Source organism: Anaeromassilibacillus sp. SJQ-5, from assembly GCF_054108045.1.
In genome coordinates this window covers 2,649,682-2,707,352 of the sequence record NZ_JBPJWQ010000001.1, presented here as the reverse complement: position 1 = coordinate 2,707,352, position 57,671 = coordinate 2,649,682, and the positions used below count along the sequence as shown (strand labels likewise).

Here is a 57,671-nt window from a genome sequence, read left to right as displayed (position 1 = left end):
GGCTGGAGCTGGAGTTCATGGCGCTGACGGGCAAAACGGTCAATCCGCAGGCGACTCTCTCTCTCGGGGAGGCCTACCGCACCTCGGTCACCCTTCCCCGCCTATGGAAGGATTTGCGGCAGGGAGATCGGTTTGCCGTGGATGAGAAGGGCAACGAGCTGGTTCCCCGACAGGAGGAGCTTTTCGAGCGCCAGACGGTTGTTCTGTCCCTCGTCGGAGGCGGACAGCCGGTGAAGCTGGAGGCGGGCCGGTACACGCTGACCCTGACGATGACGGCCAAATCCATCGAGCTGTACGGTGCGCGCCTGGTGCCCGCCGTCGGCCGCAGCTATGCCGCCTATACCGAGGAGCAGGCCGATAAGCCGGCGGGGGAGACGGTTCCCATCTATCTGGAAGCGGAGCTGCCGTCCCGCAAGTCCTCCGCGGGCCTTACGGCCACCTTCGACAACAGCTCCCCCGATATCAGCCCCAGCGCCGCCGATCGCACGCTGCTCGGCTTGATTTCAGCCGGTTCACGGGAGGGCCAGTGGCTGGAATGGGAATTCGAGGCCGCACAGCCGGGCTTTTATAAGCTGACCATCGGCTACCGGCAGAACAGCATGCGGGGGCTCGGGGTGCGCCGCGGCGTCACCCTAGACGGCAAACCCCTGTTCGACGAGCTGGACGAACTGGTTTTTCCTTATACCGAGTCGTTCGCCGCCCTGACGCCGGGTGGGGAGTCGCCTTACCAGATTTATCTGGACAAGGGAAAGCACACCCTGCGCCTGACGGCGACGCGTGGGCAGCTGGTGGAACCGCTGGCGGCGCTGGATCAGGCGATCGATCGCATGAACAAGGCCTACCGCGATATTCTGGTCATCACCGGGACGACCCCCGATCCCTATCGCGACTACTATCTGGAAAAGGAAATCCCCACCCTGCTGGACGATCTCGCCTGGTGCCGGGATACCTTGCGCGCCGGCGCGCGCTGCATCGAAGCCTTGACGGGAGGCCGGAGAGGAAGCGAGACGAGCCCCATCGACGAAGCGGTCCGCACCCTCGACGGCCTGCTGGAAAAGCCCTATCTCATTGCCCAGAGGCTGAGCCTGTACAAAGCGCAAATTGATGCGGTGGCCAACCAGAGCGCCTATCTGAGCAGCCAGCCTCTGGAGCTGGATACGCTGGAGCTGCTGCCTGTGGAGGAGGCGTCCCACCGCCGGACACACAGCCTCCTCGAGCGGATAGGGTATCGCGCCGCGGTGTTCTTCCAGTCCTTCCTCAAGGACTACAGCTCGTCCACCGCTGTGCAGGCATCCGGCCCCCCGCTGAAGGTGTGGATCAGCGTTTCGGAGCTGCTGACCACCGGGTCGGCCGCCGGGCGGGAGCAGATGCAGGTGCTGCAGCGGCTGTGCGCCGAGGAGTTTCCTTATCCGGTGGAGCTGGCTCTGGTGAATACGAACGATGTCATCACCCAGGCCATCGTGTCGGGGAAGGGGCCCGACGTCGCCCTGTTCGTACCCGAGCAGACGGTGATCAATCTGGCCGTTCGCGGCGCGCTGGCCGATTTTCAGACGATGGACGGCATCGAAACGGTAAAGGAGCGCTTTCATCCTTCCGCCTTGGTGGCGGCGGGCTGGAACGGCGGGCTGTACGCTCTGCCGGAAACGCAGACGTGGTTCATGCTCTTCTGCCGGACGGATATTCTAAACGAGCTGGGCCTCGATATTCCGGACACCTGGGACGAACTGTATCACGTCCTCCAGGTGCTGCGCCAACGGAACATGCTCGTGGGCGTGCCCGAGGACCAGCGGGTGTACGAAATGCTGCTGCTGCAGCGCGGCGGCCGGGTGTTCAATACGGATTTGACGGCCACCGACATGGAGAGCGACGTGTCTGTCGGGGCGTTTGCCGCTTGGACCGATTTCTTTGTCAAGCATTCCACGCCGGTCGCCTACGACTTTTACAACCGGTTCCGTACCGGCGAAATGCCCATCGGCATCGTCAACTATACCCTGTATAACCAGCTGCAGGTGGCCGCTCCCGAAATCCGCGGCTTGTGGGAAATGGCGCCGGTGCCCGGCGTCGAGGTGAACGGGGAGTTAAACCGTGCCCAATCCTGCGTGGTCAACGGCTGCGTCGTGGTGCAGAGCAGCGCCCTGCGCGACAAGGCGTTCGCCTTTGCGGACTGGTGGACGAGTGACGAAACGCAGGGGCGTTTCGGGCTGGACAGCGAAATTCTTCTGGGGGCCTCGGCCCGGTACAACACGGCCAATGTGGCGGCCGCCGCCGAGCTGGGCTGGACCGATCGCGAGCAGGCGACCCTTTCCGCCGCGAGGCAGGCACTGTGGGATATCGAGCAGACGCCCGCGTCCTATTATTACAATCGCAACATTCTAAACGCGTTCCGCCGGGTGGTCTACAATTACGAAACGCCGCGGGACGTGATTGGGCGGTATGCGCGGGAAATCGATCGGGAGCTTGTGCGCAAGCGCAAGCAGCTGGGCTAAGACGAGGGAGGGGAAGAAATGACCGGGCTGAAACGGTTTTTCAAGAAATACGGAGCCAGCTATTTTCTCCTGTCCTTCTGGCTCGTTCTTTTCCTCTTTTTTACCGTGATTCCTATCGTCGCCTCGGTACTGCTCAGCTTTACCGACTTCGATATGGTCAACGCTTTGAAGCCGGTGGGCGTCGACAACTACATCCGCCTGCTGCTCGACGACGATATTTTTATCAAGGCGCTGGGCAACACGCTGTTTTACGCCCTCCTGACCGGCCCGGCCGGGTACCTTCTGAGCTTCATCGTGGCGTGGCTTATCAATGAGACGGGCCGCAACATGCGCGCGGCGCTCACCCTCATATTTTACGCGCCCGCCCTCGCCGGCAACGTCTTTATGGCGTGGCAGTATATTTTCAGCGGCGACGCTTACGGCATTCTCAACAGTCTTCTCATGCGCTTCGGCTTCATTGCCGAGGCCATCCAGTGGCAGAACGATCCGCAGTACAATTCCATCGTGGTGATTACGGTCATCCTGTGGATGAGCATGGGGGCCGGCTTCCTCTCGTTTGTGGCGGGCTTCAAGCAGCTTAATACCAGTCTCTATGAGGCGGCGGCGATGGACGGCCTGCACAACCGGTGGCAGGAGCTGTGGTACATCACGCTGCCGCAGATGGTGCCCCAGCTACTCATCGGCGCGGTGCTGACCATTTCCACCTCGTTTGCCGTGGGCTATCAGAACTCCGTGCTGACCGGCAATCCCTCCACCGACTATTCCACCCATACCGTCGTGCTGCACATGTCGGATTATGGCTATACACGCCTGGAAATGGGTTACGCCTGCACGGTGGCGGTGGTGCTTTTCGTCATCATGATCGCCACTTGGACCCTGATAAACCGGGGACTGCGCAGCCTGTCCAACGATTGACGGCATCCCCAGAGAGGAGTTGATAACCGTGAGAACACTGCTGCGGCACCGACGGCGCATTTCCCGCTCGGCGGGAGGCAATTTTCTGGTGGCTCTTTTCCTGTTGCTGCTGGGCGCGTTCATGCTGCTGCCCATCTACTATACGGTGGTCAATTCCCTCAAGCCCATTCACGAGCTGTTTCTGTTTCCGCCCCGGCTGTATGTGACAAGCCCCACCCTGGATAATTTCCGCGGTCTTATCCGCATCCAGGGGCAGGCGCCGGTTCCCTTTGAACGCTACGCATTCAACAGCCTGTTCGTGACCGTGGCGGCCACCGGCGGCTTCATGCTGGCCGCCTCCATGGCGGCCTATCCGCTGGCGAAGCATAGGTTTCCGGGGAAAAAGGTGATTTTGCAGCTGGTGGTGTTCGCCATCCTGTTTCGCACCGAGGTCACGGCGGTGCCGCAGTATATCCTTATGGTGAAAACCCGCCTCATCGATACCTACGCCGCCCTGATTCTCCCCGCGTTGGCGACCTCCTTCGGGGTGTTCCTCATGACGCAGTTCGCCGAGGGCATTCCGGAGGAAATCCTCGAATCGGCCCGCATCGACGGAGCCAAGGAAATCCCGCTGTTTTTCCGCATGGTGCTGCCCATGGTGCGGCCGGCCTGGCTGACCCTCGGGATATTCACCTTCACCAGCGTATGGAGTACGACCGGCACGCAGTTCATTTACAGCGAGGAGCTCAAGATGCTGCCCGCCATGCTCGCCCAAATCGGGGGCGCGGGATTGTCGCGCGCAGGCGTTTCGGCAGCGGTCAGCGTGCTGCTCATGGTGCCGCCGGTGGTGATGTTCCTCTTTTGTCAGCGTTCCGTTATCGAAACCATGGCCCATTCGGGCCTTAAATCCTAGGTAAGCGATGAACCAATCACGCCTGACGGCTCAGCGGCGACTTGGCGGAGAAATCCCCTGCACCAATCCAACCGCTGGATTTCATCATCGCTTACCTAGGGCTACTCGCCGGAGAAGGGGGAAAGACGGTGTATAAGCGTATCGTTTGCCTGCTGGCGGCCGCCGTGTTTTTCATGACCGGCCTCAAGGCGTCGGCGGGATATTATTACGACAGGCGGGGCCGCTCGGTCGCCGCGCCCGACACCTATGTGGCCGGCGGCCTTCTCGACGGGAACGCGCTGGGGATCGGCTCGTTCGATGCGATCGGGGATCTGTATGTCGACGGCGAGGAGGCCCTGTACATCGCGGACACGGGCAACGATCGGGTGGTCGTTCTGTCTGCGGACGACACCGTGCGGCGGGTGGTGGAAACGGTGGAAACCGATGAAGGCCCGGTGCCGCTGAACGCGCCCGAGGGCGTGTTTTATCACAACGGCCTGCTGTATATCTGCAACACGGGCGGCGGCGAGGTGCTGGCCGTGGACGCGGACAACCGCGTGGTGCGCCGTCTGGGGAAGCCGGAATCCGCCAGCCTGTCGGAGGAGGCGGTTTTCAAGCCCTCCAAGGTGGCTGTTAACGCGTCAGGGGCGGTGTTCGTCGCCGCCTCCGGTATCTATTTGGGTCTGCTGCAATACGGGACCGACGATGTATTCGCCAACTTTTTCGGCGCCGCCAAGGTGGAGGTGACGCCCGACGTGGTGCTGGCCGCCATGTGGAAAAGCCTGTTCACCGACGCCCAGCGGGAATCCCTCAAGCGGGAAATCTCCACGGAATACGCCAACCTGTTTATCGACAGCGAGGATTTTGTGTTTACGGTGACGTCCACGGTCAACGAAAAACAGGTCAGCCGCCTTAATGCGGCGGGAGAGAACATCCTCAAATATCCCGGCTACGACGACGCCTCTCTTTTTACCTCCGGATACAACCGCAACAACTTCGGAGATCAGGAGTTCGACTACTCCAAGGGCTATAAAATTGTCAGCCAGCTGACCGACCTGCATGTCGACGCGGAGGGGATCCTGACCGTGCTCGACAGCCGTCGGGGCAAAGTGCTGCAGTTCGACAGCGAGCTGAATCCCATCGGGGTATTCGGCGGCACCGGCGACCAGCGCGGCTTTTTCCGCGGCGCGGCGGCCCTTGAGAAGCAGGGGGAGGCCTATCTTATTGCCGATGGGGATAAAAACACCATTACCCGCATGGTGCCCACCGGATATATCCGCACGGTGCGGGAGGCGCTGGCCGGCTACCGGCAAGGAGAATATGCCCGCTCGGAGGAGCTGTGGAACGAGGTGCTTGCCTCCAACCCGCACTTTACCGTCGCCTATCGCAGCATCGGCCGCGCCCTGCTGGCCGATGGCGACTGCCGGGCGGCGATGGAATACCTGCGGGAGGGCGACGACCGGTATTATTATTCGCTCGCCCTGCAGGAATACCGCCGGGATTTCATCCGGAACAACCTACTCTGGCTGCTGCCCGCCATGCTCGCCGTCCTGGCGGGGCTGGTTGTGGGCTGGCGCCGCTTGAAACGATGGCTGCAATCCTGATGTCGCATGAAAGGAGGGGATCCCATGTCCAACCTGCGCAAATTCCTGCAGCTGAGCTATAACCGCGTCCGGTATCGGGAGCTGGTCGAACCCCACGGCAGAGCCTTTGATAAATCTCGCTTTCTCGTGCCGTTCCGTCAGTTTTTGCATCCCCTCCAGACCTATGGCGCTATGAAATTCGAGGGGCGGGGCTCTCTGCCGCTGGCCAATTGTCTGGCCCTTTTGTATCTGGCGTGCCAGGTGGCGCGCTACTTTGGAACCGGCTATCTGTTCAACGGCAACGAGCCGGAGAATTTCAACCTGCTGACAACGCTCGCGTCCACCGTCGGCCTGCTCGTCCTATGGACGGTGTGCAACTGGACGACCAGTGCCCTGCTGGAGGGGGAGGGGTCCATCCGGGAACTGTGGATAGCCTCCTGCTACGCTACCCTTCCCTATCTGGTCATCGTCCTGCCGCTGACCGGGCTGTCGGGCGTGTTCACGCTGTCGGAGGCGGTATTCCTGAACACCGGTCTGGCCATCGCCCAGGGGTGGATGCTGGTGCTGCTGTTCTGCGGCACCATGATTACACAACAATTCACGGTGTCCCGCACCATCGTCTGTGTGCTGCTGACCATCCTCCTGATGCTGGGAGTGGTGTTTCTGCTGCTGCTTTTCTTCACCATTTTTCAGCAGATGGCCGGCTTTGTGTCCACCGTGTTCGCGGAACTAACCCGTCGGGGATAACCGGCGCGGGGGTAAAGAAAGGAGTGTCGGCCATGAAATGGCGCGCGTGTACAGCGGTCGTTGTCCTGCTTTTTGCCACCGCCCTGCATATCGCGGCGGGTCCCGCCCAGCCCGATTCTGACGGGCAGACGGCCACCCGGGCGTTCGAGCCGGACGAAAACATGGTGCAGGCCGAAACCGGTGCGGGCCGGTACTCCCTGTGGATGAACGCCCTGAACGCGGCGGTCTGCCTTGCGGATGAAAAAACAGGAAACACTTGGTGGACCAATCCGATCGCCCCCAAGCTGGACGTGTTTACCACCGACGCCGCCATCGAGGAAATGCGGGCGCAATTGGTGGTGCGGTATTACGACGAGGACAAGGTGGTGAAAACCGTCAACACCGTCCAGTGCCTGGAGAACGACACGGTGCAGATCAGCCATATTCCCGACGGGTTCCAGGTGGTTTACGATTTTACCGGGCCCGAGGAGAATTTTTCCCTCACCCTGCAATACACGCTGACCGGCGATCGCCTGCAGGTCGCGCTGCCCGCAGGGGGGATCGAGGAGCGGGGGAGCGCGCGCATCAGCGAGGTGGACGTGCTGCCGCACTTCCTGTCCGGCAATCGGGACGAGGAAGGCTATCTTTTTCTGCCGGACGGGGCAGGGGCCCTGATGACCTTCGCCGACTATAAGCCGGACGCTGCCCCCTACCGGCAGACGGTTTACGGCCGGGATACCGCCGTCTCCCTGCAATATGAGGAGGGAAAGCCTTTAACCGCCTCTCTCCCGGTGCTGGGGATGGTGAAAGAGGGCGCGGGGCTGCTGGCGGTGATCGAGGGCAACGCGGCGGCCGCCGTCCTGAGCGCGGTGCCCACGGGCGTTTACGCCGACTGCGCCAACGCGGGCGTTACCTTTGTCCTGCGTCAGATGGATCGGGCGGTCATCGCCAACAAGGACTGGACCTACAACGAATACCCCGTGGTGAATCCGAATCGCAGCGCCAACGACTGTGTACTCGCGTTTTATCCGGTGCCCGAAAACGCCGATTACAGCGCTTTGGCCGGCCGCTACCGGGACTTGCTCGATGAAACGGCGCACCGCGCACCCGCTTCCTCTTTTCTGCACGGGACGCTGGAATTCTATGGTCACGGCTGGAAGAAAGCCACATTTTTGGGATTTCCCGTCAAGAAAAATGTGACGGCCACCACCTTTGCGCAGGTGCGCGCTTCGGTTGATCGGTTTGCGGAACGGGGCCTGACCCAGCTGGGTGTTCAGCTGATCGGCTTCGGCGACGAGGGATACGAGCGGTCCTCCTCCGACAAAATGAAACCGGCCGGCTCCCTGGGCGGTCGCAAGGGCCTGGAGGTTCTGATCGGCAGTTTGCCAGACGGCGGCCAGGTCTTTTGGAGCCAGGATTTGGTGCGGCTGTTCGGCAGCAGCCGGAACGCGATACAAAGCCTCAGCCATGTGACGGTCAAGGGCGGGCGCTATCTGCTTTCCACCGGCGCGATGGAGGAGAACGGCAGGCGGTGGCAGTACAGCCGCGCGGACACCGTCCTTCGCCGGGCCGGGACGCTGGAAAACAGCTTGAGCGACGGCCTCGGGGTCGATTTGGGGCTGGCCGGGGCAGAGCTGTACAGCGATTACAGTGACGCGCGGCCGATGGAACGGGAGCAGGCCTCCGCCGATATGGCGGCCGCGCTGGACGCCTTTGGCAAGCGGCCCGTGGCGGTGGCGGGAGGCAATCTGTACGCCGCGCTGCGCGCCGATCTGATAACGGATTTGCCTGCGGGGGCCTCCGGATTCGACTGTATGTCCGCGTCTGTGCCCTTTTACGGCATGGTGTTTTACGGATACGCCAGCCTGTGCGGCACACCGCTCAACACGGTGGACGACTGGGACGAGGCGCTGCTCGACTGCCTGGAGTACGGCGTAGCGCCGGCGTGGCAATTGACCGGCTGTTCCAACCGTGCCCTGCGGGAGACCTCGCTGTCCTTTCTGTATAATACCGCCGCCGACGAGGTGGCGGAGCGGGCCATATTCCTGCTTGAACGGTACGAGGAAACGGCGGCGCGCCTGGACGGCCGGCGGATGCTTAGCCATCGTCGGGAAAACGGCGTCGTCCAGGCGGCGTACAGCGGGAACGTGCGGCTGGTTATCAACCGCAGCGGACAGCCCACTGTGTTCGAGGGGGTCTCTTTGCCGCCCGGTGAGTGGCGGATATTGGAATAAAAGAGGTGGGAAGAGATGAGGAAGGACACCGTCAATATGGCGATCACCGGACTGGGGGTCCGGGGCATGATGCTGCTGGAGGAGCTGCTGACCATACCGGCCGTGCGGATAGCGGCTGTCTGCGATATCTATGAGGATCGGATGCGGGCGGGAGCCGATCGGGCAGCGGCCGCCGGGCAGGCCCGCCCGGCCGTCTATACCGATTACCGGGAAATGCTGGCGGCGGGCGGCCTGGACGGCGTAGTGGTCGCCTGCGACTGGACCGCCCATATGCCGGTGACGCGGGCCGCTCTGAAGGCGGGGGTTCCCGTCGGCCTGGAGGTGGGCGGCGCCACCAGCCTGTTTGAATGTTTCGAGCTGGTTCGCCTGTCGGAGGAAACCGGCGTTCCCTGCATGCTGTTAGAAAACTGCTGTTACGGGCGGGAGGAAATGGCGGTTCTCCATATGATTAAGCTGGGGGTTCTCGGGGAGATTATCCACTGCGCCTGCGGCTATCTGCATGACCTGCGGGAGGAGATCTGCCTCGGGCGGGAAAACCGGCATTATCGCCTCGACAACTACCTGCATCGCAACGGAGACAACTATCCCACGCACGGCATCGGCCCTATTGCCCAGTACCTGGGGATCAACCGCGGGAACCGGTTTTTGTCTCTTTCCTCGGTGGCGAGCAAATCTCGGGGGCTGCGCAACTGGGCGGCCGCCCATCTGCCTGCCGATCACCCCCTGCAGGAGCGAACGTTCAACCAGGCCGATGTGGTAACCACCATGATACAGTGCGCCAACGGCGAGACGGTGCTTTGCACGCTGAACACCTGCCTGCCCCGTCCGTATTCCCGCGGGGGACTGGTGCAGGGCACCAAGGGGATCTGGATGGAGGAGGGGCGCCGCCTGCATCTGGACGGTCGGGGCGAGGCCGACGAGTGGATACCCGCCGATCAGTATCTGGCCGAGTTCGATCATCCCTTATGGGTGGAATACCAGCGGCAGGGGGTGCACGAGGCGGGACACGACGGCATGGATTATCTGTGCATGTGCGCGCTGGTGGAGAGCATTCAAGAGGGGATTGCCCCGCCCATCGACGTATACGATGCCGCCACCTGGATGGCGATTACCGTTCTGTCCGAGCAATCGGTCGCCCTGGGCGGCGCGCCGGTCGCCTTCCCCGATTTTACCGGCGGGGAATGGATCCATCGCCGGCCGGGGCCGGTCAGCAAATACGCGCTCGATCGCATATGCGGCGAGCTGTTCTGAATGTACCCCATTGGGAAAGGAAGCTTGTAGATGAAACGATGGCTTTCCGTAAGTCTGGCAGTCTGGTTGATCCTGAGCATCTTCTGCGGCCCTCTGGCCATTTCCGCAGACACGGAGGATTCCGGCGGCTTCACGGCGCGGCGGATGCCGCTTCCCCTGAACAACGACAAAGCGGCGGCGGGAACGGTGATTCTGTCAAACAGCGCCGGGGTGGAGCAGGGCAATCTCACCTATCACGACGGACGCAGCTCCCAGACGGCGGGCGACGGCAGCGGCTGGCAGCTGGTTACGTATAACCGCGCCCTGCACACCGCGAATTCGCCGGTGCGCATGCTGGTGACGTCCAACCCGACGGGGCTGACGAGCAACCTGTATGCGCTGGACGCCACGACGGAGCAGACGGCGGAGAACGCCAACCGCGCCACCTCCTTCAGCTATTATTTCAACCACACGCAGAACGCCGTGCCGCTCGCGGGCGGAGAAGGGATCATGTTTTATGTCGATATGCCCGCCGACGCCGCCGGCAAGACGGTGCATAACCAGCTGTCTCTCTGGTTTGTCGTGCAGAGAGGATCCAGCGCGTCCTGGTACGGTCTGGGAGACAGCCGCCGCCGCTCCTACGCGCTGGACGCCGCGGGGAATCTGTACGATCTGGCCCCCGACGGCAACCGCTGCTTGACCATGCCGTCCAACCGTTTCCGGGGCTATGTGTACATTCCCTTTGCCAGCCTGACGAACGCCGGCGGCGCGCTCTACACGCCAGAGGCGGGAGACAAGCTGTACCAAATCCAAATGCAGGTGAGGGATTTCGGCGGCGCTTCCGGCCCTCTGCGGCAGGGCTCTTGTATGATTACGACCGGCAGCCCGCTGTACGCGCCTCGCCCGACCCTTGTCCTCTTTGAGGGGGAGAGTGCGCGGGAACTATTCACCGGCCAGCCGCCGGCGCCGCCCGATGCCGTCCAGGGCTTCACGGCCCGCTCGATGCCGGTGCCGCTGCACAACGATAAAGCGGCCGCAGGCGCCGTTATCCTTTCGAAAAACACAGGTGTGGAGACGGCGGGAATCACCTATCACGACGGCCGCAGCTCTCAGACGGCGGGCGACGGCAGCGGCTGGCAGCTGGTCACCTACAACGGCCTGCTGCGAACCGACCAATCGCCGGTGCATATAAAAGCGGCGGTCAATCCGACCGGGCTGATTTCCGCCAAGGCGTACGCCCTGGGTGCGGACACCGTGCAGACCGCGCCCGCGGCCAACAACAACAAATCCTTCAACTACTATTTCAATCATACGGCCAATCCGGTGCCGCTTGCGGGCGGCGAGGGCTTCCTGTTCTATGTGCGAATGCCGGACGACGCGCCGGATACCTCGTCGCATAATCAGATCGTGCCCTGGTTTATCATCCAGAAGGCCTCCGGGTACACCTGGTATCATGTGAAAAACGCGGACAGGCGTGTATACGCCCTTTCAGAGCGGGGAGACCCGACGCCGCAGGCGCTGGCGGTCAGCACGAGCGGCTGTATCACGCTGCCCGAAAACGGGTTCCAGGGCTATGTGTACATCCCCTTTTCCAGTTTGTCGGACAGCACATCCGCCCCCTATACACCGGGAGCAGCCGACAAGCTGTATCAGATCCAAATGCAGGTGCGGGATTTCGGCGGGGCACTGGGAGCCTTCCTGAACGCCTCGTACATGGTGACCACCAGCAGCCCATTGACCGCTGACGTCCCTTACGCCGTGCGGCTGGACGGCGCGCCGGCCGTCGACATATTCAACGGGGCCGCTCCCGGTATCCGGGGCGTATCCACCGCGTTGCAGCTCCCCTTCCTGAGCGGCTACAAGCTGGGCGGACAGCTGGCGGCGGATCGCGCTTTCGATATGCAGACGGGAAGCGGTACGAGTCGCGGCGATTTGTCTATCCGGCCGGTGGACGCTCTCAACGACCTGTCCGATTTCCCCATGCTGGAAATCGGCACGGTATCCGCCGCCCAGCCGGTGCTGGACAACACCGCCGCGTCCAGCAAGCTGGCCGTCACCTACCGCGCCTACTGGCAGGTGGATTTGAGCGGCGCGGACGCGCTGATGCTGTATTTGAAAATGCCCGCGGCGCCCGCCGGGACTTCCTCGTTTATCTTCAGCCTTCCCATCACGCGCGGCGGGGCGACCGTCACCTCCAGCCTCTCAGCTGGCAAGCCATTTTACACACTGGCCAAGGGGACGGAAAGCTGGCAGCAGCAGACCGGCGCATATCAGACTGTCACCCTGCCCGGCGGGTTTGAGGGGTGGGTGCGTATTCCGCTCTCCTCCTTCAATCAGCCGATGGCCGACGCGGTGCTCACGGGAATCACGTTCCGCTTTCGGGATTTCGGCGGGGGCCTGGGTGCGGGAACAGTGGGCTCGTTTCTGCTGGCGACTAACACCCTGATGACGGGCGATCGCCTGGTGGCTGATAACCGGAATACCGCTGCTCCACTGTTCCGCGATACCCGGATCATACCGGCCGCCGTCCAGAAGACGCTGCCGTCCCTTCCGGCGGAAAACGACAAGGTTCTGGAGCTTAATCCGGACAGGGGGTTTCGCTCGGAGGTAATGCAGGACGTCAAGGTGCTGGCGGCAAACGGCAGCTACGACCGGATGAAAGCGGCCGCGGGCCAGGCCATAGAAAACCAACTGGCGGGGCAGGGGCCCACCACGGTGATGCAGGTCTATCTGTATCTGAGCGGATACAACAGCGGGGATATTCCGCAGGCGGGCCTGGACGCCGTCGAAGCCTTTTTGGACGCGTTAAAGAGCAGAAATAAAAAAGCCCTGCTGCGGTTTGCCTACGCGAAGGACATCGGTGACGCGGCCACCGACGCGCCCCAGGCCATCATGCTGCGCCATATGGATCAGCTGGCCCCGGTGGTCAGCCGGTGGAAGGACACCATCCATGCTCTGCAGGCGGGAATCGTGGGGGCCTGGGGCGAATGGCACGGCGAATCCTACGCCATCGACAAGACCGCCGTGCTAAACAAGATCGTGGGCACCCTGCTGCCGCCGGGCACCTACCTGCAAATGCGCCTGCCGGATTATAAGAATCTCCTGCCTTCCTCCCACCCCGCCTATTCCCGCATCGGCATTCACAACGACGCGGTTTTTGGGAAAATCCCCAACAGGGGCTACGGCACCGGCGGTCTGGACGCCGGCAGCGCCCAGTGGAACCAGCTGGTCACCCAGGCCCCGTACGCGCCGCAGGACGGGGAGCTCTATTACAGCACGTGGAACCAGACCAACAACGTCTACTGCGACGGCTACGAGGCGATCCGGCAGTTTTCTGAGCATCGCTTCACCACCTTCAGCCACTACCATGGTTATTGGGACGCGGGAGGGACGGCCCAGACGGCGATGGGACGGTGGAAAAATCTCGCGGTAACCCCCGCCTGGCTGGCTTCGAACGGGATCGTGGGATCCCCGGCATGGTTTACCGATCGCAACCGGCAGCCGATCGCCCGCAATGCGTTTGCATTCGTCGAGGCGCACCTCGGCTATCGCCTGGAGGCGCAGGACGTGACGATTCATAGCAGCGGTGCGCCGGGAAGCACCGCCCATGTCTCGCTGTCGCTGAAAAATTATGGCTTTTCGGCGGCCTTCAACCTCCAGAGCGGGTTCGCCATTCTGGACGAAGACAACCGGGTGGTGTCCCAGATAGACGCGGGAACGCCTGCCGCGTGGCACAGCCGTTCTCCCGGGCAGTACAGCGACGCGACCATCCTGCGGCATCGGGTGGGGGCCACCATGACCCTGCCGGCCACCCCCGGACGGTATAAGCTGACGTTCTATCTCAAAAACGGACAGGGGAGTGCGGCCCGTTTGGCCAACGGTGTCCGGGTGATCGACGGCTATCACACGCTGCATACCTTCGATGTACAATGAAAAGCTAAAAAAATTAAGCAAGGCCGCCAAACAGTCATAGGACTCGTTTGGCGGCCTTGTTTTACATAGTCATGGCTAAGTTCCGCTCCCTGACTGAAAACAATTATTTCAGAAAGTCTTAGAAGTTTTGACTTGCGGAAGCCCATCGCTATCTTACATATATAGCATCGATTGACAAGGACGAACACGCCTGCCGTCGGCCAAAAAGGTGGCCTGCGGCGTTCAGTGGTCTTTGCTGGCCGCCTTTTTGCTCCGACGGTAGGTCCTTCGGAGTTTTTCGGCAGTGAAAAAGAGAAGATGGCAAGGCGGACGAGGCCGCCGGGCTGGCGCCCGGCAACGAGGACAACGCCGCCAGCACCCCTTTTCACGCCGAAAAACCGCGTTTTCCCTTGTCAATCGATGCTACCTTTAGCAGTTTTACGGTCGGCTCATAGTCCTCCGTGTAAGGGGATAAGCGCCCCCTGTTTTCCTCACGTGTCAAATCCATTCCTTTAGGTCAATGGTCCGCTTTTCTATACGCGACCTTTCCGCCGCGATACAGAGAATATGGCTTTGGATAGACTTTTCTATCGATGTCGCGGGCGGCTTGTCTCCCAGCGCGCTGGCAATAAAATCCTCCACCAATACGGTATCCGCGCCCCCATGAAGCGCATCCGGATGGCCGACGTGATAGATCTCCCGATCGCCGCTGCGGAAATTATAGACCTCCACCAGGTCATCCTTCATATAGGCGCGGATCTCTCCCATGGTCCCCATGATATGCGTTTCCCGCTCAAAATTGGAAAACGCACACATCGTCAGAGTGGCGGTGATCCCGTCTTCAAACAGCAGGTTGACCGTTTGATGATCCACGACATCGTTGTCACATTGAAAGACGCACCGGCCGTACCGGCCCTTTTTCAGCGCTTCTACCGTATCGGTATAGCCCTCTTTTTCCACGGCGTATTCCCGAAACAGGTGATCCTTGTATTTCCCGAGGTACTTTGTCGCGCTGTAAGGACAGCTGCCGCTATATTTGCAGCCGTCAATGCACCTGTCCGCACAGCCCTCCGGCGCGTTTTCACGCTTGAAAAACTCCAGCGAGCCGTAGGAGGACAGGCTCAGGCAATCTCGTCCTGTCAGCCAGAGAAGCAAATCGGTATCGTGGCAGCATTTTGCCAGAATCATCGGGCTGCCCGCCGTCTTGTTCCAGTCCCCGCGGACAAAACTGTGCGCATAATGGAAGGTCCCAACCGGTTCCATATGGTTGATACTGGCTATCTGGCCGATCTTTCCGCTGTCGAGGATTTCTTTCACCTTCCGGTAAAAGTTGTTATACCGCAGGCTGTGGCACACCTGGACCACCGCGCCGTATTCCCGCGCCGCCGAGGCAAGCTGCCGGCACTTCTCGATATCCTTATCAATCGGCTTTTCCACCATGATCTGCCGGTATCCCGCTTGTATCGCGGCGATCGCCGGCTCCACATGTTCATTGTCCTGGGTGCAGATGAAAAGCAAATCGCCCTGTACACCGTCGTCGAGCATTTCCCGCCACCCGGGATAGAGCCGCTCCCGGCTGCAATGGTATTTTTCTTCCGCGAGCCGGCGCAGATGCTCCTTGGGCTCCGCTACGGCTGCCACCTCGAAATTGTTTTCGTTTAAAAACAGGTAATTGGCGTAGCATTGGGAGCGTGCGCCGAAGCCGAAAAAGACGGCTTTTATTTTCATGTCCGTGTTCCTCCCGTGCGGTCTCAGTCTTTCAGGCCCGAGCTGGCCATGGTCTCGATGATATTGCTCTGCGTAAAGATAAACACGACAATCGGCACGATCATCATCACAACGATCACCGCGGAGCCCACGCCCGCGCGCGCAATCCCTCCGGCGACAATTTGATTGATTGCATATGACAGGGTTTTCAGCTGCTCGCTGTAGATAAAGACACTCGATCCCATATTCCATAGCTGCTGCACGGAAAACACCATTAGGGTCAGCCAGGCCGGCTTGATGTTTGGCATGACGATTGTCCAGAAAATCCGCATTTCTCCGGCGCCGTCGATTTTGGCCGCTTCCAGCAGCTCGTCCGGCAGCTGTTCCATAAACTGTTTGATCAAAAACAAGCCGAGCGTGCTGCCCATGGCCGGGACGATGATGGCCTTATAGGTGTCCACCCATCCCAGGCCGCTCATGATCAGAAAGTTGGGAATCGCCGTTACCGTCGCATTGAACATCAGGGACAAAATTATCAGCTGGAAAATCCATTTGGCACCGGGAAACGGATGCTTTGCCAGGGGATAGGCGCACATGGACGCCAATACCAGCTGGCCAAACGTGCCGACGGCCGTAATAAACAAGGTGTTGAAAAAGTAACGGGACAGCGGCACCCAGGAATTCTGCAAAAGGACAAACAGATCGATAAAGTTCTTAAAGGTCGGATTGCGCGGGAATAGGGGAGGGGGGAAAATCCACAGCTCATCCAATGGCTTGAACGCGTTTCCGATGGCATAGACAAGGGGCAGCGCAATGAATATGCCCAACAGCGTTATCGTGGTAAAAACCGCGATATCGCCCGCCAAAGAGCGATTAACGCGTTTGTGACGCTTCGCTCGGAGTTTTTTCGGTCTGATTTCAGCCGCTTCCAAGTCTATTCACCTACCTTTGCGATCAATTTTTGGACAAGCAGGTTGACGCCGACCATCATCACAAACAAGACCGTGGCAATGGCGCAGGCGTAGCCCATTTGAAACCGGATTGTCCCGTAATCCTCCAAATGATGCATGATCGTATGCGCCGCATAGTCCGTGCTCGGAAAGCCGCACAGCGCCGTGATGACGCCGCCGATACCAAAGGAGTTGGTGATGCTCATGACAGCGCCGAATAACAGCTGCGGCCGCATGACCGGCAGCGTGACGTACCACAGCTCCTGCCAGCGGTTGCGGATCCCGTCCACGGCGGCCGCCTCATACAACGAGACGTTAACCGTCTGAAAACCGGCGATGAACGTCAGGAAGGTTGTCCCCAAGCTGCCCCACAAGATGATGAACATCAGGATCGGCACCATATACTGCTTGTTCGTCAGCCAGCCGATCGGTTCCACCAAGGCGCCGATTTTAATCAGCCAGGCGTTCAGAAAGCCGTTGGCGTCGCCGCTGAAAATCAATTGCCAGACCATATAGACGTTGGCAAGCGTCGGCGCATAAAACAGCAGCGTCAACACGGCTCTGGCCCGGGGCCGCAGGTCGTTGATGAACCAGGCCAGCCATAAACACAGCAGATAACTCAGCGGCCCTGTAATCGCCGCAAACAAAATGGTGTTTTTCAGTGCAATCAAAAACAGCGGATCTTTTATAAACAGATTTTTGTAATTTTCCAGTCCGACAAATCTTGCGGGCTGCAGCACATTAAAATTCGTCAGGCTGAAAAACATGGCGATGATAACGGGAGCAACCGTAAAAAGAACAAAAATGATCATAAACGGCGCAATAAAGCCATAGGAGACCTTATATTTTTTCATTTGTCTCCATGTGTATTGTCCCCGCTCTTTCAAGCCGATTGGATGTTTCATAGAAAAGATCATTCCTCCCTGCAGCCTAGCGCGGTTACTTCTCCAAGCCGAACTCCTCGCGCTTCATGGAAATCTCATTGTTGATATTGCGGGCCGCTTCCGTGAGCATCTTGGCCGGGTCCTCTCCTGCATTCACGACATCTTTAAACGCAAAGTCCATATATCGCTGCGTATAATAGCCCCCCGGAACCTCGGGAACGCCCTTCAGCCATTCCATCTGCGCCTTGATTTTTTCAAAATCCGCTTTTGACCAGGGAATGGAATACAAAGCCTCCAGATTGGCCGTCGGATAACGGGCCGCCGTTCCCATCGTGCTTTCCAATTCCTTGCCGAATTTCGCCTGCGTTTCGGCGCTCGTCCACCACTTGACAAATTCCCAAGCTTTTTCCGGCTGCTTGGATTTGGACAGAATCATACAGGCGTTGACCTCGCCCGGGACCGTCCGATCGATTGTACCATCCTCTCGAACAGTTCCGGGAACGGATGTGAAATCCCAGATCCCTTCCAGCTCGGGAGCAAAAACCGACAGTTGATTGTACAAGCTGTAATCGCTGATGCCGATGGGAACCGAACCCGCGCGGAATTGGTTTAGGAAGTTGTACTCTTTGTATAAACCGTAGTCGGTATACAGGCTGGTCATAAAAGAAAACGCATCCACCGCCGTCGGGCTGTCGAGCAGCGTAGCCTTGGCGTCCTTGGTGTACAGCTCGCCGCCGTTCTGGAATAGGAGCAGCAGCAGATTTTTATAGTTCATGCCGCCCGTCGGCGTGGCTATCGCCGAGGGGAGGCCGAAACTCATTTTGCTTTTCTGCAGCATTGGCAGCATCACGATAACATCGTCCCACGTCCGCGGAATCGCGAGACGAAGAGCGGATAGAATATCTTTCCGGTAGAACAGCACCGGGAAGGTCTGCGTTTCCGGCAGGCCGTAAACGCCTTGCTCAAAGGAGAGCGGTTCTACCGCGCTTTTATGGAAACGATCCGCAACCGATTGGTAATCGGGGAAGGACGCCAAATCCAATACGGCTCCCCGGAAAGCATAATTGCAGACATCGCTGGCGGACAGGGTCAAGGCAATATCCGGCCCTTTGCCGGCCAGGGTGGCCGGCAGCAGCGCCCCCATGGATATCAGCTGGATATTCGCGTTGATATGGGAGGTGCTTGAAAAATCGTTATCCGCCATGTTTTTAAGGATCTGCGCCTGATCGCGCCCGCCCGTCATCCCATTTCCGACCCAGACGGATACCGCGTCCTTCTCGTCGCCATAGGACAAATTGTTGTAATCGTTAAAGAAAGAGGCGACAAAGCTGTTCACCTGATAGCCGCACTCCGAAAGAAATCCTGCGCCGGCTTTCGGAAGTGGCTGCCCGGCGGGGCTTAGCAGCAAGTAATCGATGGCCAGCGGCTGCATGCTTTCGGAGGATACCCAGGTGCCGAGAGAGCTGATATTCTGCTGAAAGGCATTAAAACGTTTGGCAATATCCTCCGGTTTTTCGATCATTTCCTTCGTCTGCATCAGCATGCGCTTGAAGATCTGGACGCTTTCTCCCTGCATGCCGGATTGTTGCACAATCTGATCGGCCGCTTTCTGCAAGCGCTCGTTTTGCACGCGCAGCTGGTTCAGCATGTCCGGCATGGTTTCCTTAAACTGATAGTCCCGGTACGGATCCGGCGTGGGGCCGGTCACCACCAAAATCTCGCGGTATATTTTGTTCAGCTCATTGACGATGTCGTTGACTTCCCGGATGATGTCCGCCAGTTTCCCCAAAGTGACTTCAAAGGTCAGGCTGTATTCCTTGTCCTTTTCAAAATAAAACGCATAATCCTCGCCGCCCTGTCCGAGCGTATACATGTTCCACTGCGTGCTGTAGGCGACGGCGTAATCGTTCAGCTCCTGATAAGGCACTTCTCCGTTTATGTAGATTTTTCTGGAGGAAACCGAGCCGTTTTTGATGTTCTGGATGCCGCGGAAGCTGATTTGATATAACCCATCGGCCGGGACTTTGAAATTCCAGGTGATCGATTGCCCGTTTATCTGCCATTGTGTGGAGCCGATGCAGTTCAGTTTTAAATGAACCGGATCGCTGGGCTCCATGCCGGCGTTCGAGCGATCGTAGATAGGCACAAGCATCGGGTCCGATTTGGTATCCGCCCGCTCGCCCTGCAGCTTCACCGGTTCGGCCTGGGCTGGTTTAAGCTGTCGTTGGTCAAAATCCTGCTTGGCCTGCTGATAAGCCGGCGGCTGTTTCATCTGACATAGTACGATGCTCCCGATTTCCATCGGTTCCCGGACCGCTTCAAAGCGAAGGGTATGCTTTCCCTGTGTAAAATAAAATTGGAACGGTTCCGGGTAATAGCCGATCGAATCTTTCAGATAGGTCGTTTGCCACCGCGCGGCCTCTATTTGCTCCGGACGGATTTCATTGCCGTTGGGGGCGACGCGGATCGTGTTGCCGTCGGCGTCCTTTTTGTCTACCCAAACGCGGTCAAACACCACGGAGCGCATTTGTTCAAAGGGCAGCTCGCCATCTATATAAACGGTGCGGATAATGGAAGAGGATTTTCCGCTGGTTGGGAAATAGTCCACCTGTATGGTATACAGGCCGTCCTGGGGAACATCGAATTCCCATTCGACATACCCCTCCTCTTTGGTGAGAAGCGCCTGCTTCCCGGCCGTTTCTCCCACCATGGGCGTATAGTCGGACTGCGTATAATTCTGTACCGGAATCGATATGGGCTGCTCCGGCCGCGCCGCCGACGAATATTTTTGAATGTAATCGGCATACGACTCTTTCAGCTCCATTTCGACCGGCGGCAGCGATACATAACTGGAGTACGCCTGTTCGGCGGCCCGGCCATTGCCAGCCAATGCATTTCCCAGAAGCAGCGTGCACAAACAAGCGGCCAATATTCTGTTCGGGAATTTTCGTCTCATCCGCATAGACATGATAATGACTCATTCCTTTCCGTCAGCCGACACCCATTTACCACAAGGCATGTGGTTGGGCAGGAAACAAATCGGGTGGAAATGACCGGGGTGATTTCTTTCGGATGCGTGACCTCGAGAGTGAACGCGTCATCCTCGATGCGCCAAGCGGCGGTAATCTTTCCATAAGGCGTCGGGATGATCCCTTCCGCCCGCGTCAGCGTACAGGCGTGCGGCTCCACCTTGAACTGGCCGAATCCCGGGGTAAGCGGTTCGACGCCAAGCAGGAAGCCGGTTAACAGATGCGCGACCGCCGTGTCCGGATGAGAGCGATCCCCCCAGCCCTTTCCGTCCGTGAGCGGACTGGGCGGATACAGCATACATTCGGTCGTGGTGGCCGGGCCGTTTTCGTCCGCGATGCTGTCCAGCCAGTTCACATGAACCGGCTCACCGCCGGCGTAGGACAGGCCGGTTTTTCCGGTCAGGGCCTGATAGGCCTCTTGATCGAAACCATAGCGAAAACAGCCGCGGATAAACAGCGACACGATTTTTCCCATCACCAGATGGGAAGCAAACCATTTCCGCAGACTCTTCACTGCCGATGCCGCCTGTTCCTGGGTCAGGATCCCGACAGCCAAAGCCAGGCAGTTGGCCATATGGCAGTATTCCTCCGACGCGTACCCCTTCATGAAGCATCCGGCATCCTCGCGCCAAAGGGCCCGCATAATGCCCTCTTTCATGGTTTCCGCCCGCTTTTTGAACTGGCGGAACCGCTCAAAGTCATTCAGCGCTTCGGCGAGCAGGGCGCCTTTGTAAAACGCATCGTACATCATGATGTTGTTATACGAAAATTTTCCCACGTCATTCAGTTCGTGATCCCACAGGCCCTTCGAGGTGGCATACCGCTGAAAAAACAAGCCGTCTCCCTCTACGAACGACCATAGATAATCCAGATCGCGCACGGCCGTCAAATACAGGCCGGATACCTGTTCGGTATCGCCGGTGAATAATAGATAGTCCCAAAGAGTCGGCACAAACCAGGCGGAAAAAATATCCGATTCGTAATAGCCGTATTCACCGCTTTTGACAGGCTCCGTGTTTTCCGGATAGCATACGCCCCAAATATACCCCTCCGGCGTTTGATGCCGGGCGAACATCCGCAGGCTTTCCAGCATATATCGCGTATCGCTGAAGGCGTAATACACATTGCGTCCGGCCCAATCGAGGTCGCCGCTCCACGGCAGGCGATCCCGTTTAGCCCCGTCGGCAAGAAATGGCCGGGAATAGGTATACTGATAACGAGCGCTGGGGTCGGCGGAAAAATCCTCGCGCAGCAGGAGCCGCTCGCCGCTTGTCACTTCCAACCGGCTGACCATCGCCCACTTTTCGGTGGTTTGATAAAAGCCGATGGTTCCGCGCCGATAGGTGTCGTCCTGCCATTGCAGGATACTCTCTCCGTCTATGAAAACCTCCATACAGGCGCCCTGCAGCACCGTGCAAAATGCATACGTATAGTTGTCGTACAGCGGCTTTTCGAGCTTCTTTTCTCCGGCCGGATAATTGACGCCGTTTTTGCGATAATACCACCGCAGCCAGCCGTCCAGACCCGCCTGAAACACATAGCCATTGTCCGGATCGGCGGCACGGACCATCCAGCCGATGCCCGAATGGCAGTCCGGATTGACGGAAATCTGGCCCTCAAAGGTGAACCGGTAGTTTTCCCAATCACCGCCCTTCCGATAGATTCCCGCCGGGTTGCCTTTCGTCAGCGCGCGCACCAGCAGGGTGTTTTCCAGCACATCCCACGACTGCGCGCTTTCTATGGAGGAAATCTGCACCGTGTATGTACTGGAATACCAAAGCTGATTCAAGTCGGCCCGCGAGCAGAGAAAATGACCGTCATGATCGCTCATATCGGCAGTGTAATAGATATAAAAATCGTCGATTTCCACGTCGCCCGGGGTATCGAGTGTGAAAAGCACAAAGCGCTGCTGGCCCTGGATCAGCGGGAACCGGTATTTTCCCGTGCGGTGGAGGGTATACAGCTCGTACCGGTTGGGGTTGGCGGGCAGAACCGGCAGCTCTACCCCCAGATACTTGCAGCAGCCCCGCAGGAAATCGCCGGTTTCACGATGATCCCTATCCAGCAGATAGGGATACCAATCCGAATAGGCAAGTCTCAATACCGGTTCGCCCTTCTGCGCTTTTACGGATATGACCGGGTATCCGCCGGGGCTGGAGCGTCCGAGATCCAGGATGAGGTACGGTTTGTCTCCGCCTTCTTTATATTGCAGCGTATAGGCTCTCTCCGGCTCGATCCGGACGGTGCCTTCCGTATACTTCACGCTCTGCGCTCTGCACACCCTATCCTTCGGCGTTAACAGATAAGGGGCCGCCTGTTCCATAGTCATTATCATTACCTCGCAAAAATCTATCGGATTTTAACATCAGCCCACAATACCGCTTCGGGCAATACTTTGGACAAAGAATTTTTGGGTGATCAAATACAGGATCACAACCGGGGTGATTAACAGGAAAAATTTTGGGCTCTCCAGTATGGCGGAGGCCAGGGTAGCCCCGGAGCCCATGGAGGTAAACACCATGCCGTAAAGCTGATTGGCCAGGGTGGGTATCTGCGGGTAAAAGATGCTGGAATAGGTCGTATCGTTCCATTGCCACACGAAGGAAAACAGGAAAACCGTGACAAGCATGGGGATGGAACTCGGAAGCATGATTCGGACGAACGTTTTAAACGGTCCGCAGCCGTCTATATACGCCGCTTCCTCCAGAACCAGGGGCATGTTTTTGAAATGCTGGCGAAGCAGGTAGATATATAAGCCGTTTTTAAAGCCCAGGGCCGTTGTGGACAGCAGCAGGAACGGCCAATATGTGTTTATCAGGTCGATCCCGGAAAAAACGCCCGAAAACTGAAAAATATTCAGTATGCCGAAAAAGTGAAACCGTATGTACAAAGGCAGCAAAATGAGCTGCGGCGGTATCACCAGGGTCAACACAGCCATCCCGAACAGCAGCTTGTGACCCCTGAATTTGAACCGAGCAATGCCATAAGCGACCAGGGCACAGGAAGCCAGCTGCAGCAGGCTCTGTACCGTGCAGAACGCTATGGTGCGCAGCAGAGTGATCGGATACTTTACGGAATCCAGCACCAGCCGGTAATTCCGCAGCGTCGGATGCTTGGGAACAAACACCACCGTTGCGTCCACGACGTCCTGTGCGCTTTTGATCGACGTGGAAAACTTAACAATCAGCGGATAAAGAATCATAAAGGATAAGCCGATAATCAGTACGGCCCGCAGGACGGACCAGCAGAACGACAGGGCTTTCTGGCGGACCGCTCTGCGGCTCCAGCGCTTTTTTTGGAACACCGAGCCGGCTTTCCTTTTCAGGCTATTCGTCATGTTGCTTCTCCTCTCAGCGGTCCTCATAGTAGACAAATTTGGACAGGACAAAGATGACCAGTCCGACGACTGCGAAAATCAAGGAGAAATAAATCAACCCTTTCGCCGAGCTATAGCCGAATTGATTTTGGCTCAAAGCGGTTTGATACATATCCATAATCACGGTGTTGGTCGAGCCGCCCAGCTGATCCACCACGGTGTATACGCTGTTGACCAGCACGACTGGACTGATCATCGGCAAAGTGATTTTCCAAAAGTTTTCCCAGCCCGTCGCGCCTTCGATGGAGGAGGCTTCATACAAGGAGGGCGAGATGCCCTGCAGGCCGGCCAAGAATATGAGGATTTGGACGCCCGACGACATGGTGATCGTATAGATTTTCCCCACCAGCTCCGATACGAACGAGAACAGCTGCGGCGAAAACGTCGTGCCCAGCAGCTCCATCAGGCCCTTAACCATGCTGGTTTTGTCCTCATTACCGCTCAGGGAAACCTCGCCAGACACCGCATGGATGGCGTATTTCATCAGCGAGTCGTTGTTGGACACGGCGGCAATCCCGGAGGCCATGATGACCGGCAGGAAGAAAATCGCCCGGGCCAGTCCGCGGCCCCTGAATTTCTGGTTCAGCAGCGTGGCTACGAAAAAGCTGTATAGGACAATCGCCGGAGAGGTCAGCAAAAGCTCGCCCAGGCTTTTCAGAACGCTGTCGAAGTAACCGACCTGTACAAATAAAACCTGGCGGAAATTATCGAGCCCCACGGGGAGCAGCTGCATCCCCTCGCCGGTCAGCGACAGCTTGCTGAAGCCCAGAATGAAGTATAAAATCAGCGGGGAAAGGAAAAAAAGGACAAAGCCGATCGCAAAGGGGAGCGCAAAGGCGTAGCCCCACCGGGTGCGTTTTTTCTCCAGAGAAATGGATTTTCGTTTTCTCGATTTGGCCGCTTCACTCACCGGTTTTTCCCTCCTCCACACGCGTAAAGCCCTTCGCCTCTATGCGGATATCCCCGACAGAGACGGGCGCCTCGTTATAATTGACGTACAGCACGACACCGTTATCAAAAGCCGTGCGGTTGACGCCCTTCGCCACCTGTTCGTGGCCGACAATCTTTGCCGCCTGGCAGTCTTTCAGGGCCGTGTTCATTTCCTGGTACAGCGCCGCGGCCTGTTGCAGCCACAGCTTATAATTCACGCCGTACATATTGTACCGGGTGTCCTTCAGCTCGTAGTTGTCCCGATAGATGAATTCGAAGCTGGGGATAGAGCCGGATTCGATCAGGGCCAGCCTGTCGGAAGCGAAATCGCCGGTATAGTTCATGGGCTCCGCCGCCATGGGGACAACCCCATGCAGAACCATCTGATAAAAGGGGATCGAGCGGTCGCACATGTAATGCTGCTCCGAGGTCAAGGGGAGATCCGTAATCATGCTCACACCCGCCAGCGCGTACGCATTGGGCGCCTGCACCGAGACCTTGCACTCTTTGCCCAGCTTCTCGATCTGTTCCTGAACCAGCCGCAGGCTCCGCTGCCTGTCGATAATCTCCCTATCGTTGTAATCACTCGTCAGCCGGGCTCCCAGCGTCCCAACGCTTAACCCGTTCACGCCGCGGGCTCTCAAATCGGACGCCACGCCGGCTATCATGGACGCATATTCACGAGGAGACACCACGACAGCGGAAGACCCTTTGATCCGCTCAAAGGTAGTCAGCTTGTATTCGTAGAGGTAGGCGATCCGCTTGTTCAGCATGCGGGCGCCCATCTGCTTTGGCTGGAAGCCGTCCAGCCAGGAGTCGTCCTTAACCACCTGGAATTCAGCGGCCGGATAGAAATTTATTTGATTTTTCTGCACATAGTCCAGCAGCGCGCTGAAGCCTTTCTGTCCGCCCAGCGCCTTCATGAGATCGATTTTATTAAAGAACGCGTTCTCCCGCCCGCCGTTGGCCCAATCGCTGAGTTCCAGAATGGGGGAGGCGACCCCCGCCTGCTTCAGTTCCGATAAAATAGAGACGGTTTCCTGATAGGTTGTCAGCGCTTTCGGGCGATCCACCGGTATGCCCAGAATGGATTGCTTATCCGTCACCGCGCCGATCACCCGCAGATGGAACGGCAGTTCCGGACCAAATTCCGCTTGCTTGATTTTGTTCTGTTTCAGCAGATAGCTGCGGTAAGCGGACGCCATGCCGCTGTAATTCGCATTGGCATCCTCCAGGGCGACGTACCGGACCTGCATGTCGCCGGAGAGAGGCTCCTTGGGAAAAATATCAATATCGGCCACATTGATAACAGAGGTGGTCTGGTGATAGGGCCGGTATACCCGGAAGCGCGGCCCTACGTGATTGTAGGAATGGATTCTTCCGCTGACATCCGCGTCGATAAACATGGAGCCGTCGCCATCCTCCACAATCCCCAGGAAGGCCGTGTCGCCCCTCTTCAACCCGAAAACCGGCAGCATGGCGCGGACATCCGTTTTCTGCTCCTTGGGCGCTTCCTCGAACAGCAGATCCTCTCCATACAGCAGTTCAGTCTCGTAGGGCTCCAGGTTCGTTTTGCCGTTATTCAGCTCGATCAGCGCGCCAGAACCGCCGGGAACCAGCATGTATCCCTGTTCGCCGGCGCCGGCGGCGCCGAAGTAGGGCAGCAGCCAGAAGTCCGTCACCTGCATGACCTCTGTATCGTACTGGACGCTTCCCTCTGGGATTTTCACCACCAGGTCGTTGCCGTCCAGGCGGTATTCCAGCCGCAGCGACACCGAATAATCCGCTTTTTTTGCGATATTCACCTGATTGTCCTGTTCATCCCGGTGCATATCCTCCAGGGTATAGCCGATATCCGTGAACACCTTCTGAACGATTTCCATCATGAAATCCGACGCAACCTGTTCTCCTGGAGAATCAAATTGCAGCGTTCCCGGCGTCACAAAATAGTAAATCGGGCGTTCCTTCAAGACCGGAAAGATTTCTAAAAACAGCGCTTTGTCCGCATCGGTGGGCAGGTCGTTGAGCGCCACTCTTTTGTAATACGAGTGGAAGGTAGCCAGGGCGTCCTCGTCGGTAATTTTGCCTTCAAGCTCTTGATAACGGCTCTCGGACAAGGCTTTGGGGACAATGAAGGTTTTGGGCTTCTCCCCGAGCAGATAATTGACGCCGACGCCATTTTCCAGCGGATAGAAGCTATACTGCTGCAAAGAAACGCTTTGCGCGAAGGAGTTGACCTCCGTGGCCTTGCCGGAGACCTCATATGTCATCAGGATCTGTGAGCTCAGCTGTTCCAGGTTCACCCCCTGCGCCAGGGCGTCGTCGAACCGGCCGGCGGGGTTCGATGTCCAAACAGCGCCTGTCCGCTTGTTTTTCAGCAGAATCTCCGCCGTATCCCCTTGGATATACAATTCCATATCCCCGGAGCCGGCCACGAGGAAGGCGTCCTGCGCGGCTTTTATTCTGGAATCATAGGCTTCATCCACGATTTGAGAAGAGACAGGGTCTTTCCGGGAGGCCGCGCTTTCCTCCGATTCCGTGCCGCAGCCCACGCTTCCCAGCAGGAGCGCCGCGCATAGTCCTGCCAGCGCCCCTCTGCGCAGATGACCCAACAGCTTGTTCATGGTAATCCACATTCCTTTCCGGATACGGTCTACGGCTACATCCTCATGGATAGTTCCGTCCACAGCAGATCGATGAAGCTTTTGAGCTGCTGGACGATCGAAACGAACAATAAAAATAGAAACAGCATAATGACCATGCCGACGATCGCGATCAGAACGGTGAAAATGGTTTTCGACATGGAAAACTGATGAACCGTCATAATACCGATTAGCAGCAGCAAGGCCGTCCATAGGATGGACAGCACATCCAGCGCCACATAAAACGAAACTTCCTCTTCAATAATGATGTTGCTGAGCAGCAGCATCGGGATATTGAGCAGTATCAGCGGCACGAGCGCATAGGCGGTCGTAACAAAAATATCCCGAAAGCTGCCCTCGCCGTCTACCAGGGTGGTGATACACCAGTTCGACAGGCACCACAAGCCGAGAGGAACCAAAACCGAAAGAATCTCGACGAAGATGTTCATCTCGTTGAGGATATTGAAATTCAAAATAAAACCGGTCATCTGCCGGCGCAGAATATAAAGCAGTATCAGAGAAGCGACCAGAACCCAGGCGGAAAAGACGTTCCCCTTCTTTTCGTGCTTCAGGTCCCAAAAGCCTTTAAAGGGATGAAAAACGACATATAGAGAATACCGCAATCCATGCAGCATTCGGCTCATGATTTCTCCCATCCTTCATCCCTCTTTCCGCGCACTGCGGCGTTTTTTTCGATAGATGTGAACCCCGACCAGCAGGGCCAGTATGACGGCGGCGCCGCCGATAAGAAGCATAAAGTAGCGATCCATAAACCAGATGCGATACTGCTCAAAGGCCGCCGAGTAGTATTTCCGGCTGTTTCCCAGCCTATAGTACCGCATCGCCTGCGCATAATCGCCCTTGTTGAACATGGCGTCTCCGACGCCGCAATACGACAGCTCGGATTTTGAGGTGTACTTTAAGGTTTGCAGCCAATCCTCACAGGCGGCGTCGTACTCCCTGGCGTAGGCGGATTTGACCGCGCTTGTGATAAGTCGGCCGTACTCTGTCGGCTGGAAAACAACGATTTGGGCAAGCTCACTGTCCAGAACGGCAAAGCTGTCGTCGAAGGAATCGATGGCTGTTGGCAGCTTGAACTGCCCGAGGCTGTGTCCCAGCGCGCCGAAAACATACAGCAGCTGTCCGTTGAAGTCGTAAGTAAACACGCGGCCGAGACGGCGATCCAGAACCGTATAGATTCCGGAATCCTGCACACATATGTCCATCAGCATGGATGGCAAAAACAGATTGGTTTCTTTATCAATCGTGTATTCTGCGTCCCCCATCGGGGCCACGGAGCCGTAACGGCGCAGGATATCGTCACCAATAGGGTTCAGCCGATGGATAAACATCGTATCGCTGAAATCCTTCGGATCGATAATGCCGACCGTGCCGTAAACAAAGCCTTTATCGTCAATGTCGTTGCTGGAATATTCGGTCGGGATAACCAAGGGCGTCCGTTTTTTCTGCTCTTCGGTCGCGAAAAAGCGCCATAGTATCTTCCACAGATCCGGCTGCGTTTTGACCGCGCCGAAAAAGCCGACGAAATTCCCTTCATGATCCAGCTCGATCATGCCGCTGCTCATGTTTTCCGACACAACGAACATCCGGCCCGCGTTATCCACCGACACGCGCCGCGGGCGGTAGGTGGCGCTGTCTGTCAGCAAGGGCGTTTGCGGCCTGCCTATCACCCTTACAAAACGCAGTTGCTCGTCAAATTCGACCAGACGTGCGTTTTCGGTATCCGCCACGTACAGCCGGTTGCCCGGCGTGACGAACACGCCGGCGGGCTTTTTAAACGTATCGGTTTTTCCCTCGTGCTGAAAGCTCTCGAGGATTTCCGTTTTCTGAAATGCCAAATCCGTGATGAGGATCCGATTGTGTCCGGTATCGGCTATATACAGGCGGTCGCCTTTTATAAACAAATCCTGCGGCTCATTCAGAGAGGTCCCCAGCTCCTTTGGGCCGATGGTCCGGACGGGAATATACGCCTGCGGCTCGATGCTGGATTTCTCGTTATAGTCGTATGTATAATTCTGATACGGCGTATAGGCCATCGCCGGCGTTGTGAACAGCAGCAGGAGCACTGTAAGCCATGCCGTCCCTCTAAAGTGTTTCAAATTGTAACGCCCTCCCGCCTGGTGTTATTGACAGAGCGCCCGACCGATAATCGACGGGCGCTCTGTCTGTACTGGATGCCTATCGGCTGTTACCGCTTTTTGTAAACGTCCTTCAGGAGATTGTTGTAAGAGCCGACCACCGATTTCAGAACGGCGTCCTGAGATTCCTGGCCGTTCGCAATTTTCTGCATATGCATCATCCAGCCGTTCGGCCCTTCGTAAACCTTCGGTCCAATCGCCAGATAATCGTAGGACAGCACCGGTTCGCCCAGCTTATAAATCGCCTTGAGCGTATCCAAAGAGCCTTGATCGTTGACCAGCGGCGTCATGTTCGTCGTGAGCATCCTCAGGTTTTCGCTTTCCTTGAACAGCGGCTCGTTCAAGGCGTTGATAACCAGCGCCACCTCAGCCGGATTCTTCACGCCGTACGGGATGCCCCAGAACGCATAGTCGGCCGAGGCCCTGGTGTAATACGGAGATGCCTCGTCCTTTTTGGGAATCATCAGAATGCCGGTGTTTTCCTTGGTGGTCTTATCCCATCCGGTCGTAATCCATTTCAGCAGCCAGGGGCCGTTGATGGCGGCAAAGGCGCTTTTCCCCTTGATGTAATAGTCCTTGAATCCGAAGGAATCATTGGCCCACGGCCCCTCTGGCTTAAGCTGCGGAACTTCGATCAGCTTATTGCTTGTCAGCCGGGTGTAATCCGTCATCACCTGCTTCGCCGCGGCGGAGTCGCCGTTGAACTTGGCCGAGTTGCCCTGGTTGAGTATCCAGTCGGTGTTGTGGGCGTAGAGCATGGTTTTATAGAAATGGCCGTCCGCGTCCACCAGCGGGGTCATGCCCGCGTTTTTGAGCTTTTTCGCGTATTCCTCGAATTTAGCCAAGGTCCATTTTCCGCTCTTTTGCACCTCGTACAAATCCTCGGTGATTCCCGCTTTTTTCAGCATATCCTTGTTGTAAAGCATCAGATAGGAGAACCAAATGCGCATTTCCCCATAGCAGTAATACATGGGGGACACGCCATAATGCTTTCCGTCAATTTCGCAGATATCCGTGATTTCAGCGAAACGGGTCCGGTCCTTGAAATCGATATTTCCGAGCGGCTCGAGCGGCTGTATGAATCCGGCCACATAGCCGTTCAGAAACTGCTCATACCCGTTGAACCAACGAATATCCACCGCCGGCTTCCCGGAGGCGATAGAGGCGTTGATCGCGTCAAAATCGTAGGAAACATAATACTGGATATCGCAGTGGTACCGCTTGTTGATCTCTTTTACCTTCTGGGCAAACTTTACGCCGACCTCCGAGGTGCTGGACGCTTCCACCTGACCGATATGCAGACGGATGACGCGCCCTTTCATATCAATTTTCCCGTTGCCCGTACCGCCCGGCAGGGTGGGATTGGCCGACGAGGCTTTTGAGGCTGTCGCGCTGCCTTTGGAAACGGTGCTCGAGCCGGATGTCTCGGACGCGTCCGCTTGGGGATCCGACGCCGCGCTGGAACTGTCAGATTGGGCAGAATCCGCGGATTCCGTGGAGCCCGACACCGTCGAGGAATTGGCCGCATCCCCGGAGGAGGCCGGCGTTCCGCCGCAGCCGCTCATCTGCACGCATAAGAAACAAGCAAGAAAGAATGCGATGGCCCTTTTGCCTTTCTGAAACATAGAAATAGCCTTCCTTTCATCACATGGAGCTATAACCTGGATGGTTGCTTTTATTATATCTTTCGTTGGCTAACAAGTCCATAATATCTCTTGCTAATAATATAGGATTGTTGCTTTAGAATAAATTCCGCGCAGAAAAAGGGCCCGGCTCCTCGAAGGAAACCGGGCCTTTTCACCAGGGGCAAACGGATAAAATCGACTTACTTTTGTGTGCGCTTGCGCAGCCGCAGCATGACGGCGAGGCTGACCGGCACCGCTAACAGGACAGCCGTGCTGACCGCCGTCACCCCCGTGTTGACCGAGCCGCCGTCACCGGCGTCGATAACCACTGTTTCGGCAATGTAGTCGTCTTCTCGGATCGGATTTATCTCATAGGTATAATCCAGTTCCTCTTCATCGGCCATCCGCATGGAAGCCAGCAGGATATCGATGGATTTGACATAGAACCCGACATCGGCCGGATCCGCCGTTTCCTGCGCCACCAGAACATTGGCGTACTCGACGAGCTGCATCAGCGCATTCCAGTCGTCCGGGTGGTAGTCGGCCTCGTTCATCTGCAGCACCTGCTTCAAGCGCTCCCGCAGGGCGGTATAGGTGCTCAGGGGAATCAAGGCCTTTTCCGCGTTTTCCAGCTCGGCTATGAGCTCCAGCACCAGCGTGTTGTTCCCAAGCGTGCCGCTCTCGTAAGGCTTCGCCTTTTCGATCGCTTGCCGCAGCGTCTCATACGAAGCGCCGGTATAGGAGGCCTCATCCAGGGCTTCCACCCGTTTCAAAACGTCTTTCAGCTTTGCCAGCGTCTCCGCGGTCGGCAGCTCCGTTTCCACATCCACGACCGTTTCGCTGCTTTCCCAGTCCTCGGAATGGTATACCTCCACCTCATAAATCGGGATGGTGAACAGCTGCTTATTCGGCTCGTCATATACCCCGTCGATGATGGTGAGGCGCACAAAGCGCGCTTGGACAGTCGGGAAAGCAATGGAAAGCTCCGTTGCCTTCCCCAGTTCCGCCGCGTCGGTCACCCGGCCGTAAAATGCGGTCGACCAGTTTTGGCCGTCATCCGAAACATGGATTTTGAAGAACTTGATCCGGTTGCTCCATTGGCTGACCCAAAGCCCGTTGACGTCCGTCTTGCTTCCCAAATCGACCTGAAGCCACGCGGGGAAGCTGTTCCCGGAGTTTTGCCAGTTTGTGCCCGGATTGCCGTCGAACGCGTTCTGCGGCGTCTGTCCATCCATGTTGGACGAAGACGTATAGGCGGACTCCCCCTTGTTTAAGGCCAGGTTCTTGGGCTTTGTCGTGGGATCCACCGGATCCTTATCCGGCCCGATCAGGCCCTCCTCGACGGCCGGGGAGGTGGCGGCGCCGTCCGTCCCGTTGTAAATTTTCATATCAAAAATTGCCGGCATGCTCTGTATGTCTTCGGCGCCCGTTTTTCCCGCCGTTTCGATAAATACCGTGCGGAAATAGCGACCGGAGGCCTCCGGGAACACGACCGTGTACGAGATTGTCCCTCCGTTGTCGACCGCACTGGGGATGCTGCCAAAGTACACGCTGGTCCATGCTTTGCCGTCATGGGAGACTTGGAATTTGAATTGACGGATGCGGTTGCAATACTGGGAAAAATCGACGCGCGCCACCGTTTCCGTTTGGCCGAAGTCTACCATCAGCCATTGGGGAGAGATGTTCTGCGCCTGACTTCCTGCCTGCCATACGCTGTCGGCGTCGGCGTCGAACGCGTTTGCCGCGCCCTGGCTCGCCTCGTTCGCCGATGAGGCGGTATAGGAGTCCGCCGGCTTGCCGTGGGCCAGTTCCTTGATGGACGAGCTGTTCGCATCCGTGATCGCCGGCGAGGTTTCCGCGTCTCCGGGCTTGTTATAGACCTTCATGTCGAAGATAGCGGGCTGAACCTGCTGGCCTGTAGAGTCGGCGGCCGTTTCTTCAAACCACAGCCGGAAATAGCGGCCGGAGGCCTCCGGAAAGACCACGGTGTACGAGACCACGCCGCCGCTGTCCGCTGCGCTCTCCACGCTTCCATAGAAAGCGTCCGACCAGGTCTGCGCATCAGCGGATACCTGAAATTTGAACAATTTCGCGCGGTTATTATATTGGGTAAAATCGACGCGCGCCACCGTCTCGGTTTTGCCGAAGTCCACCATCAGCCATTGCGGCTCCGTCGTCTGCAGGCCGCCTTGGGCCTGCCACACGCTGTCGGCACTGGCGTCAAACGCATTAGGGGCTTCCTGGCCGGCCTGTCCCGACGAGGCGGTGTAGGAGTCCGCCGGTTTGCCATGGGCCAACTCTTTGATAGCGGCCGTTATATCCGTGATCGCTGGCGAGGTTTCCGCATCCCCGGGCTTGTCATAGACCTTCATGTCGAAGATAGCGGGCTGAACCTGCTGGCCTGTAGAGTCGGCGGCCGTTTCTTCAAACCACAGCCGGAAATAGCGGCCGGAGGCCTCCGGAAAGGCCACGGTGTACGAGACCACGCCGCCGCTGTCCGCCGCGCTCTCCACGCTTCCATAGAAAGCGTCCGACCAGGTCTGCGCATCAGCGGATACCTGAAATTTGAACAATTTCGCGCGGTTATTATATTGGGTAAAATCGACGCGCGCCACCGTCTCGGTTTTGCCGAAGTCCACCATCAGCCATTGCGGCTCCGTCGTCTGCAGGCCGCCTTGGGCCTGCCACACGCTGTCGGCACTGGCGTCAAACGCATTGGGCGCCTCCTGCCCGGCCTGCCCCGACGAGGCGGTGTAGGAGTCCGCCGGTCTGCCATGGGCCAGCTCTTTGATAGCGGCCGTTATATCCGTGATCGCGGATGAGGTTTCCGCGTCCCCGGCTTTATCGTAGACCTTCATGTCAAAAATAGCCGGCTGGGTTTGCACGCCGTTGACAGCTGTTTCTTCAAACCACAACCGGAAATAGCGGCCGGATTTTTCCGGGAAAACCACGGTGTACGAGACCACGCCGCCGCTGTCCGCTGCGCTTTCCACGCTTCCATAGAAAGCATCCGACCAGGTCTGCGCATCAGCGGATACCTGAAATTTGAACAATTTCGCGCGGTTATTATATTGGGTAAAATCGACGCGCGCCACCGTCTCGGTTTTGCCGAAGTCCACCATCAGCCATTGCGGCTCCGTCGGCTGCCGGTTGCTTTGCGCCTGCCATACGCTGTCGGCGTCGGCGTCAAACGCATTGGGCGCCTCCTGGCCGGCCTGCCCCGACGAGGCGGTATAGGAATCCGCCGGCTTGCCGTGGGCCAGTTCGGTCGGTTCGTCTCCCGATGCGGCGGAAACAAACGCGCCCGCGAGGAGAGGCAGCATAATAGCGGCGGATGCCGTGACGACAACCAGCCGCTTGAAGCCCATGGATAAGCTGCTATATAGATATCTTATTTTCAATTCATACACCTCCGCTGTATGCTTCAGATCGCGTTACCTGTATGTTAAATGAGGAACGAATTTTGCAATCTCCCTATGGCATAGATTACAGCATTCCCCTCAAAACATCCAGACAAAATCGTGCTCTAATTTTTGAATAGTTGCTCTTTGCTTAATTTTGAGTTGACGACCTTGCTGAAAAGTGTTACGTTTGACTATGTCGAAGGTTGGAACAGAAATATTGCAATCTCCTCCTGCAATTTTCCGTCCCGTTTGATTCTACTACAAACCACCGTCCGCCGAGGTTGCTCGCCCATAGGCGAGGCAAAGCGGACGGGGATAGGAGACTGCTATGAAACGAAAACCCATTTCCGTTTTATCTATGCTGCTCGCTTGTATGCTGCTCATAACCGGCTGCGCCAGCCAACCGGCCTCCAGCACCTCCGGGACGTCCTCCAAAGGGGATTCTTCCATCAGTTCCTCGGAAAGCCCGGCTGACGACGTATCCTCCGATACCGATTCCTCGCAGGACGGGGCTTCATCCTCCGCCGAGTCTGAAGCGGCGGATTCTTCCCCCTACCATCCGGACGCCGGCTCCTCCGGCACCGGCTCCGGGACAAACGGGGGCGGAAACAAAGTGACCAGCACCAATTACCGGCCGGTGGACGATCCCAATGTCGTCGTACCTGCGGGGGCGAAATCCACGCAAAAGTGGGTCGCCACCGATATTGTGCTGACAGCGGGCAAGGAGTACGCCAACCCGTATCTCGATCAAGCGATTCACTGCGAATTCAAAGGCCCGCAGGGGCAGAAAATGACCATTCCCGGGTTTTGGGACGGAGGGAAAAAATGGGTTATCCGTTTTGCGCCTCCGGTGGTTGGAAAATGGTCGTACCAGGTTAAGGCCGCCGACACGGCCGATGCCGGTCTGCACCAGGTGTCCGGCGATTTGTACTGTACGAAATACACTGGCAACCTGGATGTTTATAAGCACGGCTTCCTCCGCGTCAGCAACGATAAGCGCGGCATGACATACCGGGACGGCACGCCCTTCTTCTGGCTGGCGGACACGCACTGGATGGGCCTTAGCCACCGGGAGCCTCTGAATAACTCCAACAGCAAGGAATTTTCCTCCATGTTCAAGGGCATGGTCGATGTGCGGGCCAAGCAGGGCTACACCGCCTATCAAATGAATTTCTTCCTGTCCGAATCCGGCGACAATGGCAAGCTGGACGGCGAATATGCCACCTGGAACGAGGGCGGGCGCGTTTGGCAGAAGGACAAAAAATGGGTCTTGCCAAACACCGGCTTTTTCTCCAACTGCGACGAACGCATCCAATATCTCGCGGGCCGTGGACTGGTTTCCGCGCTGGGATTTGACTGGGGCCCCTATGCCTATGACGACAAGACTGTCCAGAGCTTTCAGACGGCCGCGCGATACATTGTCGCCCGCTATGCCGCCTATCCGGTCGTTTGGATCACCTGCGGCGAGTCGCGGATGAACTCCCCCTATTGGGCTGAAATCGCCCGATACGTCGATAAAATTGATCCGTATCAGCACCCGACCACGCTGCATTCCGGGGTGGAAACACAGGACTGGGGCTATAAAAGCGACGAATACCGCGGCGAGGATTGGTATGACTTCGCGATGCTGCAGACCGGCCACAAGAGCAGCCTGTCCTCCGCCATACTGAACAGCTGGAAGGATAAATACAATCGGACGGCGGTCATCCCCTTCCTGGAGGCCGAGGCCTGTTACGAGGGGATCAGCGCCGTTCCCAAGGGCTTGACCAGGAAAATGGCCTATACCTCCATCATGTGCGGCAGCTTCGGCTACAGCTACGGCGCGGAGGGCATTTGGAACGCCACATGGGATGAAAACGACGATTTCCAGCTGTGGAGCGGGACGCCTATCCCGTGGTATACCGCCATCAAGGGGGAGGAGGGCGCGCAGATGCAGGTCCTCAAACAGGTGTTTACCTCCACCCCCTGGTGGGAATTGAAGCCGTACAACACATTGGTTACCTGGAATCGGCTGTCCGGATCCGCGAGCAACCCCATGGTCAAGGCGAACACCGACCGCACCAGCCTCCTGATTTATTACCCGGTTCCGGACAAGGGCGCCGGCTATGAGTATACTGGCACGGTATCCCGGCTGAACCCCGGGCATACCTACGACGCGGTGTGGACGAACCCTCTCAACGGCAAAACGACCACCGCCGCGTCCGGCTTTAAGCCGGACGGCAAGGGCAGCTGGAAGCTTCCCGTGCCTCCCAGCGGCGGTCAGGATTGGGTTCTGGTCATCACCGATCGCGTCCGCCCGACCATGGAAAACGCCAAGGTGATCGCCTCGTCCTATGAGAACGGCAGCTATCCCTATGTGACCGGAGAGATGGAGCTCCCGGCCATCTCCTCGGGGAAATAGCGGCTGACTGGATTTCTCTCCAAGAATGACACAAGAGAAAAGGGAAGGGGAGCGGTGCGGCATACGTCGTGCGGCTCTCCTTCCCAAGGCTTGTGCCATTCTTTTTGCATGATAGTAAGAAAAGAGGAAAGCCCATGACGACCGAAATGTGGAGAACCGCCGAGTTGATTTTTCACTCAGAACGGCCATACGCCGATCCGCTGCTGGAAGCGGAGACAACCGTCGACTTTCTATCGGCGTCCGGAACGCGGATCCGGCGTCCCGCTTTTTGGAATGGGGGGGATGCGTTTGGCGTCAGGGTCGCCCTGACGGAGCCCGGAGACTGGACCTACCAAACGGTTTGCTCCGATACGGGCAACGCCGGGCTTCACGGACAAACCGGTACGCTCCGCTGTGTCCCGTATCAGGGAGAGCATGCGATTTACCAAAAAGGCTTTCTGACAGTGGAGCCGGGTCAACGCTATTTTTCCTACCGGGACGGCACGCCGTTCTTTTATCTGGGCGATACGCATTGGTTTTTGTGCCATGAAAAATGGGAGGAAGCGAATGTTTCCGGCATCGAAAGCCAGTTCCGGTATACGGTGGATCACCGCGCGGCCCAGGGCTTTACCGTGTATCAGTCCGAACCGCTGGGGAAGCCCAACATGCCCGTGATTTACGACTTGACGGACGGCCTGGACGAGAGGGATATCGCCGGCTTTCAGCAGCTGGATCGCAAATTTCAATACATCGCCGATCGCGGTCTCGTCCATGCCCACTCTCAATTGTTTTTCACAGACGAAATCCAGCACCCGCGCTATACCCCCGCGTATCTGCGGGCACTGGCCCGTTTCTGGGTTGCGCGGTACGGGGCGTATCCGGTTCTCTGGACAACCGCGCAGGAAATTGATCCGCACTGTTATGGCACGGTGCCGCCGGAACGCTGGTTTATTGTCGCGCAGACCGTTTCGGAATGGGATGCGTATCATCACCCCTTAACCGCTCACGGAGCCAACAACTGCCTCCTCACCGCCCATAACTCCGCCTGGGACGACAAGCCCTATCATAGCTGGTTCGGCCTGCAGCCGCAGGAAAACACGCTGAACAACACCGCGTATCTGAGGGGTTTTCACCGCATTCTCAAGCCGGCTCTGTGCTATGAGACCGGGTACGAAGAGCTTTGGAGCGATGCGCGGCAGGCGCTCGGCGCCGGATATAAATCCTTTCTGGGCGGGCTGTTCGGTTACGGCTACGGCGCACAGGGCGTGTGGAACGATGATTATTCGCCGGACGACTGGATGAGATATGGGGGCTATTACCGCTGGTTTGACGCGCTCCAATTCGAGGGAGGAAAGCGGCTTGTCCATTTCCGGCATTTTTTCGAAGCGCTGGACTGGTGGCGCTTGGAGCCGCGGTTTGACGATCCGGCGTGGAGCGACATACGCACGGACGAGCCCAAAGCGCTGGCAACCATCGGCCAGGATGTTTATGCGGCGTTTTTGTTCGACCAAACCACGGCCGGCCTCACTCTGCGGGGGATGAAGGACAGCATATATGAGGGGTATTGGTACGATATCCTCACCGGGACCTACCTGCCCTTCGGCCCGTGCAGCCCGGTGGACGGCGTCTATTCCTCCCCGCAGAAGCCCACAAGCGGCGATTGGATTCTCCTGCTCACCACCGATCGCGGCTGGTATGCGGAGCGGCCCCTGATTCTGAACAGCGACGACGACCGTACGACCATCGCGGAGCCGGGGAAGGCCTTGCGCCTGCAGGCGAATTTCCCGGTGCGGCAATGGTGGCTCACCCCCGCCATCGCGTCGATCCAAGACGGCGTCTTGCAGCCAAATGGCCGGAATGGCCTGGTGACCGTATATGCCCGAGACGTGCGCGGACGGGTTGCCTCAAAATCCGTCATCCTGCTTCGGCAGGAGCAGAACGAGCCCCTGCCGAAGCCGCAGACGATTACCGTCCTGGGAGACGGGGGACGCTGCTCGCTGACCAAAGAGGAGCCCACCCTCCAGGCCATGGCCTATTTTTCCCCTGCCGATTGCCATAACCAGCGCGTATGCTGGCAGATCACGGAGCCGGACGGTTCCCAAACCACCAAAGCGGTGTTGGAGCCGACGGGCGCCATAACCGCCGTGTCGGACGGGGACATTTTGCTCACGGCCCGTTCCGTGGCATTTCCCGAGATAACAGGCACGGCTGTCCTGCATATAAGCGGTCTGGGCCAGCCGTCTTTGGCCGTCGATGCGCAGGTGACCAGCTCGGATTATTATGAAGGGTATGACAAGCGCTGTTATCCCTGGCGGGCGGTCAACGGGATCACGGACAATTATTCCGGCTGGTGCTCGGCCGCCCTGTGCAGCGAGGAGGCCCCTGTGTATCTGTATATCGACCTGCGTCAGGAGAAAGTCTTCTGCCAGATCGATCTATATACCACCTCCCTGGCCGCTTCTCTCCGGGATTATTCCATTCAGGTTCTGCAAAAGGAAGCCTGGAAAACCGTCGGGGAAAAGACCGGGAACACCGAGCGGAAGAACACATATCGTTTCCCGCCGATAACGGCCCGGTACATACGGGTGGCGTGTACCAAAGGAGACAGTAATGGAAACGCCCGGATCGATCAGCTCAGCGTGTATTCTGTGTGGCGGTAGCCGGCATAGGGCATGCCTCTTTTTGGGAAATTGCGGCATTTGATTTCATTTTGTCAGTATGGTACAATAGACAGCAATGACGTGTTATCATCAGACCGTTTACCCGAAAGGAGCGATCCCATGTCAAAAGGTATTTTTGACAAGCGGTTCCGCAATCATATCCCGACAGACACGGCCGTTCATACCCTGCTGTGCACCAATGAGCTGGGGTATGTGGAAGCGGACGCCTCCTATCGTATTATCGGCACGCCGCAAAAAAGCATTCTTTTTGGATATACCACCGACGGCGCCGGGATGCTGCAGTACAAAAGCGTGAAGTACCCGCTGAAAAGCGGCTCGCTGTTCTGCATCGATTGTTCCAATCCCCATTCCTATTGGGCGGATCAGGGCCTTTGGGAATTTTATTGGTTTCATGCCATCGGCGATGTTTCGGCGCCCCTTTTCAAGAGCTTTAAGCGGGATGTTCTGGTTCAGCAGGATGTGAAGCATTTTGTCAACCTGTGGGAAAATTTGTTTATGCTGGCCGAAACGAATTCCCTGTTTATCGACATGAAAATGGCGTCGATTATCAACAATATGTTCAGTCTGGTCTTTGAAGAAGAGACTCACGACAACCGGATGAATAAGACGGAAGAATTTATCCGGCAGAATTTTGACAAAAAAATTACCATCGACGATATGGCAAAGGTGGCCTGTATCAGCAAATATCATTTTTCCCGCCTCTTTAAAGAAAGCACCGGCCAATCCCCCTATAAATACCTGAGCCAGTATCGGATCGACAAGGCCAAGGATCTATTGATTTCGACCAATCTGTCTGTCAATGAAATTGCTTTGCGTGTGGGGTTTGATGATATGTCGAGCTTCATTTATCTTTTTAAGCAGCATATGCATGTATCCCCTCTGCAGTTTCGTAAGCATTACGACAATCTATTCCCCATATAATCGGCGCCGGATAGGTATACCATAAGAAAACCCTCACGCTGTTCATGGAGCGTGAGGGTTTTTGTCTATAGATTAGTTCCGCCGACAGGATTCGAATCCCCGCCCCTTCGGTTCGGAATCGCATCGGGATAGCATAGAGGATGATCACAGGCCGGTGCCGCCCGAATATTCGGGCGGCACTTTTCCTGTTATACCAATCCGCCGGCCGCCATCACCGGACAAATTCCTGGCTGCGATTTTCCAGAAATGTAAAGTCAAACAGCGTATTCATATCTGGAATAGATCGGAAAATCCCCATTTGGACAAGGTAATTGCAGAGATTCCGGGTAAACATGACATACTCTTCCTCCATATCCCAGACCCACTGATAATTGTCCCGCTCCTGGAGTATTCCCTGTGAATCGAGGCCAAACTCCGCCGCCGCGGACAGGCCGAAATCCTCCAACGGCGCTGCCATCTCCATAACCTGATAGTTGGTATTGACCATTTCTTGAAGCCAGTCCCGCTTTTCCTGAATTTTAGCTTCGGTGGTCACGAGAACCAGATTGCCGTAACCCAGATCATCGGCATAGGGATAGGCCAGAATTTTCCCATAACCTTGCATGAAGGCCGTGCCGGCCAGCGCCGCATCGCCGCAGTACGCGTCGATTGTTCCCGCCTTCAGGGCGGCGTTGAGCTGTAACGGCGCCATCTCCTTCCAGGTGATGGCGTTTGCGTCCATCTGCCGGTTATATAGGTCCGCCCGCAGCTGCGCATATTCCATGGTTCCGTCCGTATACCCGACGGTTTTTCCGGCCAGCTTTTCAATCGAGTCTATTCCCTTCGTTGCCGCCGTCACAACGGCGGAGCCCTTTTGATAAAAATTGCACAGGATTTTCACGGTGTGTCCATCCAGCTGCGCCTGCAGCACGGAAGGAAGCGCCGCCACGCAGACATCCACCTTCCCGGCTGTCAGCGCCTCAAGGGGCTGCGCATACTGCGAAAATTCCTGTATCTTGCAGGAATAGCCGGCGCTCATATACTCCGGATACTCCCGCACCGGCAGGGTGGGGAAGGAGGAATAGATACCGATGCATCCTTGTTCTACCGTCTGCGAAGAGGCTGCGGAGCTATCCAATACGGGCGCTTTGCTGTGGCAGCCGCAGAGTGCCGCGCTCCATACAACGGTAGAAAAAGCCATGGCCAAAAACCTTTTATAGCTGTGTTTCATAGTTGTTTCATCCTTCCAGCACCTCTTATTTTTACCATGATTGAGAATAGCACATTTCCTCGAGCATCGGAAGGTAATTTACCAAAGTTTAAAGTAAGCTTAACGCAAACTGCCTTGTTGCTCCTTGGCCCTTCCATTACTATGGTAGATGCAAACACATAAAGGAGGATGAACAAGTGAAAATGACGCCCAATAAAACAGGCGGCAAAGTGCTGGCCGCCTGCTTGGCAGCCCTTCAGCTGCTGACGCTTGCCGCGCCTGTGAGCGCGGCCGGGGGAGCGACGGTGCCTGACAAAGCCGTTGCGGGGAAAAGTAATGTGGATCCTGGCTTCGTGTACGGCAGCAAAGCTGTCGACTATATCGCCGGGCAGGATTACTACTACCTGGAAAACCAGTATATCAAGACCCTGATTGGCACAACGAAAGCGCCTAACGACAAACAAGGCCCGATGTCCAACGGCGCAATTATGGATGCGGTGACCCAGGAAGCCAAGCGGGAAAACCTGGACTGGACGCAGTTTGTTCTCTCATCCAAAATGAACGGGACCTGGCAGACGGGCAAAAAAGCGTTTGATCTTAACGAACTGGAAGTGAAAGGAAACACCGTTGTCGGAAAGGGCGCTTCCGAAGCCGCGCCCTCCATCCAGGGGGAGGTTACCTACTCCATCCTGGAGAACACGCCTCTCATTCAGATGCAGGTGAAACTGACCAACACCGGTGCAGAGGACTATACCGGCTATTTTGAGTATTTGGTCGATCCGGATGAATCCAACGAGGACGACACCTATGTTCCGGGCGTGGGCTGGACCACCTCTACCATTAACACCGTTCTGACAAACCACGAGTGGACGGAAAACTATATGTTTGAAGGCTACGCCAGCAAGTATACCGGCAACACCGCCCATGCGATCCTGTGGGACGAGGCGGATGCGGTTCCCAGCGGGCTGGTAAACGATGGTTACATTTTTGGTATCTGGTACGATGCTTCCCTGGAAGTTGGTGAAAGCAAAACCCTGACCTTCTACCATCTGCCGCACCAGCCGGGCGGCGTCGGCGAGCCGTATGCCGAAGCCGCTTTCTGGGCTAAGGTTGTCCGCGGAGAAGTGGATATCGATGATTACGGTGTAATCAACGGCACCGTCACCGATATGGACGGCAATCCGATTAAAAATGTGGACATCACCTGCCAGTATGCGACAGGGGAGCACGCGGGAGAAAGCGCGGGAACAGCTATCACGGATGCGGACGGCAACTATTCCCTCCGTGTGGAAAAAGACGTCTATACCCTGACCGCCTCCATCCCCGGCTATGCGCAAAGCTCCCAGTCGGTGGATCTGAACACCCAGGCGGATCCCCGTGCGGACATCATCTTGGACTCCATGACTGGCACCCGCATCCTTACCACCACCAGTATGCAGTCTTTCGGCGGCCTGGTGGAATGCAAGCCTGGCGATTACACCCTGGAAAACGAAACGCTGACCATGTCGATTGCCGGGTTAACCAAGGACAGCCAGCTGAAGGATTCCTCCGCGGGCCGTATTCTGGACATCGCCGCCAATGGCAAGTCGGATGTCATGGACTGGATCTTCACCAGCTGGGTTACAGACGTTAAGCCTCATCAGGAAACCAGCCAGGGCGGTACGCTTCCGGGCGATTCCTGGGCGCAGCTGGATACCCGGTTTGACAGTCTGGAAGTGGTGTCCCAGTCCACCAGCAAAATTGTGCTGAAAGCCACCGGCGTCTACCATCACGATCTGGCCAACGCCCCCGATGCCGAGGAGGGTGTGATAGAGCAAATCCTTACCCTGGAGAGCGGCAAGCCCTATGCCGAGATCGAAACCACCGTCCGCAACACCAGCGGGCAGGAGTTGCAGGTGTATGTCGGCGACGTCATGGATGTGGACGGCAGCACGCAAAAGACCTATGTGCCGGGGCTTGGCGATATAACCACGGCCTATAATTCGCCGGTTGATGAAAAGCCTGCTCAGCCGTGGTTTACCCAGTATGCAACCAGCGAGCCGGCAGCCTATTCGTTCTTGTATGAAGACGGCTTTGATTTTCGGGTGTTTGGCAGTTCTAACTGGATGATGGGCTACGCGCCGGTGACGCTGGCGGCGGACGAAACCTTTACCTACAGCCGGCAGCTCATCGTGCTGGATACCGAAGGCTATACCCAGCAGCCAGAGGCCATGGTCGCCTACTACAACGCTTATAAATACGGCATGGAAGCCCGCATGGATGCGTATGACGGCAAAGTGCAGAAGGGTGACGTTTTCCCGGTCAAGGTCACGGTGGAGAATTCCGCCGGGGAACCGATCCGGAACGTGCAGGTATCCCTGGATCTCCCCTATCAGATGTACTGCGTTGGCGAATCGGAAGTCATCATTCCGGAAGTCCCGGCAGAGGGTAGCGAAACCGTGGAGTTCCAGGTGCTTGCATTGGAGGGCGGCCGCGGCATGATCCAAGCGGATGTCAGGACGGCCGACGATGTAGCCCTATCTTTCTCCGAGGGACTGTCCATCTCCGGCCAGGGCTATTATGCCGGCGACAACCACACGCACTCCATCCACAGCGACGGCAAAGGGACCATCCGTGAGAATGTGGACTCCGCCTATGAAGATAAGCTGCTTAACTGGTTGTACAGCACCGACCACAACAAAATCAGCCAGGGCCCCGATACAGTCGAGGAAACCAATCGCCTTGCCGGTAATTTCATCAGCATCACCGGCACCGAAATCACCTCTTCCGGTAAAGGCCACGCCCTGGCCTACGGTGTGGGCACCTTTGTCCCGGAATATCGCATTGGCAAGGAAATTGATGGTAAAATCTGGACGTGGCAGGATACCATCGATCAGGTCAACGACAACGGCGGCGTCTTTTATGTGGCCCATCCCAACTATCCGGGCCTGGTATTCTCCGATCCCTATGGCATCCGGGATTATGTCGGTATCGAGGTGTGGAATGGCTTCTATCACGCCATCGATCCGGATAAAAATGTCAATACTTTCGCCTTTGATTACTGGGACAACGTCAACCGCCGCGGCGAGCAGAAGTACTTCGGCATCGCTAACTCGGACGGCCACAACTCCGCTAAGATGGGCGACCCGTACATCAAAACCGAAATGGATAACCTCACCTACGAAAACGTCCACGAGATCCTGGCCAACGGCAGCTACTATGGCTCCAACGGTCCGGAAATCCGCTACAACATCGAGGGCGTGGGTATGGGTGAAACCCTGACCATTAAGGAAAGCGGAAAAGCGGACTTCAACATCACGGCCTTTGATCCGAACTACGATCTGGTGAACGTCAAACTCATCAAAAACGTCATTACCGGCAGCGCGGACGAAGGCGAAGCGGAAATCATCTTCAACAAAGACCTGGAGGGCCAGGGGCTGAAAGAGTTCAAGACCACCCTGTCTCTGGATGTTAAGGCGGGCGAGTTCTACCGCATCGAGGTAACCAGCGAGCAGGGCACCACTGGCAACGGCGGTAAGGGCGAAGGCCAGGGACTCGGCTTTGCCTTCTCGAACCCCATCTGGATCGGCAGCGGCGCAAAATCCAACGCCGCCGATATTAAAGAAATCACCTACGACGGCGGGCAAGTCATCGAAACCGTCGGCAATACCATGGTGATTGCGGCAGCAGACACCTTCTCGGTCGATAAGCTGAACGTGAAAGTATCCAAAGGCGCCACCGTCAGCACCGAAGTTATCGACGCGGTGGATGGCGAGCTGGATACGGCGGCGGCCGTAAAAATCACGGTGACAGCGGAGGACGGCACAAAGGCTGTGGAAACCGTGTTCCTGACCAAGGGCGATCCGGGTGAATCCACGGCGGAAATCGTTTCTTTCGCCACCACTTTTGTGAAGACCGAGGAAGGCAAACTGCCGCAGATGCCGGAAACGGTGGAGGCCACCTACGACGATGGCTCCGTCAAGACCGTGGCGGTCGACTGGGCGGAAATCACCGGGGAAATGGTCGCCAATCCCGGCGTCTTTAAAGTAGAAGGCACGGTAGCTGGAACCGCCATCAAGGCCGAGGCGTTCATCCAGGTCGTGGCTGCCGGAAATGTCGAGGACATCCGTGGCCTGCTGCAGGAAACCTACTCGTTTGCCCTGAACCTGCGTACCGACGGCGTGACCGACAGCGCTAAGGCGTTTTTTGAGAAGGCCAAGGCCAAGGCGAAGGCGGCGCTGGATAATCCGGCCGCCACCCAGGATGAACTTACCGCTGCGTGGGATACCCTGCTGGAAGGCATCTGGGGGCTTGGGCTGTATCAGGCGGATAAGACCAACCTGGGTCTGCTGATTGAAAAGGCGGAGAGCCTGGTTGCGGAACAGGATAAATATGTCGCGACTAACTGGCAGAAGCTGTTGGATGCCCTAGCAGCGGCGAAAACCGTCATGAATAATGGTGACGCTATGGCGGAGGACGTAGCCACAGCGTCTAAGGAACTGCTGGATGCTATTCATCTGCAGTTGTACAAGGCGGACAAGGCCATTCTTGAAAACCTGATCGAGAAGGCGGAGGGACTGGATTTGTCCGGGTATACGGCGGAAAGCGCGGCGGTGCTGAAAACAGCTCTGTCCACAGCCAAAACCATCTACGCCAATGCCGCCCTGAGCGTAAACGACCAGGCGACGGTCGACAAGGCCGCCGAGGCTCTGAATGAAGCGCTCAACGGCCTGGTGAAACTGTCGGGCGGCGACACGGATGGGGATGGCAAGGAGGAGCCCCAAATTCCGCAGACCGGTGAGAACCAAACGGGGCGGATCGCTCTGGGCCTGGCCGGTATTTCGGCAGCGGCACTCTTCTTTGGCACCGGAAAAAGGAAGGCAAATCGGAAATCGTAATGGTAAAGAGAACACGAATGGATTGAGTATACCCCCTCCGGTTGTAGAATAGATGCTACAACCGGAGGGGTTGTCCTGTCCGGAACCGATGGACGTTGTGGAAAAACAGGGGCCCTCCAAGCCCTGAAAATTGCTGTTTTCCGCTGGATAAGGCTCAAAGATGACGGGAATCATAAAAAGGGAAAAAGGGTGCGTTGCAAAATGCAAGATTTTGCGACGCGCCCCTGAAAAACCGCGGGCATAATGCTCGCGTTATGCCGGTGAGCACATGAATTGTGGCCCGCATTTCGCGTCTTTCAGACGCGAAACCACGCTTTTTCTCAGTCTCTGTGTATGTTCATACATTGTGCAACAGTCCCCTTCCCTTTGTTGGTCCGCCGGTCGGCATTCTGAACCGGAAGGATTCGAGTTCCCTGGCAGAGGGGATAAAAAAAGAGCATCGCACGCTGACGTGCACGATACTCTTCTTGTTGTAAGGGTGAGACAAAATGAATCTCCAGCGCCGCAAGGCACAAATCCGCAAAAAGTTGGTAGCGACAGCGAGCCGTCGTGATGGGCGAGGTGGCTTTACAAGCCACTGCAACCGAACAGGCGAGCCGAGCGTGACTTTTGCGGAGAGGAGGAATGACGGAGCGGTATGAGAAATCCCCAGCCATTCGGCTGGGGATTTTGAATGGAACGCAGTCCATTCCGACGTGGAGCGGGAAACGGGATTCGAACCCGCGACATTCAGCTTGGGAAGCTGACGCTCTACCACTGAACTACTCCCGCCTATCTCGTTTGTCTGGGCGTTATTATAGCATACGCTTTCAAAAAAATCAAGCCCATCGGCCCGGATCGTTGCAAAAGAAATTTTTGAAAACCCGCTTCCATTTTGTTATGCGGATACCGACGCCGGCGCGGCGCACAATAATGGGGACGATGCGATTCGTCACAACAATCTGTCCCATGCGGAAAGGAGAACCGAACATGAGCCCGAAAGAACTGCTCTATATCGAGGATGCCCTCGGCCATGCGAAATTTATGCAGACCAAATGCCAGGAAACCGCGCAGCAGCTGCAGGACGCGGAGCTTAAGAACTGCGTGCAGCAGATGGCGACCAAACATCAGGATTTGTTCAACCAGTTTTATCAGCTGGTGTAAGAGAAGGAGGCTGCAACATGGATGATAAATGTTTGATGGAGAACCTGCTCCTGGTGGAAAAAGGCGTGTGCGATCTGTACATGCACGGCACCATCGAATCCGGCACGGCCAATGTCCGCTCGGCTTTCAACAAGGCCCTGGGCGACAGCCTGTGCATGCAGGACGATATCTATAAGAAAATGACCGCCAAAGGCTGGTATCCCACTGAGCAGGCGGAGCAGCAGAAGATTCAGCAGGTAAAGCAGAAGTTTGCCGCGCAGCAATAAGCGGATCAAAAAGCAGACGGGGCTTTTCCCCGCCTGCTTTTTGATTTATTCGATTTGCAGCCGGGAGATATGCGCCGTACGCCCCGTCTTGTCGTCCAGCTCCAGCAGCACCGCGTCCATCCGGCAAGGGCCGTCCGCCGTGGCGAACCGCACCGGCAGCTTGTCCTTCATCTTGGCGATGGACTGATCCGGCCGCACCCCGAGTACGGAGCGCTTCGGCCCGGTCATTCCCACGTCGGTGAGAAATCCCGTCCCGCCCGGCAAAGTCTGTTCGTCCGCCGTCTGGGTGTGGGTATGGGTGCCGAACAGCGCCGAAATCCGCCCGTCCGCGTAGTAGGCCAGGGCTTTTTTCTCCGCCGTGGCTTCCGCGTGAAAATCCACCACACAAAACTTGGGACGTCCCGCTTCCTCCAACAGCCGATCCAGCGTCTCGAACGGGCACGCCAGCGGCTCCATGTATACCAGCCCGATAAGATTGATAACCGCCAGCTGGTACCGGCCCTTATCCACTACATACAGCCCCCGGCCCGGCGCGCTCGCGGGATAATTGGCCGGCCGCAGTATATAGGGCGTCTCGTCCAGCACTTCGTAGAATTCCCGCCGTCGGAAGGTGTGGTTGCCGCCGGTAATCACGTCCGCCCCGCTGTCCAAGATGTGGGCGGCCGCCGCCGGCGTGATGCCGTTGCCGTCGGCCGCGTTTTCGCCGTTGACGATGCAGATGTCCACGCCGTACTGCCGCTTCACCACCGGCAGCACCCGGCGCAAATGCTGACAGCCCGCACCGCCGACCACGTCGCCGACACATAAGATGATCATGTGGTTTCCCCTTTCCCAAACCGGCTTAGGCCGGGCCTCTGACGTAAAAACGGCGCCCTGCCGGGCGCCGCTCAGCTTGTCGACAAAGTCGACAAGCTGCTGGACGGGGACGCCGGATCACGACGGCTCACTGACGTTCGCCTTGTTCCCTCTGTCCCCGCCAGTGCCACCCCTGCTCTTGAAAACCGGCGGAAACACGTGTGTTTCCGCCGGTTTTCGCCTATAAGGTGTGTTTGCGAGGCACATGTCCTCGCAAACACCGATCGGTAACCCGCCCCCGCTTTTTTCGTTTTCCGAACGGCGGATTCCCCTTTTTCGACAGACTGAACGGCGCCCTGCCGGGCGCCGTTTTCCAAACTATTTGGCAAATTCTACGGCGCGGTTCTCGCGGATGAGATGCACCTTGATTTGGCCGGGATAATCGAGGTTGGCCTCGATCTTTTTGGCAATATCGCGGGCGAGCAGGGTCATTTGGTCGTCGTTGACCAGATCGGGCCGCACGATAATGCGCACCTCGCGCCCCGCCTGGATGGCGAAGGACCGCTCCACGCCGTCAAACTCGTTGGCCAGCTCTTCCAGCTTCTCCAGCCGTTTGATGTAGTTTTCCAGATTCTCGCGGCGGGCGCCGGGCCGGGCCGCGGAAATCGCATCCGCTGCCTGCACCAGGCACGCCACCACTGTGGCGGCTTCCACGTCGCCGTGGTGGGCTTGAATGGCGTGTACGACAGCTTCGCTCTCCTTGTACTTGCGGGCGATATCCACGCCGATTTCCACGTGGGAGCCCTCCACCTCGTGGTCCACCGCCTTGCCGATGTCATGCAGGAGACCGGCGCGGCGGGCGATGACTGGGTCGATGCCCAACTCGCTGGCCATCATGCCGGACAGGAACGCCACCTCCATGGAGTGGTTGAGCACGTTCTGCCCGTAACTCGTGCGGTAACGCAGCCGGCCGAGCAGCCGCATGACCTCCGGATGGATACCGTGCAGCCCGGTCTCGAGCACCGCGCGCTCGCCCTCGGATTTGATGGTGGCCTCCACCTCGCGGCGGGCCTTTTCCACCATTTCCTCGATGCGCGCCGGATGGATGCGCCCGTCGGAAATCAGCCGTTCCAGCGCGATACGGGCGATTTCCCGCCGCACCGGATCGAAACCGGAGAGCGTGATGGCCTCCGGGGTGTCGTCGATGATCAGATCCACGCCCGTCAAGGTTTCGATGGCGCGGATGTTCCGCCCTTCCCGGCCGATGATGCGGCCCTTCATCTCGTCGTTGGGCAGCGGCACCACCGAAACGGTGGTTTCCGTCACCTGGTCCGCAGCCACCCGCTGGATGGCGTGGGAGATGAGGGTGCGGGCCCGCATGTCCGCTTCGTCCTTGAGCTGGGCCTCAATCTCCGCGATCTTGACCGCCTTGTCATGCATCAGCTCGTCCGTCAGGTTGCTGAGCAGATACTCCTTCGCCTGCTCCTTGGTGAAGCCGGAAATGCGCTCGAGCATTTCAAACTGGCCCTTTTTGAGGTTTTCGACGTCCTCGAGACGGGCCTCGATGTCCTTCTGCTTCTGCCCGATGGCTTCCTCTTTTTTCTCGTAGTTTTCAATCTTGCGGTCCAGGGTTTCTTCCTTTTGCTGCACGCGGCGCTCCTGCCGCTGCACATCGCTGCGCCGATCCTTCAGCTCCCGTTCCGCTTCGGAACGCAGCCGGTGGATTTCGTCCTTCGCCTCCAGCAGGGCCTCTTTCTTTTTGGAATCCGCCTGCAGCTCCGCATCCTTGCGGATCCGCTCCGCTTCGGCCTCCGCCGAACCGATGGCCACCTCGGCCTCTTTTTTCCGGTGAGCGATCCCCGCCTTGAAAGCGACCAACCCGGCGACTACGCCGCCGACGATCAGCCCCGCCACGCACAGCAGGATCGCGACAATCAACTGTACCTCCATACGGAATTCATGCACCTCCTACGTTTTCTAATTTCTATTCTCTAAGGAATCGAGGCGGCGCTTTGTTCCCGGCAATCTCCGGAAAACAAAAAATTCTGCCGCCCCTTCGCCGTCGGCCGAAAGCCGACAAAAGCCCTCTCCCACCGTCCCGAAACGGAACCGCGCGGGATAAAGCCTTGCAGATGGGCGCAGAATCTCCCTGTGTGCAATATGTAGGTTTTCAGCTTTTTCACATGGCTAGGTTGTATATTCCACCACTATCAGCCGCTCGCGGAGACGCGGCGGCCGCTCGTAATATAGGAACACAGCTTCCGTATACCAAAATCCGCCAAAACCAACAGGCGGCGGATGAAAACCCTTGCGGGGAGATTCCAGCCGGCCAGGAGTTCCTGTCCGGCGGCTGGGATAGTGCAGGATCCGTTTCCCTGGGGAAACAATAAAATCCCTTAGCATATATTGTATATCGCATCCGCGCCTCGTGTCAAGTATTTTGTAAAAAATTTGTAAAGAGACTTGTCGAAGAAGGCGGATTCCTGGCGGTAAGAGCGCACCCGCCGGCCGGCAAAAAGCCCGCCGCGCTCCCTGCGAGCGTGCGGCGGGCTTTTTTTGCTTATTTTTTTCGGCGCTTTTTCCGGAAGGTGTCCACCAGCAGGTAGCCCATCAGGATGAGGGCGATGAAAAATCCGAAAGCGCCCAGCATGGGGATGCCCAGCAGCTTCGGCTTCATATCGGTGGTGCAGATGAGGCTCGAACCCACCAGCAGCGCGGCGGACAACAGGGCCAGCACCAGCTTGTTGACCATCCGATCCACCTGGGCCAGCGGCTCGTCCGATCCGGTCAGCTCCAGGTTGACCTTGGTTTGCCCCTTGATGGTCATACCCAGCAGATCGGACAGCTGGGCAGGCAGGGCCACCGCCTTGCGTCCCGACGCGGCCAGAGTCTTTCCTCCGTCCTTCAGCTCCGCCAGCAGGTCGAAATCCCGCGCCGCCTCTCCCAGCATCCGGTTGGCCATAATCTGCACGAGATTCAGCTCCGGTGCCAGAGAGGCCAGCACCCCCTGGATGGTCAGCATGCCTCGGGTGAGCATGGTCACCCCCTCCGGCATGGAGATACCGTGGCCGTTGGCCAGCCCCAGGAATTCCTCCAGCATCCGGCCCAGATCCATGTCCGCCAGCCCCATGCTGCCGTACTGGGTCAAAAGATCCTCGATATCCCCGTACAGACGGGTGTGGTTGATGCGCCCGTTGTGCACCCCTAGGGTGAGCAGGACGTCCTTGAGGGCGTTCACGTTGTGCTCCGCGATGGCCCGCACCGCCTGGCGGAACAGGTTTTTGTCCCGCTGGCTCAGCCGGCCCATCATTCCCAGGTCGAGAAAGACGATCTGCCCCTCCCGGATGCGGAGGTTCCCCGGATGGGGATCCGCGTGGAAGAAGCCGTCGTCGATGATTTGTTTGACATAATTGTCCGCTAGCTTGAGGCCGATTTCCTCCAGGTCGTAGCCGTTGTCCGTCAGAATGTCCGGCCGATCCAGATCGAAGCCCTCGATGTATTCCATCACCAGCACCCGGGAGGTGGTGACCTGACTGTGGATTTGCGGGCAGGTCACATAGGCCACGTCCTGGTTGAGCTTGTAGAATTCGCCGGCATTGCGGGCCTCGATAAGGAAATCCATTTCCTGCTGGGCCACCGCCCACATTTCGTTGAGGATAACGCCGAAATCCAGGGCGTTTCCCGCGCTCGACGTCGCCTTGAGTATGCGGGCCGCCTTGCGCAGCAGCTGGATGTCCCGGGCCATTACGTCCCGGATGCCCTGCCGCTGCACCTTTACCACCACCGGCGAGCCGTCCCGCAGGACGGCGGCGTGGGCCTGCGCGATGGAGGCGGCGCCCAGCGGCTGCCTGTCGAAGGAGGCGAAAACCCGTTCCAGCCGGGTGTCATACTCCTCCTCGATGACCTGCCGCACCTCGTCGAAGGGCATGGGGCTGACCTCGGTGCGCAGCTTGGACAGCTCCCGGCAGTAGGCCGCCGGGAGCATATCCTGCCGCATGGACATGATCTGCCCCAGCTTGACAAAGGTGGGTCCCAGATCCTCCACGATGTTCCGCAGCTTTTCGGGGGTCATCCCCTTGACGATGTCATGACGGGCCAGCACCTGCAGGATTTCCTTCAGGCGGTTTTGGGTTTCCTCCGGCCGTCCGGCCGGGGCGGCGTCATTCGCCGTCGGCGGCGTCTCCCTCGGCTGCTTCATCGGCGTCCTCCATGGCGGCCAGCTTTTCCTTCAGGGCCTGCCTGTCTTCCCGGCTCATGCTGTCCACCTGGCTGAGAATGTCCCCCTCCGGGGCTTCCTTCACCACCTGAACGGTGACTGTTTCCTTTACCTTTTCCTTGATGTCCCGTTTGAGCTCCTCGTTGAGCACCTTGCCCTGCTCCATGGTCAGCTCGCCCTTTTTGACCAGATCGTCAATGATTTCCTTGGATTTTTCGGCAGTGACCGCCACGGCGCCCACGCCCGCTAAAAAGATGGTTTTCAAGCCTTCGCTGAGTGTCGTCATGTTCATCGGCTCCTTTGCCTTCATAATGATGCGGCGCGGGGCAGTGCCCGCCCGGCAAGTTTACTATACCACAAAGCGGCACGTGCAGCGTGCTGCCTACCTTAGTCCGGAACGGCTCCGACCGTTCCGGAGTGGTTCAATGTTCTCCGTACCGGAAAGCGTCGCTTTCCGGCAACCGCACAGCCGCGCGGTTCGGCGCGTACCACCGCGCCGGTTACGGAGGTTATTATACCACAAAACCCGGAGAATGTAACTAGACAACTGGCCGCATTTGTCCGGATTTCCGCCGGACGCGGCAGGAGAGGATGGACATTTTTCTTCAAAGGCGATATAATAAAATACCGATCGGGGGACGGTGCGCCCCTATAATGGAATCGTGTCCGCATTCCAAATACGGCGGCCTGCCATGAGCGTCATGCTGTGAGCGGCCGGAAAGGAACCATGCATGCGCAAGCTCTCGGTCGTGATTCCCTGCTACAACGAACAGGAATCTTTGCCCCTTCTGTATAAAGAACTATGTGCGGTGGCCCAGTCTCTGCAAAGCCGTTATGAGTTGCTGTGTGAGTTTGTCTTTGTCAATGACGGCTCCCGGGACGGAACGCTCGGTCTCCTGCGGGGGCTGAGTGAGAAGGACGGGCGGGTGCATTACCTCTCCTTTTCCCGCAACTTCGGCAAGGAGGCCGCCATATACGCCGGCTTGCGCCGGGCCGGCGGCGACTACGTGGCCCTGATGGACGCGGATTTGCAGGATCCCCCAGCCATGCTCGAAGAGATGGTGCGGACGCTGATGGAGGAACCGGTGGACTGCGTGGCCACCCGGCGCGTCTCGCGTAAGGGAGAGCCCCCCATCCGGTCCTTCTTCGCCCGAATGTTTTACCGGCTGATCAATCGAATTTCCAATACCGAAATTGTAGACGGCGCCCGAGATTTCCGGATGATGACCCGGCAAATGACCGATGCGATCCTTCAGCTGAGCGAGTATAACCGCTTTTCCAAAGGCATATTCAGCTGGGTTGGCTTCGATACCAAATGGCTAGAATACGAGAACGTCGAGCGGGCGGCCGGGCAGACAAAATGGAGTTTTTGGAAGCTGTTTAAATATTCTCTGGAGGGGATCACGGCCTTTTCCGCCGTGCCCTTGGCCATCTCCTCCTTCCTGGGCATCCTGTTCTGTATCGTCTCCTTCATTATGATCTGTGTGTTCATTTTGAAAACCCTGATATGGGGGGATCCGGTGGCCGGGTACCCGTCCCTGGTCTGTATCATCTTTTTCATCGGGGGTGTCCAGCTGTTCTGTGTCGGCGTGCTTGGACAGTATGTGTCCAAGACCTATCTGGAAACCAAAAAGCGGCCGCTGTATATCGTCAAGGAATCGGATGCCCAGGAAGAAAAACGGCAGAAACCCTGAATTTCCCGCCCGGATTGCCGCGCTTTGCGACAGCCCGGGCGTTTTGTCTATAGCCTGTCTGGCCGTGTCGGCGTTATCATGAAGAAGGATCGCCGGCGGGATGGCGGTTCGACTAAGTGGCAAGGGGATGAGGGGATGACTCTGGAGGTTAGGCTCAAGCAGGCGGCGTTGAAAACAGCGGTGACCATCACGCTCGGCGGGCTGGAAAAAGCGCCCGAGCGCTGCGCCCGCACCCTGATGGAGCTAGGGCGGGCCGCCTTTCCCGAACGGGTAAAAGCGGAGGAGGAGCCGTCGGCGCTCCGGCGGCTCCTGAAAGCCTGCCGGGAGCTGGACGCCCCGGCCGTGTGGCGGGTCTTTGTGGAGATATATTTGTAGGAACGGAAAGGGGGGCGGAGCCCATGCGGCTGATTCATCTGGGCGATCTGCATTTGGGCAAATTTGTGCTGGAGGTGTCCATGCTGGAGGAGCAGCGGGCATTCCTTCGCTATCTGGCGGATTACGCCGCGGCCAACGCCGTGGATGCGGTGCTCCTGGCCGGAGACATATACGACCGGTCGGTGCCGCCGGCCGAGGCGGTGCAGGTTCTGGATGAGTTCTGGTGCGCCCTGCACCGGGCCGGCATCCCCGTGCTGGCCGTGCCGGGCAATCACGATTCGCCCGAGCGGCTGGCCTTCGGCAGCCGTCTGTTCGCCTCCGAGGGGATTCACATGGCCGGCCCCTATGACGGCACCCTGCCGGTCGTGGAGCTGCGGGATGCCTATGGGCCGGTGCGGGTATACCTGCTTCCCTTTTTGAAGCCGGTGATGGTGCGCGCCGCCTTGGGGGAAGACGTTGCCACTACCGACGAGGCGGTGCGGGCCGCCCTGGCGGTTTCCCCGCCCGATCCCGCCTGCCGCAACATCCTGGTGGCCCATCAGTTCGTCTGTGCCGGCGGGCTGACGCCGGCCGTCTGCGATTCCGAGACCCCCTGCGTCGGGGGGAGCGAGCCGGTGGACGCGTCCGCCTTCGACGCCTTCGACTATGTGGCCCTGGGGCATCTCCACCGGGCGCAAAAAATGGGGAGAGAGACGGTGCGCTACGCCGGGTCCCCCTTGCGGTATTCCCTGTCCGAGGCCGCTCACGTCAAGAGCTTCCCGGTGGTGACGCTGGGAGAAAAGGGGCGGGTGGACATCGAGCTGGTGCCCATCGTGCCTCGACGGCAGCTCAGGCGGATCCAAGGGGAGCTGACGGCCCTCATGCAGGCCGGCCTGGAGGATCCCGACGGGCGGGAGGACTACATCTGGGCCGTGCTGGAGGAGGATGCTCTCAACCCGGCGGAACGCCTGCGGGCGGTGTATCCCCATCTTCTGCATGTGGAGACGGCGCAGCCCGCCGTCTGCGCCGAGGAGACCGGCGAGGCCGAGGCCGCCCCGCAATCCGTCGGGGAGCTGTTCGCCGCGTTTTACGCGGAGATGACCGGACGCCCCCTGACCGGGGAGCAGCGGGCGGTTGTGGCGCAGACCCTGAAAAACCTGGAGGTGGAGCCATGAGGCCCGTGAGGCTTGTCCTGACCGCTTTCGGCCCTTACGCGGGGCGCACGGAGGTGGATTTTTCCCGCCTGCACGGCGTGTTTCTCATCACCGGGGACACCGGCGCGGGCAAGACCACCCTGTTTGACGCCATCGCCTACGCCCTGTTTGGGGAGTGCAGCGGGGAGAACCGGCAAACCGGCAGCCTGCGCAGCGATTTCGCCGATCCCCGGGCTGAAACGGCCGTGACCCTGGAGTTCACCCACCGGGGCCTCAGCTACACCGTCTCCCGCAAGCCCGAGCAGCTGCTTCCCAAGCGGCGGGGGGAGGGCTTCACCCGCCGGCCCGCGGAGGCCGAGCTGCTGCTTCCCGACGCGCCGCCGGTGTACAAAACCCAGGAGGTCACTCGGCGCATTGAGGACATCCTGCGGCTGACCTATCCCCAGTTCAAGCAGCTGTGCATGCTCGCCCAAGGGGAGTTTCTGAGGCTGCTGCTCGCCGAGCAGAAGCAGCGGGAGGACATCCTGCGGCGGCTGTTCGGCACCCAGCTGTACCTGGATGTCCAGGAGGATCTGGCCCGGCAGGAGAAGGCGCTGTGGCAGGCCGTCGAAGAGGACAACCGGCAGGCCGCCGACCGCTGCCGCTGGATCCAGCGGGACGAAGGCACCCCTCTGGATGCCGCCTGCGAAAAGGCGGAGGCGGCAGGGGAGGCTATCGGCCCGGTGGCGGAGGACACGGGCCTCTGCGCCCTGCTCGCCGCGCAGAACGGGCGGGAGGAGGCCGCGCTGGAGGCGCTGGGCCAGCGGCTGGCCGAGGCGGATCGCCGCCAGCAGGAGCTGGCCGCCGCCATCTCCCAGGCGCGGCAGACGGCGGAAAAATGCCGCCAATTGGCGGCCTGCCGTGAAAAACTGGCTGCCCTGGAGGCGCGCGGGCCGGCGCTCGAGGAGGAGCGGCGGGCCTTGGAGCTGGCGGAGAGGGCGGCGCGGCTGGAGGGGGAGGCGGCGCGGCTGCGGGCCGCCCGGGATCTGCGGGCGGATTTGCAGCGGGATCACGCGGAAAATGCCGGGCGCCTGGAGGAGGAAAAGCAAGCGTTTATGCGGGCTGAGGCCGCTTTCCAGGCCGCAATCGAGGAGGAGCCGGTACGACGGAAAGCTGGAGAGACGGAGGCGGGGCTGCGGGCGCTGCTGCCCCGGTATGAGGCGCTGCTCGAGCGGGAAAAAGCGGAGCAGGACGCCTCCCTTCTGGCGGTAAAGCGGGAGGAGGAAGCGGCGGAACTGCGGGCCGCGATGAGCGAAAAAGCCAGCATTTATGCGGGATTACAGGCCGAACGGGAGGCCC

General features: G+C 58.1%; 35 protein-coding genes and 1 tRNA gene (2 of these 36 only partly in view). 18 read left to right on the top strand and 18 right to left on the bottom strand.

Features of this window, described 5'->3' with window-relative positions; translation table 11 throughout:
* From ACSAMM_RS11580 to ACSAMM_RS11545, 8 genes are all read left to right on the top strand, one after another.
* Window positions 1–2,486, top strand: the 3' portion of a protein-coding gene (locus ACSAMM_RS11580) for an extracellular solute-binding protein (protein WP_178725599.1). It extends 166 nt beyond the left edge of the window; 2,486 of the gene's 2,652 nt are visible here — the last part of the coding sequence; the start codon falls outside the window, past its left edge; its stop codon occupies window positions 2,484–2,486.
* A gap of 18 nt (window positions 2,487–2,504) precedes the next feature.
* Window positions 2,505–3,401, top strand: a complete 897-nt coding sequence (locus ACSAMM_RS11575) for an ABC transporter permease subunit (RefSeq protein ID WP_178725597.1) — start codon at window positions 2,505–2,507, stop codon at window positions 3,399–3,401.
* Between the two features lie 28 nt (window positions 3,402–3,429).
* On the top strand, window positions 3,430–4,293 hold the full coding sequence (locus ACSAMM_RS11570) for a carbohydrate ABC transporter permease (protein WP_457791529.1): 864 nt from the start codon (window positions 3,430–3,432) through the stop codon (window positions 4,291–4,293).
* Window positions 4,294–4,421: 128 nt separating this feature from the next.
* Window positions 4,422–5,876, top strand: a complete 1,455-nt coding sequence (locus tag ACSAMM_RS11565; protein WP_457791528.1) for a hypothetical protein — start codon at window positions 4,422–4,424, stop codon at window positions 5,874–5,876.
* Between the two features lie 24 nt (window positions 5,877–5,900).
* On the top strand, window positions 5,901–6,602 hold the full coding sequence (locus ACSAMM_RS11560) for a Yip1 family protein (protein ID WP_457791526.1): 702 nt from the start codon (window positions 5,901–5,903) through the stop codon (window positions 6,600–6,602).
* A 32-nt stretch (window positions 6,603–6,634) separates the two neighbouring features.
* Window positions 6,635–8,815, top strand: a complete 2,181-nt coding sequence (locus ACSAMM_RS11555; protein ID WP_457791525.1) for a DUF5696 domain-containing protein — start codon at window positions 6,635–6,637, stop codon at window positions 8,813–8,815.
* A gap of 36 nt (window positions 8,816–8,851) precedes the next feature.
* The gene (locus ACSAMM_RS11550; protein ID WP_457791524.1) at window positions 8,852–10,066 is read left to right on the top strand and encodes a Gfo/Idh/MocA family protein; all 1,215 of its coding nucleotides are present in this window, start codon (window positions 8,852–8,854) and stop codon (window positions 10,064–10,066) included.
* A gap of 30 nt (window positions 10,067–10,096) precedes the next feature.
* Window positions 10,097–13,978 (top strand): DUF4874 domain-containing protein, encoded by a 3,882-nt coding sequence (locus tag ACSAMM_RS11545; protein WP_457791523.1) that lies wholly within the window; start codon window positions 10,097–10,099, stop codon window positions 13,976–13,978.
* A gap of 477 nt (window positions 13,979–14,455) precedes the next feature.
* Here ACSAMM_RS11545 and ACSAMM_RS11540 read toward each other — a convergent pair whose 3' ends face one another.
* The 12 genes from ACSAMM_RS11540 to ACSAMM_RS11485 form a co-directional block, all read right to left on the bottom strand.
* On the bottom strand, window positions 14,456–15,685 hold the full coding sequence (locus ACSAMM_RS11540; protein ID WP_457791521.1) for a Gfo/Idh/MocA family protein: 1,230 nt from the start codon (window positions 15,683–15,685) through the stop codon (window positions 14,456–14,458).
* Between the two features lie 23 nt (window positions 15,686–15,708).
* The gene (locus ACSAMM_RS11535) at window positions 15,709–16,530 is read right to left on the bottom strand and encodes a carbohydrate ABC transporter permease (protein WP_457791520.1); all 822 of its coding nucleotides are present in this window, start codon (window positions 16,528–16,530) and stop codon (window positions 15,709–15,711) included.
* A gap of 68 nt (window positions 16,531–16,598) precedes the next feature.
* Window positions 16,599–17,519 carry a carbohydrate ABC transporter permease gene (locus tag ACSAMM_RS11530; protein WP_457791519.1) on the bottom strand — a complete coding sequence of 307 codons (921 nt, stop codon included), beginning with the start codon at window positions 17,517–17,519 and terminating at the stop codon, window positions 16,599–16,601.
* Window positions 17,520–17,553: 34 nt separating this feature from the next.
* Window positions 17,554–20,466 (bottom strand): extracellular solute-binding protein, encoded by a 2,913-nt coding sequence (locus tag ACSAMM_RS11525; protein WP_457791518.1) that lies wholly within the window; start codon window positions 20,464–20,466, stop codon window positions 17,554–17,556.
* The gene (locus ACSAMM_RS11520; protein ID WP_457791517.1) at window positions 20,451–22,856 is read right to left on the bottom strand and encodes an alpha-L-rhamnosidase-related protein; all 2,406 of its coding nucleotides are present in this window, start codon (window positions 22,854–22,856) and stop codon (window positions 20,451–20,453) included. Before ACSAMM_RS11520 ends, ACSAMM_RS11525 begins: the two co-directional genes overlap by 16 nt.
* Before the next feature lie 36 nt (window positions 22,857–22,892).
* Entirely contained in the window at window positions 22,893–23,864 is a 972-nt protein-coding gene (locus ACSAMM_RS11515; RefSeq protein WP_178723051.1) for an ABC transporter permease subunit, read from the bottom strand.
* 13 nt (window positions 23,865–23,877) lie between these two features.
* The gene (locus ACSAMM_RS11510; protein ID WP_178723049.1) at window positions 23,878–24,813 is read right to left on the bottom strand and encodes an ABC transporter permease subunit; all 936 of its coding nucleotides are present in this window, start codon (window positions 24,811–24,813) and stop codon (window positions 23,878–23,880) included.
* Entirely contained in the window at window positions 24,806–27,457 is a 2,652-nt protein-coding gene (locus ACSAMM_RS11505) for a DUF5696 domain-containing protein (protein ID WP_457791515.1), read from the bottom strand. Before ACSAMM_RS11505 ends, ACSAMM_RS11510 begins: the two co-directional genes overlap by 8 nt.
* A 35-nt stretch (window positions 27,458–27,492) precedes the next feature.
* Window positions 27,493–28,131: a Yip1 family protein gene (locus tag ACSAMM_RS11500; protein ID WP_457791514.1), complete on the bottom strand. Its 639-nt coding sequence runs from the start codon at window positions 28,129–28,131 to the stop codon at window positions 27,493–27,495.
* A 3-nt stretch (window positions 28,132–28,134) separates the two neighbouring features.
* On the bottom strand, window positions 28,135–29,595 hold the full coding sequence (locus ACSAMM_RS11495; RefSeq protein WP_457791513.1) for a hypothetical protein: 1,461 nt from the start codon (window positions 29,593–29,595) through the stop codon (window positions 28,135–28,137).
* Between the two features lie 89 nt (window positions 29,596–29,684).
* Entirely contained in the window at window positions 29,685–31,259 is a 1,575-nt protein-coding gene (locus ACSAMM_RS11490) for an ABC transporter substrate-binding protein (RefSeq protein ID WP_457791511.1), read from the bottom strand.
* A gap of 200 nt (window positions 31,260–31,459) precedes the next feature.
* Window positions 31,460–34,660 carry a discoidin domain-containing protein gene (locus ACSAMM_RS11485; RefSeq protein WP_457791510.1) on the bottom strand — a complete coding sequence of 1,067 codons (3,201 nt, stop codon included), beginning with the start codon at window positions 34,658–34,660 and terminating at the stop codon, window positions 31,460–31,462.
* Window positions 34,661–34,991: 331 nt separating this feature from the next.
* Here ACSAMM_RS11485 and ACSAMM_RS11480 point away from each other — a divergent pair, with 331 nt between their 5' ends.
* From ACSAMM_RS11480 to ACSAMM_RS11470, 3 genes are all read left to right on the top strand, one after another.
* A complete protein-coding gene (locus ACSAMM_RS11480) occupies window positions 34,992–37,064 on the top strand; it encodes an apiosidase-like domain-containing protein (RefSeq protein ID WP_457791509.1) in 2,073 nt (690 codons plus the stop codon).
* A gap of 134 nt (window positions 37,065–37,198) precedes the next feature.
* Window positions 37,199–39,703 (top strand): apiosidase-like domain-containing protein, encoded by a 2,505-nt coding sequence (locus ACSAMM_RS11475; protein WP_457791507.1) that lies wholly within the window; start codon window positions 37,199–37,201, stop codon window positions 39,701–39,703.
* Between the two features lie 120 nt (window positions 39,704–39,823).
* Complete coding sequence (locus ACSAMM_RS11470; protein WP_178723031.1) at window positions 39,824–40,645, top strand: helix-turn-helix domain-containing protein; 822 nt, start codon at window positions 39,824–39,826, stop codon at window positions 40,643–40,645.
* A gap of 211 nt (window positions 40,646–40,856) precedes the next feature.
* Here the strand turns inward: ACSAMM_RS11470 and ACSAMM_RS11465 are convergent, their stop codons facing one another.
* Window positions 40,857–41,825 (bottom strand): ABC transporter substrate-binding protein, encoded by a 969-nt coding sequence (locus tag ACSAMM_RS11465; protein WP_457791505.1) that lies wholly within the window; start codon window positions 41,823–41,825, stop codon window positions 40,857–40,859.
* Between the two features lie 212 nt (window positions 41,826–42,037).
* Between ACSAMM_RS11465 and ACSAMM_RS11460 the strand changes: the two genes are divergently transcribed.
* Window positions 42,038–46,711, top strand: a complete 4,674-nt coding sequence (locus ACSAMM_RS11460; RefSeq protein ID WP_457791504.1) for a CehA/McbA family metallohydrolase — start codon at window positions 42,038–42,040, stop codon at window positions 46,709–46,711.
* A 696-nt stretch (window positions 46,712–47,407) separates the two neighbouring features.
* On the opposite strand, the gene ACSAMM_RS11455 is transcribed toward ACSAMM_RS11460, so the two are convergent.
* Window positions 47,408–47,482, bottom strand: a tRNA-Gly gene (locus tag ACSAMM_RS11455).
* Window positions 47,483–47,680: 198 nt separating this feature from the next.
* On the opposite strand from ACSAMM_RS11455, the gene ACSAMM_RS11450 reads away from it, so the two are divergent.
* Both ACSAMM_RS11450 and ACSAMM_RS11445 read left to right on the top strand, forming a co-directional pair.
* Window positions 47,681–47,854 (top strand): hypothetical protein, encoded by a 174-nt coding sequence (locus ACSAMM_RS11450; protein WP_178724367.1) that lies wholly within the window; start codon window positions 47,681–47,683, stop codon window positions 47,852–47,854.
* A 17-nt stretch (window positions 47,855–47,871) separates the two neighbouring features.
* Window positions 47,872–48,120: a spore coat protein gene (locus ACSAMM_RS11445; RefSeq protein ID WP_178724369.1), complete on the top strand. Its 249-nt coding sequence runs from the start codon at window positions 47,872–47,874 to the stop codon at window positions 48,118–48,120.
* Window positions 48,121–48,165: 45 nt separating this feature from the next.
* On the opposite strand, the gene ACSAMM_RS11440 is transcribed toward ACSAMM_RS11445, so the two are convergent.
* The 4 genes from ACSAMM_RS11440 to ACSAMM_RS11425 form a co-directional block, all read right to left on the bottom strand.
* Window positions 48,166–48,936, bottom strand: coding sequence for a TIGR00282 family metallophosphoesterase (locus ACSAMM_RS11440; protein WP_457791503.1), 771 nt, complete (start codon window positions 48,934–48,936; stop codon window positions 48,166–48,168).
* A gap of 357 nt (window positions 48,937–49,293) precedes the next feature.
* Window positions 49,294–50,865 carry a ribonuclease Y gene (rny, locus tag ACSAMM_RS11435; protein ID WP_457791502.1) on the bottom strand — a complete coding sequence of 524 codons (1,572 nt, stop codon included), beginning with the start codon at window positions 50,863–50,865 and terminating at the stop codon, window positions 49,294–49,296.
* A 610-nt stretch (window positions 50,866–51,475) separates the two neighbouring features.
* Window positions 51,476–53,113, bottom strand: a complete 1,638-nt coding sequence (locus ACSAMM_RS11430; RefSeq protein WP_457791500.1) for an ABC1 kinase family protein — start codon at window positions 53,111–53,113, stop codon at window positions 51,476–51,478.
* A complete protein-coding gene (locus ACSAMM_RS11425; protein ID WP_457792184.1) occupies window positions 53,076–53,417 on the bottom strand; it encodes a phasin family protein in 342 nt (113 codons plus the stop codon). The genes ACSAMM_RS11430 and ACSAMM_RS11425 overlap by 38 nt, the downstream gene beginning before the upstream one ends.
* A 445-nt stretch (window positions 53,418–53,862) precedes the next feature.
* Here ACSAMM_RS11425 and ACSAMM_RS11420 point away from each other — a divergent pair, with 445 nt between their 5' ends.
* The 4 genes from ACSAMM_RS11420 to ACSAMM_RS11405 form a co-directional block, all read left to right on the top strand.
* Complete coding sequence (locus ACSAMM_RS11420; RefSeq protein ID WP_178724377.1) at window positions 53,863–54,825, top strand: glycosyltransferase; 963 nt, start codon at window positions 53,863–53,865, stop codon at window positions 54,823–54,825.
* A 135-nt stretch (window positions 54,826–54,960) separates the two neighbouring features.
* A complete protein-coding gene (locus ACSAMM_RS11415; protein WP_457791498.1) occupies window positions 54,961–55,200 on the top strand; it encodes a hypothetical protein in 240 nt (79 codons plus the stop codon).
* A gap of 23 nt (window positions 55,201–55,223) precedes the next feature.
* Complete coding sequence (locus tag ACSAMM_RS11410; RefSeq protein WP_457791496.1) at window positions 55,224–56,354, top strand: exonuclease SbcCD subunit D; 1,131 nt, start codon at window positions 55,224–55,226, stop codon at window positions 56,352–56,354.
* Window positions 56,351–57,671, top strand: the 5' portion of a protein-coding gene (locus ACSAMM_RS11405) for an AAA family ATPase (protein WP_457791494.1). The gene runs 1,811 nt beyond the window's last position; only the first 1,321 of its 3,132 coding nucleotides appear in the window; the start codon lies at window positions 56,351–56,353; its stop codon lies beyond the right edge, outside the window. The genes ACSAMM_RS11410 and ACSAMM_RS11405 overlap by 4 nt, the downstream gene beginning before the upstream one ends.

What these genes read in the sequence shown, in the direction of transcription:
- ACSAMM_RS11575 (WP_178725597.1), top strand. Translation starts at nt 2,505, where the DNA reads ATGACCGGGCTGAAACGGTTTTTCAAGAAATACGGAGCCAGCTATTTT.
- ACSAMM_RS11560 (WP_457791526.1), top strand. Translation starts at nt 5,901, where the DNA reads ATGTCCAACCTGCGCAAATTCCTGCAGCTGAGCTATAACCGCGTCCGG.
- ACSAMM_RS11555 (WP_457791525.1), top strand. Translation starts at nt 6,635, where the DNA reads ATGAAATGGCGCGCGTGTACAGCGGTCGTTGTCCTGCTTTTTGCCACC.
- ACSAMM_RS11550 (WP_457791524.1), top strand. Translation starts at nt 8,852, where the DNA reads ATGGCGATCACCGGACTGGGGGTCCGGGGCATGATGCTGCTGGAGGAG.
- ACSAMM_RS11545 (WP_457791523.1), top strand. Translation starts at nt 10,097, where the DNA reads ATGAAACGATGGCTTTCCGTAAGTCTGGCAGTCTGGTTGATCCTGAGC.
- ACSAMM_RS11540 (WP_457791521.1), bottom strand. Translation starts at nt 15,685, where the DNA reads ATGAAAATAAAAGCCGTCTTTTTCGGCTTCGGCGCACGCTCCCAATGC.
- ACSAMM_RS11530 (WP_457791519.1), bottom strand. Translation starts at nt 17,519, where the DNA reads ATGAAACATCCAATCGGCTTGAAAGAGCGGGGACAATACACATGGAGA.
- ACSAMM_RS11525 (WP_457791518.1), bottom strand. Translation starts at nt 20,466, where the DNA reads ATGTCTATGCGGATGAGACGAAAATTCCCGAACAGAATATTGGCCGCT.
- ACSAMM_RS11520 (WP_457791517.1), bottom strand. Translation starts at nt 22,856, where the DNA reads ATGACTATGGAACAGGCGGCCCCTTATCTGTTAACGCCGAAGGATAGG.
- ACSAMM_RS11515 (WP_178723051.1), bottom strand. Translation starts at nt 23,864, where the DNA reads ATGACGAATAGCCTGAAAAGGAAAGCCGGCTCGGTGTTCCAAAAAAAG.
- ACSAMM_RS11505 (WP_457791515.1), bottom strand. Translation starts at nt 27,457, where the DNA reads ATGAACAAGCTGTTGGGTCATCTGCGCAGAGGGGCGCTGGCAGGACTA.
- ACSAMM_RS11500 (WP_457791514.1), bottom strand. Translation starts at nt 28,131, where the DNA reads ATGGGAGAAATCATGAGCCGAATGCTGCATGGATTGCGGTATTCTCTA.
- ACSAMM_RS11490 (WP_457791511.1), bottom strand. Translation starts at nt 31,259, where the DNA reads ATGTTTCAGAAAGGCAAAAGGGCCATCGCATTCTTTCTTGCTTGTTTC.
- ACSAMM_RS11480 (WP_457791509.1), top strand. Translation starts at nt 34,992, where the DNA reads ATGAAACGAAAACCCATTTCCGTTTTATCTATGCTGCTCGCTTGTATG.
- ACSAMM_RS11475 (WP_457791507.1), top strand. Translation starts at nt 37,199, where the DNA reads ATGACGACCGAAATGTGGAGAACCGCCGAGTTGATTTTTCACTCAGAA.
- ACSAMM_RS11470 (WP_178723031.1), top strand. Translation starts at nt 39,824, where the DNA reads ATGTCAAAAGGTATTTTTGACAAGCGGTTCCGCAATCATATCCCGACA.
- ACSAMM_RS11465 (WP_457791505.1), bottom strand. Translation starts at nt 41,825, where the DNA reads ATGGCTTTTTCTACCGTTGTATGGAGCGCGGCACTCTGCGGCTGCCAC.
- ACSAMM_RS11460 (WP_457791504.1), top strand. Translation starts at nt 42,038, where the DNA reads ATGACGCCCAATAAAACAGGCGGCAAAGTGCTGGCCGCCTGCTTGGCA.
- ACSAMM_RS11450 (WP_178724367.1), top strand. Translation starts at nt 47,681, where the DNA reads ATGAGCCCGAAAGAACTGCTCTATATCGAGGATGCCCTCGGCCATGCG.
- ACSAMM_RS11445 (WP_178724369.1), top strand. Translation starts at nt 47,872, where the DNA reads ATGGATGATAAATGTTTGATGGAGAACCTGCTCCTGGTGGAAAAAGGC.
- ACSAMM_RS11440 (WP_457791503.1), bottom strand. Translation starts at nt 48,936, where the DNA reads ATGATCATCTTATGTGTCGGCGACGTGGTCGGCGGTGCGGGCTGTCAG.
- rny (WP_457791502.1), bottom strand. Translation starts at nt 50,865, where the DNA reads ATGGAGGTACAGTTGATTGTCGCGATCCTGCTGTGCGTGGCGGGGCTG.
- ACSAMM_RS11430 (WP_457791500.1), bottom strand. Translation starts at nt 53,113, where the DNA reads ATGAAGCAGCCGAGGGAGACGCCGCCGACGGCGAATGACGCCGCCCCG.
- ACSAMM_RS11425 (WP_457792184.1), bottom strand. Translation starts at nt 53,417, where the DNA reads ATGACGACACTCAGCGAAGGCTTGAAAACCATCTTTTTAGCGGGCGTG.
- ACSAMM_RS11420 (WP_178724377.1), top strand. Translation starts at nt 53,863, where the DNA reads ATGCGCAAGCTCTCGGTCGTGATTCCCTGCTACAACGAACAGGAATCT.
- ACSAMM_RS11415 (WP_457791498.1), top strand. Translation starts at nt 54,961, where the DNA reads ATGACTCTGGAGGTTAGGCTCAAGCAGGCGGCGTTGAAAACAGCGGTG.
- ACSAMM_RS11410 (WP_457791496.1), top strand. Translation starts at nt 55,224, where the DNA reads ATGCGGCTGATTCATCTGGGCGATCTGCATTTGGGCAAATTTGTGCTG.